Genomic DNA, 53110 nt, shown 5'->3' on the forward strand with positions numbered 1-53110 from the left:
CCGCGAAAGGGGCCAACTGCACCTCGATCTGTTCATCGACCGCGGCGATATCGGCGTCGATCCCGTCGATCCTGGCCAGCATCCGTGTCAGGAGGAACCGGTGATGGTCATCAAACCGGCCAGTGAACGCCTCCTCAAGTTCGCTGATCTTCCTGCGCATGCTTGACCGCGCCAGCTGCGCGAGCACCTTCGGGTCCCGCTCGCCGGCGATCAGCGCCGCCATCATCGCCCGCCCGGACACCCCGAAAATATCCGAGGCGACAACAGAGAGCTTGATGCACGCGTCCTCGAGGAGCTTCTCGACCCGGTTCTTCTCCGCCGTCCGCACCCCGATCAGATCAATCCGGTACCGGGTCAGGTCCCGCAGCCGGCGGATCGGGGCGGGCGGAACGAAACTGGGCCGCAGCATCTGCCGTTCGGCGACCTTGCACAGCCACACCGAATCGAGCACGTCGGTCTTCGGCCGCCCCGGCAGATGCTTCCCGTCGCGGGCGTTGACCAGCCACGGCTCAAGCCCATGCGCCTCGAGAAGGTAAAACACCGGCTTCCAATAATCGCTGGTCGCCTCCATCACCACCCGATCGATGCCCACATCCACCAGATGGTTGGCCAAGTCCGCCAAGGACCGACTCATCGTCGAATGCGTAGAGACCTCCTGCAACCGCTTTTTTGGGTTCCCCTCCGCAGGGACCCGGACACAACACACGAGTTCGGCTTTGCCGATATCAAGGGCCGCTACCCTTTCGACAATCTGTTCCTCATCCTGGGATTCGGCCAGCATGATCCTGTTCATCTCCTCACAAGACGCACCCGCTGAATACATGAAGCGGCCGCCCGTGGGGATCACCAGGGAAAAGCGGAATCTAGTCCTCGTTCTCAGCAAAAGAAACAGTGAAGGGCCCACGGCGTGATCCCCAACGCCCGGCTAGATCACGGCCTCAACGAACCATAGAACCACGGCGTCAGCAGGCGACCACAAGCACATTTTCAGCCCGGAACGGGCGTCCCGCAAGGGACAAAAAGGCTAGATCCACTTGTTGTGCTTGAAGGTCCAGTAGAGCCCCAGCCCCATGGCGACCATCAGGCCCAGGGCAAACGGGTAGCCGAAGACCCAATTCAGCTCGGGCATGCTGGTGAAATTCATGCCGTAAATGGTGCCTACCAGCGTGGGCGCAAACAGGATGGCCGCCCACGACGAAATGCGTTTCACCTGCTCGCTCTGGGCGAAGCTGGATTCGGTGAGCTTGCGCATTTCGTCGTTCTGCCGCTGCGCCACCAACGCCGTGTTGACGGCCAAGGCGTTCTGCAGCAGTGCGCGGAAGGACGCCACCCGTTCATTCAGCCGGATCACGTGGTCCAGCACGTCGCGGAAGTGGTCCTGCAGCTCGGGACCCGGTTGGTGCTCCGGTGTTCCGGCCGCGAGGGCCTGGAGGATGCCAACCAACGGACTGGTGGCGCGCTGGAAGGTGATGACCTGGCGGGAGAGTTCGTAGATCCGGCGCGACACGTCCGGGTCGGCGCCGAAGAGGTCGTCCTCGATCTCGTCCACATCGTTCTCCAGCCCCGCGGCCACGGGTTCGTACTCGTCCACCACCTGGTCCAGGATCCCGTACAGCACGGCCTCCGGGCCCAAGGCGAGGAACTCCGGCGTGGATTCCATCCGCTGGCGCACCCTTGCCAGGTCCGGAGATTCGGCGTGGCGGACGGTGATCACGTAATCGGCGCCGACAAAAACGTGGATCTCGCCGAAGTCCACTTTCTCCACGTCGTCGAGGTAGCGGGCGGGGCGGAGCACCAGGAAGACGCACTCGCCGTAGTGCTCCAGCTTGGCCCGCTGGTGTCCGGCCAGGGCGTCCTCCACGGCAAGGGGGCTCAGGTCGAATTCCTCGGCCACGGACCTGATTTCATTGGCGTCCGGGCGGTACAGTCCGATCCACGCCATTCCTTCGCGCTGCCTCAGGACGAAGTACGTCTCGTCCAGGCCGTCGGGGTCCGCCGTCCTGACCCCGTCCACGTACACCGCGATATCGATGATGGTCATGGCCAGGCCTCCTTGTCGGAACATCGCCTGACCCCAGTGTTCCTTTCGCGCTCCCAGTCGTCCAGAGTGCGGGCAGGCGGGCGTCACCCGGAGTGCAGGTACTTCTGCAGGATGTTGGTGGTCTGCCGGGCGCAGCGAATGATCTGGCGCAGGCGGTCCGCTGCCAACCGCGGCAGGACGCGGGCGGGTTCAGAGTCGAGGGTCTCGTGGCGCAGGGCCCGTTCCAGCTCCATGGCAAGTCCGGCCAGGCGCTCCGCGCCCACCATCTGGCTGGAGGTCTTGAGGCTGAGGACCGCGTCCATCGCACCGGCCAGGTCGCCGGTGGTCAGGGTCAGACGCAGCTTTTCAGTCCTGTGGGGCAGGTGTTCGATGAAGTTCTGCACGAAGACTTTCCACACGCCGTCATCGTCCTCGAGCTCTGTCCGCAGCCTGTCCAGGACATCCGGATCCAGGAGGGGAAGGGCGTTGCCCTCGTCCGGCGCCATTGCTGTCCTTCCTGCCCCCAGAAGCGGTGTACCGATGGACGTCTCGCAGGTCCCCCATACGACGCTATGCGGCCGGGGATGCCGAAAGCATCAGTAGTAGGTACTCGACTTTTCAGCTCATCGGCACTGCGTGGCAGATGCGCTGCCCGTCCCTTCCAATGCATATCCATATGGGTATACAATTGCGGTATGGCACGGGCAGCAACAACGGCAGATACGTTCAATGCGGTGGCTGAGCCCCGCCGTCGGGAAATCCTGGACGCCCTCACGCAAGGCGAACGCCCGGTCAACGAGCTGGTGACCCTTTTGGGCCTGGCGCAGCCGCACGTGTCACGGCACTTGCGGGTGCTGCGCGAGGTGGGCGCCGTCGTCGTGCGTGACGAAGGCCGGCAGCGGCTCTACCGGCTCAATCCGCAAGCCCTCAAGCCCATCCACGACTGGGTGGCCAGCTACCGGCACCTCTGGGAGGAGCGCTTCGATCTTCTCGAGGACGTGCTGGAGGATCTCAAAGAAGAGCACTGAAAGGAGCAGGACAATGGCACAGGCAAGCAGCAGCACCATGGATGTGACGTTCCCCAGCGACACGGAAATCCTGATCACGCGGACCCTCAACGCACCCCCGCACCTCGTTTACCGGGCCTGGACCACGCCGGAACACGTCAAGAAATGGTGGCCGGGCCGGCGCGGTGAGATGACTGTGGCGGCGATGGACTTCCGCGTCGGCGGCGCGTGGCGGTACGTCATGGTGGCGCACGGCGAATTCCAGGTGGCCTTCCACGGCACGTACCGCGAGATTGTGCCCAACGAGCGGATCGTCCACACGGAAGTCATGGAGATGCCGGGCACCGCGCCGGACAGCGAGGAGGGCGCCGTGCTTAATACGGTCACCTTTGACGAGGCCGACGGCGGCGCCACCACCGTGCGGATCCGCACCGATGCGGGCAGCAAGGAAGTCCGGGACATGATTGCGCAGTCCGGCATGGAAGGCGGCGTGCGCGAGCAGTTCGAGATCATCGAGGAGCTGGCGGCGTCCCTCACCTAGCGACTCCCCTCCCCCAAGTAAGTAGCAGCAGATGTCGGTTTGAGCCCTCAAAACAACGTCTGCTGCTACCCAGTTTGTCTGTTGTTACGCTGTGCGGTGTGATTTCCCTAAAACAGGCGCCCTGTCCCAAAGTGCACGCGTGAGCGCCCCGGCACAGGTGGTCAACGCCCGGGCGTCCACCGTCCCCCTGTACGCGGCCGGCTTCGTCACCGCGTTCGGCGCCCACAGCATCGCCGCCGGAATGGGCGCGCAGAGCGAGAACATCGGCCTGACGCTGCTCAACCTGGGCATCCTGCTGGCCCTCTATGACGTTTCCGAGGTCTTCCTCAAGCCGGTCTTCGGCGCCCTGAGCGACCGGATCGGAACCAAGCCCGTCATCGTCGGCGGCCTCCTGGCCTTCGCGGTGCTGTCGCTGATCGGCCTCTGGGCGGCGAATCCGCTGATGCTTGGACTCGCGCGGCTGGGTCAGGGCGCAGCGGCTTCGGCGTTCTCGCCGGCGTCGTCCGCGATGGTTGCGCGGCTGGCGGGAGGCAAAAAGGCCGGGACCTACTTCGGCCGGTACGGTTCCTGGAAGAGCCTGGGGTACGTCATCGGTCCGCTGCTGGGCGCGGGACTGATTCTCGCGGGCGGGTTTGCCCTGCTGTTCGGGGCCCTCTCGGTGCTGGCGGCGGCCACGGCCGCGTGGGTGCTGGTGTCCGTTCCGCACCTGGCTCCGCTCCCCCGGCAGCGTTACACCGTTCTGGACCTTGCCCGCCAGGTCACCGAGCGGCGCTTCCTGGTGCCCACGCTGGTGCTGGCGGCCTCGACCGGGGCGCTCGGCGCGGCGATCGGATTCATTCCCGCCCTCGCCACCCGGCACGGCCTTGGCCCTATTGCCGGCACGGCCGCGGTCAGTGTCCTGGCCATCACGTCGGTGCTCATCCAGCCCTGGATCGGCAGGCTGCGGGACGCACACCGCATCAGCGATAACAAAGGGACGACGGCGGGACTCCTCCTTACCGCCGCGGGCGTCGCACTCATCGCCCTCACCCCGGGTCCGGTCACCCTGTTCATTGCCGCGGCAGCCATTGGCGCGGGCGTCGGCCTGGCCACGCCGCTCGGCTTCGCGCATCTGGCCGACACCACGCCGCCGGAGCGGATGGGCCGGACCATGGGTTCGGCGGAACTTGGCCGGGAACTCGGTGACGCCGGCGGGCCGCTGCTGGTGGGTGGCATCGCCACCCTCACCGCCCTGCCCTTTGGCCTCGGGGCCCTGGCACTGCTGGTCGCGGCGGCCAGCCTGCCGCGCCTCCCGCACGCCGCCGCGCCAGGTCCGGGCGCACCTCACACGCGTTAGGTAGACTGCAGGAAATACCGTACGCGGGAGGAAACCCAGTATGAACCGCAAAGCCACAGCGCTCGACGTCGCCAAGCTCGCCGGGGTGTCCCGCAGCGCGGTGTCGCTGGTCCTGAACGGCCGCGGCGACGGGAATGTGGCCAAGGAGAGCCAGGTCCGGATCCGTGAAGCGGCGGCCACGCTGAACTACACGCCCAACGCCATTGCCGTGAGCCTGCGCAACCGCCGGTCGCGGATCATCGGGATCGTCTCGGACCAGGTGGTCACCAGCCCGTTCGACGGCAACATCATCGCCGGCGCGGACGCCGTGGCCAGGTCCCAGGGTTTTGTCACCGTGGTGATGGATACCGAGCTGGACGAGACCCGTGACGAAAGTGCTGTGGCCACGCTGCTGGACCGCCAGGTGGACGGGCTCATGTATGTCACCGTGGGCCTGCGCCCCCTGCACGTCCCGCTCAACATGCTGCGCGTGCCGTCGGTGCTGGCCAACTGCTTCGATGACCGTCCCGAGGCGGGCGTTCCCGCCGTCATTCCGGATGAGGTCCGCGGCGGCCGGGAGGCGGCCATGCACCTGCTGGAGCTTGGCCACCGGGACATCGCATTCCTCGCCGGTGACAGCATTAATCCCGCAGCCCCGCGCCGAATCCAGGGCCATCGGGATGCCTTTGAGGCCGCCGGGTTGCCGGTGCGGCCAGGCCGGATCCTTGAAGCGGGCTGGGACATCGATGCCGGGTTCCATGGCGCCATGAAGCTCCTGGACGGCGTGGCTGCGCCGGACCGGCCCACCGCGATCGTGTGCGCGAACGACCGCCTGGCCATCGGCGTGGTGCTCGCGGCCAACCGGCTGGGCCTGGCCATCCCGCAGGACCTCTCGATCATGGGGTACGACGACGAATTCCGCATCGCATCCACCATGGTCCCGGCGCTCACCACCATGGCCCTCCCGCTGCGGGAGATGGGCGCCGCCGCCATGACCGGGCTCCTCCGGGAACTGTCGGAGGAGCCGGAGGATAACGAGGATAACGAGGATTACGAGGATTACGGCGACGGCGGCGCCCCCGCTGAGCACGGACGGCCCGCCCAGACGATGGTCCCGTGCCGGCTCGTGGTGCGCGAGTCAACCGGCCCGGTCCCCGCCGGCCAGGCCTGACCAACAGCGCGAAAGGACACTTGAGGCCCCGGCATGTTGGGCCTCAAGTGTCCTTTCGCGCCAGACCCTCCCCTACCGAGGCTGTTCCAGCTGCCAGACATCCGCAGCCGCGCCCTCGGGAAGCCGCAGCACCCACCGCTCGCCGGGTGCGGGATAGGCGCGCAGCGTGGTGGCCACCGAACCGCTCCGGTACACCTCCACCAGCGACGCGTCCACAAACACACGCAACTCTTCCCCCGCAGCCAATGTCCCGCTGAACACCACCTGCCCAGCCTCCTGCGAACCATCGGCCACCAGGGAAAGTTCGACGACGGCGTCCGCGGCCAGCGCGCCCGGCCCACCGGAGCGGGCGGTCACCACAGCTTCGGCATACGCCGGCAGCTCAACGCTCCCGGCAGCCTGCGAAGCCAGCTGCGCGCCACGGTAGGCATCCACCTCCGGCGCGGGTGCCACGGCCAGGGAACCGTCCACCACGGACAGCAGGCGCGGATGGGTGAGCACTCCGGCCCAGCCCGCGGCGTCGATCTGTTCCTGGCTGCGGCCTCGGCGGCCGTCCCGCCCAGGTCCTTCATTGGCCCAGCCCCACAGCAGCGCCTTGGGCTCCGCGAGAGCAGCAAGAGCAGAGGAAGAAGCAGGAACACCAGGAGCACCGGCGCCGGCACCGTCCTGCAGCTGCACGATCTGCGGCGCGTAGAAGTCGCGGCCCAGGTCGGACTTTCCGCCGGTCTCCGGGGAGAATACCGGCAGCCCGGTGGCGGGGTCCTCGGCCAGGGAGCCGATGAGGTGGCCTACCCCGTTGGCGTGCTCGTGGTCATCGCCGGAGAGCCACAGCGAAAACATCATGACCCACGCGTCGCCGCCGGACCCGGCCGGCACCCGCACCAGCTGCGGGCACTCCCAGATCTCGGCCGGCGTCCGGGCAGCAGCGATCGGGTTCTCGGACGTGAGCCAGATGCCCTGGTACTTCCAGTCAGCCAGGTCCTCCACCGTGTAGAGCAGGAGCGCCGCGTGGCCGGAGGCCAGACCCGCGCCCTGCATGGCGTAGCGCTTGCCGTTGAAGCGGAAGATGAAGGGGTCGCGGACGGCCGTAACCATGGGATCGGCCGGCATGGACGCCGCGACGTGCCCATCCTGGGTCCAGGAAACGAGGTCCGCCGAACCGCGGGAGATGACCACCTGCGAGTGGCCGCCGTCGCCGCGGACGCCGGAGTACGCGGCGGTGGGGACGCCGCCGTCGTCCGTCACCACACCGGTCCAGCAGCCGTACTCGTCCGGGCCGCCATCCTGCGGGCGCAGCGCCACGGGGTGTTCCTCCCAGCGGACCAGGTCCGCGGAGCTGAGGTGGCCCCACGCGATCTTGTGGTGGCGGGCGGACGCGGGGTTGTACTGGAAGAAGACGTGGTACCGCCCGTTGAGGTGGCTGATGCCGTTGGGGTCGTTGATCCAGCCCTGGGCGGGGCGGGGGTGGAAGTGCGGGAACGCGGGGTCGGGGTGGGCGGCAGCCAGGCGGGCGAAGTCGGCGGCGGCGAGGTCCGGGGATGACATGGAGGTGAGCCTTTCAGAAGTGTGGGCTATTTGCCGCTGCCGGCGGTGAGGCCGTCCTGCAGCACGCGCTGGCCGAAGATGAAGACCACCAGGGCAGGGATCATGGACAGGACCACGCCGGCCAGCACCACGGAGATGCTGCCGGTGCCCAGGTTGCCCTGCAGGGAGACGAGGCCCAGCGGCAGGGTGAAGTTCTGTTCCGAGATGGTCATGATGAGCGGCCGGAAAAACTCGTTCCAGTGGAAATTGAAGGCGAGGATGCCCACGATCGCCATCCCCGGAATGGCCAGCGGGGCGTAGACCGAGCGGAAGGTCCGCCAGGGTGAGGCGCCGTCGATCGACGCCGCTTCCGCGAGGTCGGTGGGCAGCCCCATGAAGTACTGCCGCATCAGGAAGGTGCCGAACGCCGTCGGGATGGCCGGCAGGATCAGCGCCAGCAGCGTGTCCGAAAGCCCCATACCGCGGATCAGCATAAACACGGGCACGATGGTCACCTGCAACGGCACCATCATGGTGGCCAGCACGATGGAGAACAGGACGCCGCGGCCGCGGAACTTCAGGTTGGCGAAGGCGTAGCCGGCCATCGCGGCGGTGACCATCTGTCCGACGGCGATGAGCCCGGTGACCAGGGCGCTGTTCAGCACCAGGAGGACGATGTCCACCTGCTGGAAGACCTGTGCGTAGGACGTGAAATCCGGGTTCCAGGGGAAGAACGACGGCGGCAGCTTGAACGATTCCGACGGCGACCGCAGCGACGTGGACAGGGTCCACATCACCGGGCCCAGGGTCAGGACGGCCGCGATCATCAGCAGGACAATGCGGAGGACCAGGTTCCAGTTCGGCTTCCGCCGGGACCGGGCAGGCACGGCAGGGGTGCGGGTGGAGACACGCTCTGTAGTGGTAGTCATGGCTGGCCTTACTGGTAGAAGACGAATCGTTTGCTGAGCCGGAACTGCGCGGCGGTGATGGCCATGATGATGAGGGTCAGGATCACGCCGATGGCCGAGGCCTCGCCGAATTCCAGGCGCTGGAACGCGGATTCGAAGATCACCATCACGGCGGTGCGGGTGGAGTCCCCGGGCCCGCCGCGGGTCAGGACGTACGGCTGGTCGAACACCTGGAGGGCGCTGATGATGGCCATCACGGACGCCAGCAGCGTGGTCGGGCTGAGCAGCGGCAGGGTGACGTAGACGTGTCTGCGCCAGCCGGTGGCGCCGTCCAGCGCGGCGGCCTCGTAGGTTTCCACGGGGATCGACGCCAGCCCGCCGATGAACAGCAGGAAGGAGAACCCGAAGTTCTGCCAGACATAAACCAGGATGACGACGGCGGCGGACCCGCCGGGGGTGGTCAGCCACGGCACCGCGGGGATGCCGGCGAGGGACAGGAACCAGTTGACCACGCCGAACTGCTCGTTGAAGAGGTACCGCATAAAGATCGACACCGAGGCGGCGGAGAGGATCAGCGGGAAGAAGAACGCCGAGCGGAAGAAGGTCCGCAGCCAGGCTGGCATCTTCTCCTGCACCATCACGGCGAGCGCCAGTGCCAGGCCGAGCTGGAGGGCCACCGCCACAATCACAAACGCAATGGTGTTCAGGAAGGACACCCGGACCGCGGGGTCCTGGACCACTTCAGCGAAGTTGTCGAAGCCCACGAATGTCGGGGCGGAGATGATGTCCCAGCGGAAGAACGCCAGGACCACCGATGCCGCGATGGGCACCAGGGTGAACAGGCCCATGCCCAGGATGGTGGGGGCCAGGAAGATCCAGGCGAGCCAGCGCTGGCTGTGCCGGCCGGACGCGGTCTGGGAAGTGGCGAGTGTTCCGGGCTTGGCGGCCTTGGCGGGCTGCTTCGGCCGCTCCCGGCGAGTGATGGTGGTACTCATGACTGCCTCCTCAGGGCCAGTTCAAGATCGCGCTGCATGGACTCGAGGGCCTGCTTGAGCTGGCGCTCGTCGCCGCTGACGGCCAGCGAGACGTTCTTCATCAGGGCCGTTTCGACGGCGGCCTGCTGGGGTGGCGCCGGGATGGGGCCGGTGGTGGGGTACTTGTCCAGCGTGTCGTAGAAGACCTTCCAGTGCGCCGGGCCTTTGCCCGAGTACAGCGCCTCGTTGACCATGGAGCGGCGCGCCGGGGTGGTCACCGGGTTGGGGAAGATCAGCTCCATGGCCTCGCGGCTGGCACTGAACTTGATCCATTCCCAGGCGGCGTCCTTGTCCTTGGCGGTCTTCATGATGGCGTAGCCGGCCGTGCCGAACTGGTGCCGCTGGCTCCGCCATTTGGGGAAGAACGCAACGTCGTAGTCGTTCTCCTTCATGCCGGCCTCGTGCAGGCCCTGGACCCAGTAGCCGCCGGCCGGGGTGGTGCCGATCCGGTTGGAGGCGAAGAGCCCCACCAAGGAGCTGCCGCCGCCTTCTTCGGGCCGGACGCCGAGGCCGTCCTTGACGAGGCCGCGGAGGTAGTCGAAGGTCTCGAAGACGCGGGGGTCGTCGGCGTTGGGTTCCAGCCACTGGTAGCCGCCGGAGCGCAGGTTGCGGGAGGGATCGTTGGCGTAGAAGGAGTCCCAGAGCCAGTCCCCGCCGGCGGACCGGGTCTCCTTCAGGAAGCTGGTGTCGTTGGCGTAGAGCCAGGGCACCACGCCGCCGAAGAGCCGGTTGGTCCAGTAATACGGGGTGAAGTCGGTCGGCCGGGCCTTGCGCATCGCGGCGAGGCTGTTGCGGAAGTCCACGTGCGTCCAGTCGTCCGCCGGGCGCTCCAAACCTGCCTGCGCGAAGGCGGTGGTGTTGTAGTACATGTTGGCGGCGTTCCAGTCCATGGGGAGTTGGAAGAGGCTGCCCTTGTACATAAAGGCCTCCACCAGGCTGGGGTGGACGTCGGCGAAGAACTCGGCCATGTCCGCGGCGTCGCGGCGCAGGTATTCGTCCAGCGGGTGGGCCAGCTTGTCCGCGAAGAGCTGCGCGCCCTCGGTGGCAACGTAGACGACGTCGGGCGGTGTGCCGGCGGCCACCATGGTGAGGATCTTGGTGAAGAAGTCTTTCCAGTCCACGGCCTGGATGGCCTGGACCTTGACCCGGATGTCCGGGTGGAGGCGGGTGAACGCGTCGATGGCGCGCTGGCGCGCGGCGGCATCGGCGGCTGTACCCATGATGGCAATGCTGAGGCTGTTGTCGCCCCGCCCGGGAATATCGGTTCCGGAGAGCCGGGGCCACGACGCCACCGTTGCTCCCACAATTCCTACTCCCAAGGCACCCAGGGCGGTCCGGCGCGAGAATTCACGCAGGCGGCCAGTTGTGGCACCGGTCATGTCAATTTTCCTTCCTAACACGTGTGAGGTAGCTTATGGCGCCGACCTAACACGTGTCAAGTGTCACATTCGGGTTGCTGGCGTCGTCGCTGGCCAACCCACGGCGCCCGCCCAGAAGTTACGCAATCCGGTCAGCCCGGGCCACGAGTCAACCGTGCGAGTCCTCCCAGTTTTCTGTGACACCCTTAACCGATGACCATTCCACGCCAGGCACCACCGCGGACCCCGGCCCGCCCCTCCCCGGGCTCCGGCTTTATGTTCGCGTTCGCCTGGCTCGCCTGCATTGTCGGTCTGATCGCCACGTACTACTACTTCGTCCAGACCACCACGGGCCAGTTCATCGATGAATCCGCGCTGGTTGAGGCCGTGGACATCCACGGGCCCGCGGGCAAGGCAGCCACCGAGTTCCTGGACTGGCTGCCCACCATCTCGCTGGTGGTGGCCGCCGTCGTGGTCCTGTTTGTCACGGTGATCCGACGGCGGTGGTCGGCCGCCGGGATCGCAGTCACCGCGTGCATCGGTGCGAATATCGCCACGCAGGTCCTGAAGGAAGTGCTGCCCGCCCGCCCGGACAAGGGTGTGGTGACGCTGGAACTGAACTCGCTGCCGTCCGGGCATACCACGCTGGCGGCGTCGGCTGCGGCGGCGGTGTTCCTGATGGCCTCGCCGCGGTGGCGTCCGCTGGCCGGTTTTGTGGGCGGCACCTTCGCCATCGCCTCGGGAGTCTCCACACTGATCAACCAGTGGCACCGCCCCGCCGATGTCGTCGCGGCCTTCCTCCTGGTGGGCGCGTTTATGATCCCCGCCGGCTGGCTGATCATGCGGAACGGCGCCGCGTGGAACGTGTGGGACGGCTTCGACAGGCACGTGGGCTCGGCAAAGATCTGGCTCACGCTGCCGGTGGTGATCGGGCTGGCTTCCGCGGGGGTGGCCGTGTATTCGCTGGCCAAGATCGCCCCGGGGCCGCTCCAGGATGACAGCACCACCAACTACTTCTGGGCCGGGATCTCACTCATCGTGATCGCAGGGTACCTGGCCACCGTAGCCACCACGTCGCTGTTCGCATATGCCGCACGACGGCGGGACGCGCCTAGGCGCTGAGCCAACCGCCGTCGTCGGGCACCGATGCCGGTGGTAGGCGCGCTTCACCGCACGTTCTGGAGTGCCCTGGACCGGCGAACTGACGCAGGTCCAACGATCGGCGCGGCCCCGAACCAGGCGAGCAGCATGAGGAGCAGTGCACTTCCGGACAGCAGTCCATCCACGATGCCGGCTGGCAGCAGGAAGATCATCTGGGCCAGCGTGACAACGCAGTTGATGACTGAAAGGGCCAGCCCCCAAAGCCGATTCCGGAGCAGTCCAACGGCGCCAATGATGCGGACGGCGCCGAACACGCCGCTCATCACCATCATCAGATAGAGGTGATCCTGGAAAAACGGGACGATGAAAGAGAAGCGCTGGCCAGCATCAGACTGGTCGACGCCCAGTAGTTGCAGAACAACGAATGCAACAAACACCCCGCCTTCCATGAGGCCGCCCTGGATGATCAGAAGCACCGCGGCGGCCCGGAACTTGGCCCTTTGGCGCAGTGTCTCGGTCTCAGCTTTATCCGGACCCATAGGTCGCTCCCCCTGCGGTATGAATTCGATCGTGGCAACGATCGAAACTGTACAGCGAGGCCGGGGACTGCGTGTAACGCCCCTACCTGCACTGAGGCGCGGCTCCCGTTAACGGAGCGGACGACGGCGGGATGCGCCAAGGCGCTGAGCCTCCCGCCGCCGTCGGACGCCGCCGCCGCGGGCGCCTTATGTGATCTTGCGCCGGTAGGCGGCCATGGCGAACACGTAGGCGAGTGCGAGGATGCCGACGCACCATGCCAGTGCGATCCAGATGTCGTTGCCCACCGGTTGCTGGGCAAACAGCGCGCGGATAGAGTTCACGATCGAGGTCACCGGCTGGTTCTCGGCGAACCAGGCCACCGGGCCCGGCATTGTCGCCGTCGGAACGAACGCCGAGCTGATGAACGGCAGGAAGATCAGCGGGTAGCTGAACGCGCTGGCGCCGTCGACGGTCTTCGCGGAGAGCCCCGCGATCACGGCCAGCCAGGTCAGGGCGAGCGTGAACAGGACCAGGATGCCGGCGATTGCAAGCCATGCGCCCACGGATGCTCCGGTGCGGAACCCCATGAGGAGGGCCACGCCGACGACGACCGCGACCGAGACGAGGTTGGCCACCAGCGAGGTGAGCACGTGCGCCCATAGCACGCTCGACCGCGCGATCGGCATGGACTGGAAGCGCTCGAAGATGCCGCCCTGCATGTCGAGGAACAGGCGGTAGGCGGTGTAGGCGATGCCGGAGGCAATCGTGATCAGCAGGATGCCGGGGAGCATGTAGTTGACGTACGACTCGTCGGATCCGGTATTGATCGCGCCGCCAAGCACATACACGAACAGCAGCATCAGCGCGATCGGCGTGACCGCGGTGGTGATGATCGTGTCCGGGCTGCGCAGGATGTGGCGCAGCGAGCGGCCGGTGAGGACGCCGGTATCGCTGAGGACGTGGGTGCTCATCGGGATGCCTCCTTCTCTTCTTGTTCTTCAGCCGTCTCACCGACGAGCGCCAGGAAGACGTCTTCGAGTGAGGGCTGCTTCTCGACGTACTCGATCTCGGCCGGCGGCAACAGCCGCTTGAGCTCGTCGAGCGTGCCGTTCTGGATGATCGTGCCCTTGTGCAGGATCGCGATGCGGTCGGCGAGATGCTCGGCCTCGTCGAGGTATTGGGTGGTGAGCAGCACTGTCGTGCCGTTCTGGGCGAGATCCTTGACGGTCTGCCACACGTCGATGCGCGCCTGCGGGTCGAGCCCGGTGGTCGGCTCGTCGAGGAAGATCACCTTCGGCTCGCCGATCAGGCTCATCGCGATGTCGAGCCGGCGGCGCATGCCGCCCGAGTATTCGGCTGCCTTGCGGCCGCTGGCCTCGGTGAGCGAGAAGCGCCCGAGCAACTCGTCCGCGATCGCCCCCGGGTTCTTCAGGTGCCGGAGCTTCGCGACCAGCACGAGGTTCTCCCGGCCCGTGAGCACTTCGTCAACGGCGGCGAACTGCCCGGTCAGGCTGATCGACTCGCGCACATCGCCGGGGTTAGCGGCGACGTCGAAGCCGTGCACCGTCGCGGTTCCCGCGTCGGCCTTCAGCAGCGTCGAGAGGATGCGCACGAGAGTGGTCTTCCCCGCCCCGTTCGAGCCGAGGAGCGCGAAGATGCTGCCAGCCGCCACCTCGAAGTCCACGCCGCGCAGGACGTGCAGATCCTTGTAGGACTTCTCCATGTTCTGCACACGGATTGCGGGTTCGCCGGTCCTGGTCATGACTCCATCCCCTTCGCCTTGTCGACCGCCTCGTTGAGACGGGCCCGTTCCTTGTCGATCCACCGCTTTCCGCCGTATGCCTGAGCGAAGCTCTCGGCGAATTCGATGGGATCTTCGCCGACAATCTCCCCCACAGGCGTGCCGTCGATGGCCGCGCGCTCCCACAGGTCCGCGAGGTCCGAGAACATCTGCACCATCGTGTCCCCCTCGGTGACCCCGCCGTAGTACATGAAGTACCGGTTGAAGGCCTTCGCCACGGTGAGGTAGGGCTCAGGCAAGGCGTCCAGCCGCGCCTTGGCCTGCTTGTACTGCTTCTTATGCTCGAGCGAGCCGGTCACCAGCTCGATCCATTTCGCTGCCATATCACTTTCCTCCCTTGCGGAGCTCTTCAAGCCGTTCGGACAGGAAGCTCCATGTGTTCCAGAATTCGTCCAGTTCCTTCGTGCCCTGAGCGTTGAGCGTGTACACCTTGCGGGGCGGGCCCTTCTCGGACGGCCGCTTCTCGACGTCCACCAGGCCCTTCTGCTCGATCCTGACGAGCAGCGCGTACACGGTGCCCTCAGCAATGTCGGGGAACCCCTGCGCCCGGAGCAGCGTGGTGATTTCGTACCCGTACGCCGGGTTCCCGGTCAGGAGGGCAAGAACGATGCCCTCCAGCGTGCCTTTGAGCATCTCCGTCATCTGTTTGCCCATCGGACACCTCCTCCACTACTCAGTGTTACTAGCTACTAGTACATAGTAGCGCTAAGTAGTGGAAGCGCAAGCCCTTCATCACCAGCCCTGGCAGGCGTTAAGGATGCGTTAAGATCGCGGGTTTTCCCGCAGAGGGCCCTTGGCCCGGTGCTACGCTCCGTTGGTTATTCACCCCAATCCCGCCTGCGCGGGGTACAGAAAGTAACCCGTTGACTGCACCCACCCGCTTCTCCATTCCCGCCAGCGTTCCCAACCCTGAACGCGACGGCGGACCCGGAAACCGGCTCACCCGGTGGCTGCTCGAACACACGGTCCCCCAGCCGGTGGGCCCCGAAACTGCTGAGGACCACGCCCCCACCCAGAGCTGGTGGAAGGTCATGTGCCTCACCGGGGTGGACTACTTTTCCACCCTCTCCTACCTGCCCGGCATCGCCGCCCTCGCCGCCGGGGCGCTCTCCCCGCTGGCCACCCTGCTGATCGTCGGCCTGACCCTGCTGGGCATGCTGCCGATGTACCGACGGGTGGCGCACGAAAGCCCGCACGGCCAGGGATCGGTAGCCATGCTGGAAAAGCTCCTGCCGTTCTGGCGCGGCAAGATCTTTGTGCTCATCCTGCTCGGCTTCGTCGCCACGTCCTGGATCATCACCATCACCCTCTCCGCCGCGGACGCCACCGTCCACATGCTGGAGAACCCCTACCTGCCGCACTTCCTCGAAGGCCAGGCGGTTGTCATCACCGTGGTCCTCCTGCTCATTCTGGGCGGGGTGTTCCTGCTCGGCTTCTCCGAAGCGGTGGCCGTCGCCATTCCCCTCGTCGCCATCTTCCTTGTGCTGAACGCCGTCATCATCGGGGTGGGACTGTACGACGCCGTCACGCAGCCAGGTGCCATGGCTGACTGGACCGCGGCGCTCACCTCCTCCGGGACCGGCTTCGGCGATATCGCCGGACCCGCCCTGCTTGCCTTCCCGCTGCTGGTCCTGGGCCTGTCCGGTTTCGAGACCGGCGTCAGCATGATGCCACTGGTCGCGGCCAACGGCGCCACCGCCGAGGAACGCCTGGCCGCCCGCGTCCGCAACACCCGGAAACTCCTCACCACAGCCGCCCTGATCATGAGCGTGTACCTCCTGGGCAGCAGTTTCGTGACGACGGTACTGATCCCCGCCGAGGCCTTCCAGGCAGGCGGCGAGGCCAACGGCCGCGCCCTGGCTTACCTGGCCCACGAGCTGCTCGGTAACGGCTTCGGCTCCGTCTACGACGTCAGCAGCATCCTGATCCTGTGGTTCGCCGGCGCCTCCGCCATGGCCGGACTGATCAACATCGTTCCCCGCTACCTGCCGTCCTACGGCATGGCCCCGGACTGGTCCCGGGCCGTGCGCCCGGTGGTGCTGGTGTACACCGCCATCAGCATCCTGATCACCATCGGCTTCAACGCCGACGTCAACGCCCAGGCCGGCGCGTACGCCACCGGCATCCTGGCCATGATGGTCTCCGGCGCCGTTGCGGTCAGCATCTCCGCCGCCCGCAACAAGAGGCGGCGCGCCGCCGTCGGCTTCACCATCCTGACCCTGATCCTGCTCTACGCGCTGGGGGCCAACGTCATCGCCAAGCCGGACGGCATTGCAATATCCGGTTTCTTCATCCTGGGCATCATTGTGGTCTCACTCGTCTCCCGGGTCAGCCGCACCACCGAACTCCGGGTCCACAACATCAAATTCGACGACGAAGCCCGCCGCTTCATTACCGACACCCTGGACTTTGACGGGCGGATCAACCTGATCGCGAATCGCCCGCAGGCCCGCGACGCCGCAGAATACCGTGAGAAGGAAGCCGAGCAGCGGGAGAACAACCCTGTGCCAGGAACCGCCGATGTGATCTTCCTTGAAATCGAGGTCACCGACCCCTCGGGATTCAGCGACGTCCTTGAGGTGCGCGGAATCGAAGTGGACGGACACCGTGTGCTCCGCGCCGACAGCCCGGCCGCGCCCAACGCCATCGCCGCTATCCTGCTGGCCCTCCGCGACGCCACCGGTGTCCGGCCGCACGCGTACTTCGAGTGGGCTGAAGGCAACCCCCTGGCGCACCTCATGCGCTACCTGCTGCTGGGACGGGGCGACACCGCCCCCGTGGTCCGCGAAATCATCAGGGAAAACGAACCGGATCCTGTCCGCCGCCCCGGCATCCACGTGGGCTGACGGGCACTCCGATGACCGCACGGGGCGACACCGCCGGGGTGAAGGGTCCGGGGCCGGCACGGTGGACAGGCAAGGCAGGCAAGGCAGCCAAAACGGCCAGGGCCCGCAAGGAGAGCGCCATCCGGCGGGCCCTCTCGCACCCCGTCCGGTCGGTGCCCCTGGCATTCCTGGCCGTCATCATCCTGGGCGCCGCCCTGCTGATGCTGCCCGTTGCCCGGACCGGCAGCGACCCCGGGGCCGACCCCCTCATGGCCGCCCTGTTCACGTCCGTGTCGGCTGTCTGCGTTACCGGGCTGATCACCGTGGACACGGCCACCTACTGGACCCCCTTCGGGCAGACCGTGATTCTGGGACTGATCCAGGTTGGCGGGTTCGGCATCATGACGCTGGCGACGCTCCTGGCCCTGCTGGTCCGCAAAAGCATCGGCCTCCGCGGCCAGCTCGTGGCGCAGTCCGAAACGCACACGCTCAACCTGGGCGACGTCAGCGCCGTGCTGCTCCGCGTCGCCCGGCTCATGGTGGGCATTGAAGCAGCCATCGCGGCGGTGCTGACCGGACGCTTCTGGCTGGCGTACGACCAGAACCCCGGCACGGCGCTGTGGCACGGTGTGTTCCACGCCGTCTCGTCGTTCAACAACGCCGGGTTCGCGCTCTACAGCGACAACCTCATCGGCTTCGCGGAGGATCCCTGGATCATCGTCCCCATCTGCCTGTCGATCATCGCAGGCGGCCTCGGTTTCCCGGTGATCATCCAGCTGCTCCGGGGAAACGTCAAGGCCCGGAACTGGAGCGTCCACCTCCGCCTGACCATTTACGGCACGCTGGTGCTCCTGGTTCTTGGCATCACGCTTTTCGCCGCGTTCGAATGGAACAGGGACGAAACACTCGGCGGGCTGTCCCTGACCGGGAAGCTGCTGGGTTCCCTGGCCGGCGGCGTCTTCCCCCGCACTGCCGGCTTCAACAGCATCGACTACGGCGCGGCATCACCGGAGGCCCTCATGGTCACCAACATCCTGATGTTCATTGGCGGCGGCAGCGCCGGCACCGCAGGCGGCATCAAGATCACCACGTTCCTGGTCCTCGGCTTCTCCATCTGGAACGAGGTCCGCGGCCGGGACGAGGTGACCATTGCCCACCGTTCCATCAGCGCTTCGTCCCAGCGCCAGGCCCTGTCCGTCGCGCTGCTCGGGGTGGCCGCGGTGGTGGCCGGCACGCTGGCGCTGCTGATGGTGACCGACTACAGCCTGGAGAAGGTCCTGTTCGAATCCATCTCCGCGTTCGCCACCGTCGGGATGAGCACCGGCATCACCTACAACCTCCCGCCGGCGGCGGAATGGGTGCTTATGGCTCTGATGTTCCTAGGAAGAATCGGCACTGTGACGGTCGCGTCCGCTCTCGCTTTGTCCTCCCGGCCCCGCCTTTACAGCCTGCCGGAGGAACGCCCCATCATCGGCTAGCACCGGCCGCAGCCGGGCCACCGGATACAATTGGATGCACTATGGATGACCCTCCTTCACATATGCCCTTGCCCCTCCACCTTCTGACCGGTTTACCGGCCAACGCGGGAGAGGGGCGCCCTAATGTATGAATCGATCATGATCGGGATCGGCCTCATCCTCACCGTCGGCACGGGATTGTTCGTCGCCTCCGAGTTCGCGCTGGTCAATCTCGACCGCAACGATCTGGAAGCACGCCAGGCCCGCGGCGAAAAGCACCTCGGCCCCACCATCAAAGCCCTGAAAATCACCTCGACTCACCTCTCGAGTGCGCAGTTGGGCATTACCCTGACAACCCTGCTCACCGGTTACACCTTCGAACCGGCCATCAGCTCCCTGCTGCGAGGACCCCTGCTCAGCGCAGGACTCCCCGAAGCTATCGTGCCGGGCTTAGGCGCGGTGGTGGGTATTTTCATTGCCACGATCTTCTCCATGGTGATCGGCGAGCTGGTGCCCAAGAACTTCGCCCTGGCGCTCCCGCTGGCCACCGCCAAGGTTGTTATCCCGTTCCAGGCCCTCTTCACGGCCGTGTTTAAGCCCGTCATTCTGCTGTTCAACAACACGGCCAACAAGATCATCAGGTCTTTCGGGATCGAGCCGAAGGAAGAGCTCTCCGGGGCCCGCAGCGCGGAGGAGCTCAGTTTCCTGGTCCGTCGTTCCGCCCTCGAAGGCGTCCTTGACCAGGACCATGCCACATTGCTGCACCGTACGCTCCGGTTCTCGGACCATAGCGCAGCGGATGTCATGACCCCTCGGGTCCGGATGACCGCCGTCGGCTCCGATGATACCGCCGAAGGCATCGTCACTCTGGCGACCTCTACGGGTTATTCACGGTTCCCGGTCATCGGCCGGGACCGCGACGAGGTCCTGGGCGTGCTGCACGTCAAGCAGGCCTTCGCGGTGGCTTTGGATGACCGCGGCACTGTCACGGCTTCCGATCTGATGATCAAGCCGCTCAGGGTGCCCGAATCCATGGGTGTCGACTCGCTCCTGGTGCTGCTGCGCAAGCAAGGACTCCAGGTGGCCATCGTTTCTGATGAGCACGGCGGAACGGCCGGCATCGTCACCCTCGAAGACCTCGTCGAGGAAATCGTCGGGGAGCTCGAGGACGAACACGACCGCGCCCGGGTGGGTGTGGTCCGCGTCGGCCGCTCCATCACCTTCGACGCGTCCCTCCGCCCGGATGAGCTCCTGGACCGTACGGGCATCAGCGTGCCCGACGGCGAGGAATACGACACCATGGCCGGGTTCGTCACCGACCAACTGGACAGAATTCCGGAACTGGGCGATGAAGTCGCCATTGACGGCGGCACACTCCGGGTCGAACGGGTGGTCGGCACGCACGTCGAACGGCTCCGGTTCACTCCGGACCCTTCCTCGGAGACACCCAAGAGTGCGCATGACCGGATCATCGACAATCTCACGCAGGAGCTGACCCATGAGTGAATACCTTCCCGGCATTATCTGGCTGGTGGTTCTCCTGGTCATCAACGCCTTCTTCGTCGGTGCCGAGTTCGCCGTCATTTCCGCCCGGCGTTCCCAGATCGAGCCCAAAGCCGAGGCCGGCAGCAAGGCCGCGAAAACCACGCTCTGGGCCATGGAACACGCCACCCTCATGCTGGCTACCAGCCAGCTGGGCATCACCGTCTGCTCGCTGGTCATCCTGAACGTCTCCGAACCGGCCATCCACCACCTGCTGGAAATCCCGCTCGGCCTGACCTCGCTCTCGGGCGAAGCAATCGGCATCATCGCCTTCGTGGCTGCCCTGCTGCTGGTGACATTCCTGCATGTGGTCCTGGGCGAGATGGTCCCCAAGAACATCTCGTTCTCGGTCCCCACCCGCGCGGCCCTGATCCTGGCCCCGCCCCTGGTCATAGTCGCCCGGATCTTCAAGCCGGTCATCTGGACACTGAACGGGATCGCGAACTCCATCCTGCGCCTGTTCAAGGTGGAGCCCAAGGACGAGGCCACCAGCGCCTACACCCTGGACGAGGTCGCCAACATCGTGGAGCAGTCCACCAGGGACGGTATGCTCACCGACGCCAGCGGCACCCTGACAGCGGCGTTCGAATTCACGGCCAAGACCGTGGCAGACGTGGAAGTGCCCATTTCCGAGATGGTCCTGCTTCCCGCGTCCTCCACACCGGCGGACATCCAACGCGCCGTGGCCGAGCACGGCTTTTCCCGCTACATCCTCACCGACTCCGACGGCGTGCCTTCGGGTTATCTGCACCTGAAGGACGTCATGGACCTGACATCCGCGGAGAAGTTCGGCCAGCCTGTGCCCGCCAAGCGGATCCGGCGCCTGGCGTCGGCCTTCAGCGGCAGCGAACTGGAGGACGCGCTGGCCACCATGCGCCGCACCGGCGCCCACGTCGCCCGGGTTTTCGACGCCCATGGCAACACCACCGGCGTCCTCTTCCTCGAGGACATCATCGAAGAACTGGTCGGCGAAGTGCAGGACGCCACGAGCGCCTAACCCGGACCGGCCGACTTCACCGTTGGCGATCGGAAGCACAAAGGGTGCGGCTCCAATGGAGCCGTACCCTTTGCCTGTTGCACCGCCTTTCCGGCCGTTACTCCTTGCCGATGTTCTGGGTCCCGACCGGCTCGCCTTCCGCCCTGTTCGTCCGCCTGTTTATCAGCCAGGTGATGAACCAGAGCACCACCCCGATCGCCATCAGTCCGCCGGCGATCTGGTACTGGATGACGTTGCGGCCCACCCACGGCCCGGCGAGGAAGGCGCACAGCAGGGCGGCGAGCAGCGGCAGCTGCCCGGGCGAGGTGAAGAACACCTTGCGGTTGGGGTCCCGCTTGCGGCGGAGGACCAGGCAGGCCACGTTCACCACGGTGAAGACGCACAGCAGCAGGAACGCCGTGGTGCCGGAGAGGTTGGCCACGATGTTGCTCTTGGGGTCGCTGGTGACGTACCAGATCAGTCCCAGCGCGAGGACTGTGGAGAACAGGATGCCGGCCCACGGGGTGCGGCGGCCCGGCAGGACCTTCCCCAGGGCAGGCGGCAGGACGTTCTGGCGTGCCATGCCGTAGATCAGCCGGCTCGCCATCAGCATGTTGATCAGCGCGGTGTTGGCAACGGCGAACACCGCGAGGAACGGGAAGACCCTGTCGATGGGGAAGTCCGGCGAGCCCTTGTGCACCACTTCGAGCAGCGCGGCGCCTTCTGCCTCGCGGATGTTTTCCAGCTCGGTGGGCGACAGCACGCTGACCACGGAGACGGCCACCAGCATGTAGAGGAGCACGGCGATGCCGAGGCCGGTCAGCATGGTCCGCGGGAAAATCTTCTCGGGGTGCTTGGTCTCCTCCACCATGTTCACCGAATCCTCAAAGCCCACCATGGCGAAGAAGGCGATGGAGGTAGCGGCGGTGACGGCCAGGAACAGGCCCTTGTCCTGGTAATCGTTGAAGACGAAGATTTCCCCGGTGTTCCCGGTGCCCTGCGTCATGACGTAGAAGCCGACGCCGATCACGATGGACAGTGCAATTACCTCCACCAGGGTGAGGACCACGTTGAACTTCACGCTCTCCCCCACGCCGCGCAGGTTGATCGCGGCCAGCAGGACCATGAAGCCCATGGCCACGGCGGTGATCACGCCCTGGGCGGGCATCTCCATCCAGCCGTTGATCCTCAGGCCGCCGAAGAAGTTCTGGGCGAGGACGTTCGCGGAGGTGGAGGCGCTGGTGACGCCGGAGCAGACCACGGCAAATGCCACCAGGAACGTGACGAAGTGGATGCCGAACGCCTTGTGCGTGTAGAGCGCCGCCCCTGCCGCGTGCGGGTACTGCGTGACGAGCTCAAGGTAGGAGAACGCGGTCAGCGTCGCGACGACGAACGCCAGCAGGAACGGCAGCCAGACGATGCCGCCCACCGTCCCGGCCATGGTTCCGGTGACGGCGTACACGCCGGCGCCGAGGATGTCGCCGACGATGAACAGCAGGAGGAGCTTGGGGCCAAGGACCCGCTTGAGCTCATGGGGCTCTGCCTCCGGTTTTGCCGGAAACAGGTCATCTGAAGTGGTGCTCATGGCTCTGACCTCCACACACTCTAAATATCAACGCGGCCTAATTCAGGGTGATCCTTTCGCGCCACTTTGGCAACAGGTCAGGTTGGGCGCTCGGCCGCCCGGATTTTCCCCTTGCGGCGCCTTTTGCGCAGGGCCACAATGGGCGGATCACCGTTGCGACGACGACTGGGGGGAACCATGATCCTGAAGACCACGCCCGAATCGGAAGCAGCGGGACTGACGGCGGAATTTTACGACGACGACACTCGCTCAGTCGGTTACGTCACCACCCAGACGAAGGCCATGGCGATCAACCCCGAAGCCTTCCAGGCCTTCGAAACGATGCTGCACTTCATCACGGCTTCGATGGACCTGCGCCGCTATGAGCTCATCACCCTTGCGGCGGCGCAGGCTATCGGATCCACGCATTGCCGGCTGGCCCATGGAGCCAAATCGCTGCGGGCGTTCACGGAAGACGAACTCAGCGCCGTCGCCCGGGATTTCCGCAATGCGGGGTTGACCCCGGCCGAAGTAACCATGATGGAGTACGCCGAAAAACTCAGCCAGGACGCGACGGCCATGACCGAGGCCGACACCTTGGAACTGCGAAGCCACGGCTTCACGGACCGCGAAATCATGGACATCACCCTGGTGGCGAGCGCGCGAAACTTCCTGAGCCGCACGCTCCTTGCCTTGGCCGTAGACGTCGATGTTCCGCCAACCCTCAGCCCGGACCTTCAGGACGCTCTCCTGGCACCGCTGGCCTCCCGCCGCCCCATGTAGCTCGCATTAAACGTCCCAACCCGCGCGTTTCACGACGTTAATTGCCAGCCAGTTGGGTCTGCCCGGTCAGGGCAGCGGACAGACGATCTTGCCGCCAGTGAGGACATAGTTCAGGGTGATGTCCATGGAGGATGCTGTCTGGTCCAGGTAGGTCGCCGTGACGCGTATCGTCAAGGAGCCACCGGCCGGATTGTCCTTGATGATCTGCGACGACTGCGCGGCCGGGCTTGCAGTCAAAACAATGTTGCCGGAGCCCAACGGGACGAGGATCGTTGGCCCGGTGTAGCCGGTGCCGTAAGTGCCGTTGGCCTGCAGTGCCCCGTACGTGATCGCTGCCGGTGCCGCCGTGGCCGTCACGCGGAGCGTTGCCGTCTTGTCCGAGTTGCTGTTGGTGCATGTAAGTGACCCGAGCGCCGGGCCGGGCCAGGCGCCGTTGGCGGTGGCCGTCATGGTGGCCGTGGCCGACTGCTGCCAGAGGGCTGAGGCCGAAACCCCGCCAACTCCCAGCAGCACCGTCAGCACGAAGGCGCCGACCGCCAAAGCCGCTCCCGGTATCCGCGCGAAGGTCTTCACACCGACGCCCCGGCGTCGGCCTTGTTCGACCGTCCGCGGCCGCGGATACCCTTGACCACCAGCAGAGCACCGTATCCGATCAGGCCTGCAGCGCCGAGCGTCACCCACAGGTTGCGGTCGGCATGGCCCAGCGCGTTGGCCGCGTAGCCAACGTACGGAACGGCGTAGAACAGCTTGCCTTTGACCTGCAGTTCACGCACGGGCTCGGCATCGCTGACACCGTTGTTGTCACCCTTGGTGATGAGGGTCTTCTCCCCCTCCTGGGTTGCGGCGAAGCCCACGATGCGGTGGGTTTCGACGTCGGGCCGGCCGGAGTACATCTGGAAGGTCACCACGTCGCCGTACTTGAGTTCTCCGAAGTCCACCGGCTTCATCACAAGGAAGGTTCCCGGCGGGAATTTCGGGGCCATGGAAGGGGTCAGCACAGTGTAGGTCTGGGATCCCGTGGCGCGGGGAACCACGATCAGCACCAGCGCCGCGAAGACGGCGACCATCAGCACTACGAGGTTCAGGAACTTGCCTACGGCAGGAAGGGTGATGCGGCGCTGGGTCGCCCCACCGACGGCGTTGCTGCCGCCGTGAGCCGTTTGGGCCGATGCTTCAACAGCCTGGTCAACGGGCATCAGCTCAAGCGCAGCCACTTGGCACCCCGCAGAGCTGGCGGGCGGTGAGCGGAAGGCTGATGTTCACGGCTTGGCCTTTCAAGAGGATGGAGGTGGAGGAGCTGAGGCTGACCTGGAAGCACAGTACGGTGCTTGCCGCCTTGGGGACGGCTGCGGAGGTGAGTCCCGCCGCCGTCAGCGGCGCGTATCCGGTCGCGGTGTTGCAAGCTGCGACGGTCGAAGCGAACTTTGCACTCACCGTCACGTACTGCGCCAGGGTCCCGAGTCCGACGTTGGTTACCGTAGCCTGTTCCGCAGTGATGCTGGTGCTGAACGTGCCGCCGGCGTTGGAGTTGTTGCCGACCACCAGGCTGGCGTACACGGGAGTAGCCGGTGCGAGTGATGCGACCGAGCCTAGGCTGATGGTTGCCGACGTCCCCCCGGGGAGGCTCATGTTGGTGGCCTGCCCGGAGGGGCTTGCAGTGAGGCTGACGTCGAACGATGCGGAGGTTACGGTTCCCGGAGCGGCTGAGGTGCCGGCGTTCCACAGGGCGAAGGTGCCCTGTACTGCCAGCAGCGCCAGGACTACCGCTGCTGCGATGAGTGCCCCGGCACGCAGCATCCGCGGGATCCGCATTGTTCCTCCTGGTCCTGATCCAATTCTGTCCTGATAGGCGGCCGGCTGATCCGCCGGCCGCCGAGTCCAGACTAGGACAGGCCGTCACCTGCGCTGTTGACCTGGGTCAGGGTGAAACCGACATTGTTGAAGTTGTAGGTTGCGTTGACGTCGGCGCGGTTGGCTGTGGCGGCCTTGAATTCGAAGGTGATGGTCGCCGTGACCGTCTGCGTAGCTCCCGTCGGGGTCAGCGGGTTGGAAACAGGATCGCCGGCGACAGTCAGTACGGGAGCGGAAACCGTGACGTTCGCGGGAGTGAAGCCGTTGGTTGCGGTGATCCCGGAGGTGGCGATCTCGGCGGCCATCTTGTCACCGGCAAGCGTCACGTTGAGGTTCTGCGTGAACGTGAGCAGGTCGCCCGGGACCACCTTGTAGGTGGAGATAGTGACAGGATCGCCGTTCCGGTCGGTCCAGGCGCCGACGCCGTTGACGACGTTCAGGTCCCCTGCAACGATGGTGCCCGGCGTCTGCGTGGCCGATGCGTTCCAGTTGGCCAGCGTGCCGCCGCCGCCCAGCAGCAGTGCTGCGCCCAGTGCGATAGCTGCAGATCCCTTGATCAATGTGCTGTTCTTCATGGTGTGTCCCCTCAGACTTTTACGTGCTTGCTTTTCTAACTGAAAGCAACATTGCACGCCGTAAATCAGGAGAAAGCGGGGTATTCCGTCAAGGTTTCCTCAAGATACTCCAAGTCTCACAACAGGCGCCTGACCTGCAGTTTCTTCGAATAGGCCGCTTTTCGGTCGCCGAAAAATAGTCAAACAAAGTTAGTAATTCCAGTCAATCAAAGTTAGTAATTCCGCCGGTGCCTCAGCCGCGGAAGCACCACCGCAAAGACACCTGCCGCCGCAAACCCCAGGACGCCCGTAGCTGAGACTCCTGCACCAAGGGTGGCCAGCGCCGTCACCCCGGACAGCATGACGGGCCCGCCGGTTGATCCCGCATCGGCGATGAACCGCCACAATCCCAGGAACTGGCCGCGTCCGCGGTCGGGCGAAAAGTCGGCGCCGAGGGTCATGATCAGGCCGGAGCTGATGCCGTTCCCGAAGCCGATCAGCAGCGAGGCCAGCAGCAGCCCGCCAAAGGACGCAGACAAAGGGATGAGCAGCATCGCGATGCCCATGATGATGGTGGACGGGATGGCCACGAACAGCCTGCCGCGGCGGTCCATCACCTTGCCCGCCGGGTAGAACACCAGCATGTCGATCGCCCCGGACAGTCCGTAAATCACGGAAGCCTGGGCCGGATCCATGCCCAGATGGTCCGCCCACAGCGGGATGACCACCTGGCGGGACGCGCGCAGCGCGCTGAGCAGCAGGACCCCCACACCCAGCGTCAGGAACACGCGGGCATGCGAAACCGCCACATTCCGCAGCGTCGGCTCCGGACCCTTGTGGCCGCCGTCGGGCGCTGGCGGGACCACCAGGTCCGGGATGGTGACCGCCAAAACGGCGGCGGCCGCCATGCCCACCACCCCCACCCAGTACGCTCCGGCGATCCCGGCGAACTGCATCACGCCGGCACCAATGAACGGCCCCACAAAGACGCCGATCCTGCTGACCCCGCCCAGCGTCGACAGCGCCCGCGCCCGGAACTGGACGGGCACCGCCTCGGTGAGGTACTTCTGTCGCGCCAGGCTGAAGACGCTCGCGGCCATCCCGACGACGGCCATCGCCACCGCGAGCAGCCACAGTCCGTTGGAAATCATGGAAGACATGGCGGCGGCCGCGAGCGCCAGGGCACCCACAGCCGCGGCGCCGACGATGGACCAGCGTTCGCCGAACTTGAGCGTGATGAGGGACGCGGGAAGGTTGAAAAACCACGAGCCGAGCCCGATCAGGGTGACGATCAGCGCGGAGACCGCCACCGAGGCGCCGAGGTCACGGGCGGAGAGGACCACTACCGGAAGGACCGCGCCTTCGCCGATGCAGAACAGCAGTGCCGGCCCGAACGCGGGTATGGCGATGCTTCGGAAGTTGAACGGCTGCGGGGTTCCGGGCGAAGTCATCAGATTTATCTTATGCCGCCGGAAATTCGCCAGCTTTCAGGGGGTCACAAGCGGCCCCGCGAGGACTAACGTTTGCCTTGTGGGGCACTTTCGCCTGCCCCGCACAGCCAAGGAGGTCTCATGGGTGAAGTGTGGATCCGCACCATCAACAACGGTTTGGTCCGGGCCGACAAAGTTACGGAAATCGCGTCCACCCGGGGGTCTCTGCATGAGGACCAGGGTTTTGCGCTGAAGGTCATCGTGGACGGCAAGGCCCACGTCGTCATTGACGACGGCGATCTGCCGGGCAGGCTTCCCGAACGGCTGGAGCACGCGCAGCATCTGGAGGATGCCCTGCTGTTCGCCCTCGACGAGGCCCGCGAAGCCGACGCATCCATGGTGGTCTTCTTCGAGCCGGAGAGCGACCGCTGGGCCCTCGCCGCGGCGGCGGAGCTGGCCGGCGGGATTCCCGCCGTCGGATAGCGCCGTCGGACAACGCCCGACGGCGGCCCTCCACAAGGCGCGAACGGACAGTTAAGCCCCTTCGAAACAGGGCCTCAAGTGTCCGTTCGCGCTAAATGAAGCGTGGGTCAGGCTGCGGCGTGGCTGAACTCGGCCGCATGGGTGGTGACGCGGCGGGGCGCGAGGATGCTCAGCGTGCAGTGGGTCTGCTGCGGGTCAATCCTGGCGGGCAGGTGATGGGTCTCGGAACAGACCTGAAGCTGACGCAGAGCTTCGGGATCCACGCGGGCGTTCCGCACGTCCAATTCCAGGTCCAGGTTGTGCTTCAAAGCGTTGGCGCGTTTCACCACCACGTAGAGGGCCTGGATGCTGTGGACGGTGACGTGGCCCTTGGCGAGAACCTGGGCCTTCGCGTGGTCGAGATCTACACGGACGAGAATGCTGAGCTTTTCGGACAAGATGATCATGCCTTCCTTGCTTGGCTGCGACGCTGCAGCCGGGGAGGCCGCGACGCTGCGGCCAATGGCCGCGCCTCTGCAGCCTCATCCAGAGTAGGCAACGAATGTGATCTGCGCAACATTTGAGCTCAGATATGTCGCGCACACCCAGCGAGCACCAGGCCATGATCTTCCTCAGCCTTCCTCATGCGCACTCGGGACTACCTGGGCCGGTACACGTCGGCACGGTGGTCGACCCGCAGGATGCTGATGCTGTTGTGTTCCTCATCAATGGAGTACAGGACTCGGTAGGGGCCACGCCTGGCCGAGTGGAAGCCGGCCAGGTCCCGCTCCAAGGCCCTGCCTACCCGCTGAGGGTTTCTGGAGAGGTCGCCGTAGACGAATTCGATGATGGCCGGCATGATCCGGGGAGGCACGGACTGCAGGTCCCGGCGTGCGGTGGGCGAGAAAATGACCTCATATGCCACCGGGGCTCAGCCCTGGTGCTTGGGGACGCCGAACTCTGCCCGGATCTGCTCCTCGGACAGGCCCTTACCCTCGGCTATGTCCTGTTGGGCCTGGGCAAGGTCTTCCCGGATGTTCGGCTGGGAAAGCCAGAACAGGGATTCCTGCAGCGCCTCCCATTCATCGGTTCCGATGATCACGGCCGCGGGTACGCCGTTCTTGGTGATAACCACCTGGTCATGGGTCACAGACGCGGCGTCCACGAGCTCGGAAAGCCTGGCCTTCACGGCAGAAATCGGTAAAGTTTGCATGGTTAAGCGTAGGTCCGAATTAGGGTCATCACAAGACCTGAATTTCTCCGCTGGCCGCCGAAACGGGGACGCTCGACCGGGACTTCTGATACGTTTGCCCAATCTCAGCTACAGAAGGGGATTCGCATGTCCGGCACGTATGACGTCGATGTGGTCAGAGAGTTCAACGCTCCGCTGAGCCGGGTCTGGGCGGCCTGGACGGTGCCCGGCGACCTGCGCCAGTGGTGGGGACCAACAGGTTTCACATGCCCGCGCGCGGAAGCCGACGTTCGCCCCGGCGGCCGAATCCTCGTGACGATGCGCGCGCCCGTGGAGTGGGGCGGGTTCGAGCAGCACAGCACATGGAATATCACCGAGTTGGAACCATTGCGTCGCATCCGCTACGTGTTCAACTTCGCTGATGCCGATGGCAACCGCATCACGCCGACAGAGGCGGGCATTCCAGCCGATGGCATTCCCGCCGACGGTGAACACGAGGTCGTGCTGACCGACCTCGGCGACGGGCGCACGATGCTACACATGACCGAGCGCGGGTACGGTACCCAGGAGGCGCGGGACTTGTCGCAGAGCGGCCTTGAGCAGTGCCTCGACAAAATGGCCACGCTCGTGGAGGGACGGCAGTAGGATCTGGAGCATGCATATTGCCGTTCCAGGAGGTACCGGGACCGTTGGCCAACATGTCGTCTCTCTTGCCAGGGACCGCGGACATCTGGTGGCAAGCCTGACCCGATCAGAAGGCGTGGACCTGTTCACCGGCCGCGGGCTGCACGAAGCCCTGCAGGGTGTGGACACCGTTATTGATGTCTCCGGAATCCAGACAATTTCCACCAGGAAGGCGGTGGACTTCTTCACCGCCGCCACCCGGAACCTGCTCGCAGCTGAGCTGGCGGCTCAGTCGAGGCACCACATTGCGCTCTCGATCGTGGGCATCGATAAGGCTGCGTCGGGACTGTACGCCGGGAAGCTCGCGCAGGAGGATACAGTCCGGCACGGAGAAGTGCCCTGGACCATCCTGAGGTCCACTCAGTTCCACGAGTTTGTCCCCATGGCTATCAGCGCCGCGTCGATTGGCCCCGTGGTACTGGTTCCTCAGATGATCACTCAGCCGGTCGCAGCGCGGGAGGTGGCTGCGGCGTTGGTGGACGCGGCCGAGCAGGGACCCCGCGGACGGGTTGCTGATCTTGGCGGGCCCCGTCGGGAGCAGCTCGCGGATCTGGTCCGCAAATACTTGCGGAAATCCGGGCAGCGGAAGCTGGTGGTGAAGGTACCGGCACCCGGCGCCATGGGTCAAGCCATGCGTCGCGGTGACCTGGTCCCGGCGGCAGGCTCCGCCGTCGGGCGCCAGACATACCAAGAGTGGCTGGAAACCAGGCGTCCAGTTGCCTAGTGGCGCTGCCTGTGGCGCATGACCGCCGCCGCGAGCCCCATGGTACCCATGAGGGACCCGAGGATGATTGCCAGGCCTGTGAGGTATTCAAGAATGGTCATCGTTGACGCACCTTTCATATGGCTGATGCGCTGACGCTAGTGATCGATGCTCAGGATCAGCCAAAGATGGCAGGGTGCATTCCCGCAAGATTGGCGCCCACTCAAAAGAAGGAGGCGGGGGGAAGGGGGAAGCTACCGGTACCCGTCCACGATCGACGCCGCGATTTCCTTGTACGCCCGCCGTGTCTCGGGCTTCAGCACGTCCAGGGTGACCAGGTCGCCGTCGGCCACTCCACGATCGTGAGGGACGGCGATCAGCTGGCGGCAGATCCCGGCGAGGTGTTCCTCGATGGCGTCCTTGTCCACGCGGGAGGAGACCTCGTCCTTGTCCGTGATGACCACCACGGCGTTCCGGGCCAGGTCCTCGTACCCGTGGCTCGCCAGCCAGTGCAGGGTGCTGCGGGCACGCTTGGCCCCGCTCACCGCATAGCCGGCGGCGATGATGAGGTTGTCCGCCGACTGCAGGATCCCGCTCATGGCATTGTGGGTCACGCCGGTGCCGCAGTCGGTCAGGGCCACGGAGTAGTAGTTGGAGATGAGCTTGCGGATCCGCAGGTACTCGGCGGCCGTCAGCGAGTCCGAGACCTCCGGGTCCTGCTCCCCCGCGATCAGGTGCAGCCGGCCGGCGTGGTGCATGTACCGGGCCAGGGCGGTGAGCGAGTCAACGCCCTCGATGTTCGCCAGCAGGTCCGTGATGGTGCGCGGGCTGGCCTGCTGGTAGATGCCCTCGCCGAGGGCGCGTTCCACGAGGTCGCCGGAGTCCGGGTTGGCGTCGATGGCGCAGGGCGGGTCGCCGCGGAATTCGGCCAGCGTCAGGCCCACGCCCACCGTGGTGGAGGTTTTGCCGATGCCGCCCTTGAGGCTCAGCACCGCCGTGTTGTAGCTGCCCTGCAGCTGGCGGGAGATGCGGCGGCCCAGTTCGTCCTCCTCGCGCTGCTTGGCGCTGGGGCCCATGTTCCAGGCCCCGCCCGTGAGCGAGTAGAGGGCGCCGCGGACGCCGCCCACCGGCCGGGGCTTCTGCTCCTTGACGAACAGGCCCGGGGAGCTGATGAAGTCGGGCATGGGGCTGTCGGCGATGATGTCCGCGGTGGTGGGGCGGATGCGCCGGAACGCCGGTGCCGGCTCCGGCGCTTCCTCAGGAAGGTACGACGACGGCGGCGCGGCTTCGTCGCCGTCGTACGCCAATGCGGGGCTGCCATAGTCCGGCTCGGCCGGCTGCCCGTCCTGCGGCGTCGCCTGCGGCAGCGGGGTCACCGGCGGCCTGGCGGGCCGGCGGGTGGGCGCCGGGACAGAGCTGATGGGAGGAGAGGTGATGGGGGCAGAAGGTGCCGGACTGGTCTGGTCTGCGGCGGCCGCCGCCTCCGCCCAGGAACTGCGGCGCGGTACCGGGGTGCCGGCGTCGGGGGTGCTCGAAAGATCTGGCGTTACGGCTGGCATGGTTCCTGTCTGGGCATCCTGCAGCGCACTGTCGGCGCGACGGAGGTCACGGCGTCGCCGGGGCGGTTGCGGTAGCCCTGCATCTTCTGCGATGGGGCGTGCGTTCTGATCCGCCGGATCGGGCATGTCTGTCCCCCCAGGACTTTCGGCACAAGGTTCTGCGGCACTTTACGGACTGATTCAATCTGTAAGTCTAGGCGCTGGGGCGGAATTGCGAGGTCAGCCGCGGGTGAGCGCGGCGATGACGACGGCGGCGGTGAGGACCAGAAGCACGGCAAGAATGGCGTAGGCCTGCCATTTGGGGCGGCCCTTATGCGGGTTGATATCGATGTAGGGCATGGCTAGCTGCGGATACTCCTCGTGGCGGTCACCCGCACTGCGCGTCGCTTCCGGCGCAGCACCTGGTACATCGCAAAAAAAGGAATCAGCAGTGTGCCCAACAGTGCGCACAGCGCCAGGACATAGTCAATGAGAGCCACAACGGTCTCCGAACGTTAGAGTGATCCCCCATGCGATCAGAGGTCACCCTATCGGTCCGTCACGGGATTGACAAATCGCGTCAACGGCGCGGCGCGCTGGGCATGCTTCCGGTCACCAGATGGATCCCTCCGGACAAGATTGATTTCCGTCTCGCAGCTGTTCCTAACGGCCGGCGCCGGACGAGACGGCCACCAGAATGAAGGTCAGCAGCCAGAAAATTCCGACGAAGTGCTGGCGTTGTAAGGGCTATATCGTTCCGGGCATCAGAAAGCCGGAGATCATCATCGCGAGCTGATCTCCGGCTCTCTGCACGGGATGCGTCTGGAGCTATTCCCCAGCGCTCCTCCTAGCTAGGCCGCAACGAAGAGTCGAATGGCTCGCTGCGCATCGATGGCGGATCCGTCAGCCATCTCGAAGAAGTAATTACACTGCCACTGCTGGGATTTTTTCGCCTGCCGATTCGTCGTAGCTGACCACGGCGGATAGACGCGGAATCCTCGCTTGCCTCCGGCGCCGCCCACGGACACGACGCCGTGCTTGACCAGCGCCGCCTTCGGAAACGCGAATGCTCCGACTCTGGAATCCTCCCGCACGCAGACCACTAGCATGTCGGGGTCCTCCTCCGCAGGCAGAGGTTCGGTCGACCCACCGAGAGAGCGCCGCCACACCGTCACGAACAATCCCACCTTCGTCGGGGTCAGCTTTCCGACCCTGAACCGAACCGGAGACCGACCGATTGCCGAGATCGCGGCACCGTACCCAGCGTTGTCGGCCTCGACTATGGCGGGCGAACAGACGAGGGCGAGGCCGCCGAGAACCCTCATCACCATGGCGACATCCGGATGGACCTGAACACCAGACATAGCACTCCCATCGAAACGAATCCCCGACAGGAACGACGGGGCAGCACACGAAGAGCTCAGCCTCACCACCCCGACGATATCCGCACGTGCACGTCTTCCGGAAAGAGGATCCTGGGCAACGAATCGTCTGATTCACAAACGACCGATATCTTTAGTCCCCAATGAGGCAACAGGTGCCTGTGCGCAGCCGGCGTGCCTTGGTGGGACGGTTCGACGGGCCGCGGTGCACGGTTCCGTCCCGCGGCCCCTGTCCTTCGTCTGCCGGCGGGGCGTACTCTGAGCGCACACCGGGTACCGGCGCGACGCCGGGGCCCTCAATACGCGTTCACTCGGGAAGGCAGCATTCATGGGGATGAACATCAAAGGCCAATGGGACCGGCTCGATCACGCCACACAGCAGTGGCTCATCGACCACCCGGGATGCCTGATCCTGCCGCGCACGATCACAGCGACCATCTGCAAGGAGACCGGCGGAACCGACGAGGGTGACCGGCACGGCGAGACGGTGCTCTCCCAGGACGACCGTGACTTCATCCAGGCCAAGGCACACGAGGCCCGGACCGATCCCCCGGAGTACCGGTTCTTTGACTCCGTACAACCGTGAACAGCGGGGCACTTTGCGCCATCCCGGGTACCGCCCGTGCCCCGGAAGAGAGCGGAGCCCGGCTCAGCGGCACCTCGGCATAAATCGCGGATGGCACGGGCTGCGTCCAGGATCCGGCGGGCCAGGATGATGCAGTAGTCATCGCTGAGCAAGGCGGCGGTGGCGGCCCTGACCACGGTGCCGAGTGAATGTTATCGCCCTCGCCCGTTCGCCTTGTTCGCCCGGCGATAGGATGAAAGTGTCCCGCCGGCATGGGCCGGCGGACCGGCCATGGATAGGAGAGCCATCATGGGTTTAGGTGACAAGATCAGGCACGCCGCCGAGAAAGCCGGCGGCAAGGGCAAGGAAGCCGCAGGAAAGGCCACCGGCAACGAAAGCCTCAAAGCCGAAGGCAAGACCGACCAGACGAAGGCCGGCCTGAAGCAGGCCGGGGAAAAAATCAAAGACGCCTTCAAGAAACACTGACCCGAAACCCGAGGCCCGGAGCCTTCCCAGCCCTGGCCCCGGGGCCCGCCCGGCATGTCCACCGGAACCAAAGAGAGGACCACCTCATGAATGCTGAACCGATTCCGCCGCCGGAGCCGGTGCACGGCCCCGGGCCCGCTCCCGCCGTTGCGAATCGGCCGGCAGTAACCCGCTCAGGCATGATCTGGGTGGCCACCGTGGCCACCCTGATGCTGCTGATCCTGCTCATCGCCTTCATCGTGCAGAACCAGGACAACGTCAGGGTCAGGTTCTTTGGCCTGGACGGGACAATTTCCCTGGGCATGGCCCTGTTTATCGCCGCCGTCAGCGGCGGGGTCCTGGTCGCCGTGGCAGGCGCCGGGCGGATCATCCAACTCAGATCCCACCGCCGCCACGAACAGATCCCACCGCAAACAGCCTGAGAGCGACCCTCAGTGCGAATTCAGGTTGCCTGTTCCCTCGCGCCCCTGCCCGCGCGCTCCTCATACACAACGCGTCGCCTAGAATTCGGCCATTTCACTTACTTGCTTCTCTCGGCGTCCCGACAGAACCAAGGAATGAGAAGGCGCCCTTGCAGCTGTTCCGGCGCTTCCCGACTGGCTATTCTTCGAACTGCCGGCTGATGAAACCTGACATGCCGGGGATGGCACGCCATGTGGATACCTAATCTGTGCCCATGCCCGAAGAATAGGGCAGCAGCCGCTCACCGGTTGAGCGCGATCACCACCACCGCTGCCGTGGCCACTGCCAGGGCGGCCAGCGCAACGTAGGAAACCGCCTGAAATCGGCGACGGCGGAGCTCATTCCGTGTGTCGCGCGCGTACTGTGGACCCCCATATTTACCCATGCCGCAAGGCTATGAACACTGGCTCAAGGTTTGCTCAAGTCGCGCCGAATGTGACCTCCGTAGCTACCGGAGGCGCGATGCGGTTGACTGTCCAGATGGAATCCCACGGGTTTGCCGATCTCGCCAAAAAGGACGTAACGCCCGACGCCGGGACGGTCGCCGAGGTGCGTCCCGCCGGTGCTGCGGACCTGGAGGCGATCGCCTCAATCGAGCACGCCAGCGGCCGCGGTCCGTTGAGCCCTTCGGCCATGGCTGCCGCTGTGGCGGACCCGGACAGGCACGTTGTACCGCCCTCACGCTTGGCCGTAACCTTTTGCGAATTAGCGCATAGAAACTTTGCATAATTGACGATTCTGGGTAATCTTCCTGTTTAGGTGAGCCTAACTCGGCTCCCACGAGCCGAGGTGCACTGCCGCATGACCGCGATCTTTACGAACGGCCTCCGAGAGGCCCACAGAGGGATTCTTCCCGTGGGCTGGCCGCTTAAAAGTGGCCGCCCCAGCCACTCGGATACCGGGGCGGCTATGCCCTTGGACGCCAGCGCAATCGCCACCACCTCTTAGGCTTCCTGCAACACCGCAGTTCCCCTCCCCAACACCGCTTACTAAGGACTTACGATGCTTCGTGCCACCCTGGCTTTACTGGCCGCCCCTCTCGCCCTCGCTGCGCTCACCGGATGTGGTGGCCAGGCCGCCGCAAAGGAGGATGTTTTCACCGTTCCGGCCGGCGTTCAGGAGCAGTACGAAGTGCTCGCCCATGAACTTGCCGAAAAAGGCAAAACAGTCGAGTCCGGGGAATGGACAGTCAACTTGATCACTGAGGCTGCCGAACCATGGTTCGACGAGCACGGGGCTCATTTCCGTGCGCCGAAGGCTGGCGAAACCCATCACATCGAGATCATCCCAACCGAGACGTCGACCGGCCGGATCGTCCCCGGCGTGCCGATAACCCTGGAGGTGGTCGACGCTCAAGACAAGGTCGTGCAAGAACTTGAGCTGAACTTCTACTACTCGACCTTTTACCACTACGCCAACAACTTCACCGTGCCCGAAGCCGGGACCTACACACTGCGCGCCACCCTCGGCGTCCCGGCATTCAACCGCCACGGCGAGGAGTCCGATACTCCGGCCCTGGCAAAGGGCACGACCGTCGAGTTTACTGACGTCGAGCTGACCAAAGAGTAACAACCGCTGAACTTCAAGGCTCGGGACGTCTCAGCGATCAGCTGCCTTACGGCGGAGACCCTAGCCTGGGAGCGCCACCGACGCCGATGTCGGCCAGGGCGATGTGTCATCGACCGTTCTGGCCGACTCGGAGGGCAAACGAGCGTCCTCACCCCGCTGATGCCGGGTCTCAGCTCGGTGCCGGGCAGTAACCTTCCGAAAATTGCTAACTTCCTTCCAAGGATCATGATGACTTCTTCTTTCACGCCACCTCCGCGCTTCAGGGTGCACCGCCGCATGCCGAGTCCCGTTTCCAGCTGCGCCACACCGCCCGGGCCGGCGGACAGCCGCCGTCGCACGGCCTTGCCATCACCGGTTATCCCCCGAGGGCGGCATCTAGCCGACAGGGCCTCGCGATGACGGCCGTGGCACCGGTCCGACCGGGCCCACCACAGACAGAGCCGGCGATCACGCCGGCACCTCTGACGCGCCGCCAAAGAGTACGGCTGGTCCTGCTCGGGATGCTGTGCACGGCCGGATGGCTGGCTTCGGTGCTCGTCGGGCATTATGTGGACTGCGGGCCTGAACTCCACCGGGTCGGGCTTGCCGTTCACATCCTGGCTCTCGTGCTGTCCTTTGGCACCATCCTCGTGGTCGACTGGCTGGGATTGCTCTGGCTGTTTGGCAAGGTGGAGATGCACGCGTCCGGGAAGCTTGAGGCCGCTGCGAAGCCGCTGATCTGGGGCGGCCTCGCCCTGCTACTGATTTCGGGCGCTCTGATCGACCCCGATCTGACCAGCCTGGTTACGGTGGTCAAACTCGCTTCTGTGCTCATACTGATGCTGAACGGCCTCAGCATCGCTCCGGCCATGCACCGGTTACTGGCGCTCCCGCCCGGCACACGCTTCAGCGAGCTAACACGCAGACTGCGTCTTCGGCTCATGATTGCACTCACTGTTTCCCAGACCTGCTGGTGGACCGCCGTCCTCATCGGGCTCATCAACAGCACGCTGCGTCGCTGGACCGGCGCTTGAGCGGAACCGGAAGGGAACCGCGGCCCCGAATGCACACCCGCCTTGGTTACCACCTTCAGTCAGGTGTCGCACAGGACCCTCAGAGAAGATGCGCTCAGAGACTACCGGGCCGGCCAGCCGCAGTAGGCTTCCCGCGGCCTGCGCCGTTGGATCGCGCCGCTGCTTCCGCGGCGCTGTCGTGTCCTAGATCAACATGGCATCGACCCGGGCGTCCCTTCGGATCAGACCAGCGCAGCGGTAGAATCCGGTCATGACTCAGGCTGCAGGGCACCCCACCATGTCGTTCGGCGACGCGATCCTCGCGGGCTTCCGGCAGTATGCCGAGTTTGGGAGCCGCGCCGGCGTGGCCGAGTTCTGGTGGTTCATCCTCTTCGTGGCACTGGTAACCAGCGGCCTTGGCGCCCTGAACGTGGCCACCCCCAACGGGGTCATCGGTGTCGGTTCCAGCCTTGCCTCGCTCTGGGTGATCGGCACGATGATCCCCACGCTCGCCGTCGGCGTCCGCCGCCTCCGTAATGCCGGCCGCCGGTGGACGGAGCTCTTCTGGCTGCTCATCCCGATCGCTGGACTGATCGTTATGGCCATTCGTATGTCGGAGCCGTCCAAGGCGTAGCCCTGTGAAGGCCGTCAGGCCTACAGAACAACAACAGGCTCGTAGTGCTCCACGGTGGGAAACGGCGAATAGAAATGATGCAGGAGCACGCGCCATTCCTGGTACTCGGCGGATCCCCGGAAACCCTCGGTATGGTCCTCCAGCCGCGCCCATTCCACCAGCAGCAGGTACGTGGATGAATTCTCGATGCAGCGTGAAAGCGTGAGGCCCTGGAATCCGGGCATGGAGCCAATGATCGACTTCGCTTTGCTGAAAGCATTCTCGAATTCTGCCTCCATGCCGGGCCGGACGGAGAGCAGTGCATGTTCTGTGATCACCCAAACAATCATGCCTGAGGTCTAACCGAACGGTCTCACGGGAGGCACGGTCCTTAGGACGGGCCGTTGGCCATCGCGGGAGGCAATGCCAAATTCAAAGTGGCATACATCACTTCAGTTGATGAATCCCCGTTCGCCCGGTGCAGGGACGTCTGGAGTTGCCGCTGTAGCCACGCGGCGGCCGGAATGCACGGAGCGAAAGAGAGCCAGCCATGGCCGCCTCGCATTTCAGCCAGTTCCTTGATCAAGCCACCAGTCTGTCCAGCCGCCCCGCAGCCGCATGACGGCGCCCATCCATCCCCAGGGGCCCGGAAATAACCGGCCCGAAGGGCCAGCTGGCGGCGGTCCGGTTGCCTGCGTCCGCTGCGGCGCCGACGGCGGGCTGACGCTGCACTCCATCACCGCCGTCAGCCCGCCGTCGGACGTCCTGGTGGAGGTGGGTATTCCTGCGACGCCTGCAACCTCCACTATGTCGGGCGGGCGGATGTGGCTGCTGTGGCTGCAGTTTTTAGCCGGCGGAACAGCCCCAAGGGCGTCCTGGTCTTCGGCGGGCACTACGTCCACTGCGAGCAGCCGATGTACAAGATCGGCTCGAAGGTGCGGAGACTCAGCGCCCGGGGCCTTTCGGACGGGCCGCCGGAGGACGCGTCGGGTGTGTCCCTGACGGCTCAGGTTCTGCGTTGTTCCTGCGGCTTCCAGATGGACGTGCCTGAATAAGCGAACGACGACGGCGCGCCCTAGTGCAGCGGCCGTGTCTCCTGCAGGCGCTTGATGAACCAGCGTGTTCGCTGTCCGGCCAGCGTAGTCCCGGTTGCTACTTGGTGGCGTTGGGGTGATGCGTGTGCACATCAACTAAGCAGACGGTTTGCCCGTCGACGTAGAACCAAAGCCGTGCACCGCCGGGAAGTTCGTGCTGCCAGCGGCCGAAAGTGCCGCCCTTATGTGTGAGGGTAGACAGCTCGCCTTTGAGCTGATGGTTCTTCGCCGACTCTTCCAGCGGTGTCTTGGTCAGGAAGTCCCAAGCGTCGACGACGGAATTCCGCGTGGTGGCAAGAAGATCCTTCCACCCCTTTTCGGCCTGACTGGTGCCGAACTGAATTTCGAACTCTGCCTTCTTGAGGGGCCGTGGAACGCCGGATCTCCTAGCGCTCATGCAGTGCGCGGGTCGGCAACAGCCGTGGGCTCGATCCAGTCCAACTGGTCATCGGGGGTGTAACCGGCGCCAATGGCCTCCGCGGTGGATCGCCAGGCCCGAAGTGCAACCAATGCCTTGTCGAACCTGCCGACGGAGGCACACGCGCGGGTGATGGCGACAATTTCGCGTGCGAAGGCGGCCTCGTCTGCCTCGCTGAGGAATGCAATCCAGGGGAAGGGGCCGCGGAGCCGCTCCACAAACGGGACCTGCGGATCTCCCAAAGAAGCGGTCACGAGGTGAGCCGCCAGCTCTGCCCCTTCGTGTTCCCGGTCGAACTCGGTGGATGTCAGAAGAACGAGGGATTCCCCATCGCGGCGGGTGATCCTAACGGGCCCTTCCTCGGCCGCCTTGAAGACGTTCGCCGAATTGCGGGATAGTTCGGAGGACTGGGCGGTGCGTGAAATGGTGGGGGTGGACATACCTTCATTATTCAGAACGTGTTCTGAATAAGCAAGGGGCCTCGGGCTAGTGCAGCGGCCGGGTCTCCTGCAGGCGCTTGATGAACCAGCGCGACTGTTCCGGGCCGTAGGGCAGCACGGGGATGGCCTTGGTGGCGTCGGTGGGGGTTTCGCGGATGGACTGCTGGGCTTGGCGGACCGCGGTGGTCATGGTGTTGGCCATGGTCTTTACGAACTGGTCGCTGCAGGGCTGGCCGTGACCGGGGATCAGGAACTCGTAGCGGTGGCGCAGGGCCGAGATGTGGCGCAGGGAGTCGGCCCATTCCTCCGGGTAGGAGTCCTCGAAGGACGGGTGCGCGCCCTGCTCAACAAGGTCGCCCACAAAGAGGGTGGTGGGGGTGCCCACCAGGAGGTCGCCGTCGGTGTGGCCGCGGCCCAGGTAGAAGAGCGTGACGTTGATCCCGCCCAGGTCCACCAGCACGGGCTGGTCCTTGACGATGGCGTTGGGCACCACGAGTTCCACATTCTCGCCCTCGCCCGTGGACATCTCCGGCTCCAGCGTTCCCACGAACCGGCGCTGCAGGTCCCCGTGGTCGTCGATTTCCTGGGCGCAGTTTTCGTGCGCCCAGAACTCGGTGGCACCGTCGGATGCGAACACGGCATTGCCGAAGAAGTGGTCGTAGTGCGCGTGCGTATTCACCACGACGAGCGGCAGGTGTGTCTTCTCCCGCACCGCGTCCAGGATCTCGCGCCCCTGCCGCGGCCCGCAGCCGGTATCGACCACCATGGCCCGCTCGGAGCCCACAATCAGGCCGGTGTTCAGCAGCGATCCTTCGGTGACCAGCACGTAGTTCTCCGCGCCGACGTCGAGCCATTCTGACATTGTTTCTCCGTACCTCCGGAAAGCGACTGCGTTCTTCTTGGCCCCGATTCTACCCGCGGGCCCTTGGAGTTTCCGGGATGCGGGACGCGGTCCGGGCCGCATGTGGAGATCCACATTCCTAGCCGGGATTTCGCCTTAAATCCATCGAACTGCGTAACATCTCGCTATGCAGACAAAACAACACTCGTGCTTCTGTGATCACTGCGGCAGGATCACGAACCACGTGACCCACTATGTAAAGGCCGACGGCGGTGGCCAGCTGATCGCGACGGTGCGGTGTGCTGAGCATGCAGAGGAAGCCGTCTGAGGCTGCGTTGCGAACAGGCGATGCTTCTCTGCGCCCCCTCCCTACTGCGCCCGGCGCCTGAAATGCCCTCGCGCCAGTGCGAGACGGCCGCGTCCACGATCCGAATTCGCTGGACCGCTTCATGCCGGGTCAGCCTGACCGAACTGGGCATCCCGGTCATCCGTCCTTGAAGTGGCTCCACTCGTTCATCCCTGGCCGCGGTGGTCGCTGCTTCGCATCCGTGCGGCCACGATGATGCCGGAGAGCGCAGTCAGGCCGGCGACGACGGCGACGGCTGCCGGGATGCCGTAGGCGTCGGCGATAAGGCCGGAGAGCAGGGCGCCGCCGGCGAACCCGCCGTCGCGCCACAGCCGGTAGATGCCCACTGATCTGGCCCGCCATTCGGGGTGGGCGACATCGCCGATCGCTGCAAGCAATGTGGGGTAGACCATGGCGGTGCCGGCACCGAGCAGGACGACGGCGGCAAGCCAGGTACCGAAGTCATTTCCGAGGGCGACCACACCGAGCGCCAGGGCTTGGACGAGCATGCCTCCGGCGATCAGTGGTTTGCGCCCGATCCGGTCCGAGAGGGCGCCGGTGATCAGTTGACCGGCGCCCCAGACTGCCGGGTAGACGGCGGCGAGGATGCCGATGCGTTCTATGCTGAGCCCTGCTGCGGCGAACAGGACAGGGAACAGGCCCCAGGCGAGGCCGTCGTTGAGGTTGTTCACCATCCCGGCTTGGCTGACGGAGGACAGTGATTTGTCCCGGAAACTGGTCAGAGTGAACACCTCACGGTTGCTCAGCCCGGCATGGCTGTCGGCGTGGCCCGGGACGTGCACTGCGGCTTCGGCTTTGGCGTGGTGGTGTGTTTCGCCGATGGTCAGCACGGACATGCCGAGGCCGACGGCGATGAAGGCAGCGCCGAGCAGGAAGGGCCCGGGGCGCAGTCCGTAGGAGGAAGCGATGTAACCGGTGGCCAGTGCGGTGCCTGCGACGCCGAGGTAGCCGGCTGCTTCGTTCAGCCCCATTGCCAGGCCGCGGCGTTCGGGACCGACGAGGTCCATTTTCATCATCACGGTGGTGGACCAGGTCAGGCCCTGGCTGATGCCCAGAACCACGTTGGCTGCCACGATCCAGCCCCAGGAAGGCCCGAAGATCAGCAGGAGGGGCACCGGGAGGGCGATGAGCCAGCCGGCGACCAGGACCGGCTTGCGGCCGTAACGGTCCGAGAGGGTTCCGGCGAAGTAGTTGGTCGCGGCTTTGGCCAGACCGAACGCCAGGATGTAGGTCAGGGCGGAGGTGTACTCATCGAGGTGGAAGACCTGTCCGGCGAGCAGCGGCAGCACGGTGCGTTCCTGGCCGAGGGTGCCGCCGACCAGGGCGTTGACGGCGACGAGGAGCATGAACTGGGCCAGGTTCTGCCGCAGTCCCAGCGTGATCACCTCGGTTGTCCGAGGCTGCTGGCGGGAGGGGGTGTTGCCTAAGGCCATTGGCGGATCCTGTCAGTGTTAGGCGTGCCGGTCAGCGGGCTTGGACGGTGGCCATCATGCCTTGGTCTTCGTGGTCCAGAATGTGGCAGTGGATCACGGTGCGGCCGGCGAAGTCGTCGAAGGCCACCCGGACTTTCACTTGGCTGCGGGCGGGGACGTTGACCACGTCCTGCCATTTGGGCCTGGTCACGTCGCGGTCGCCCTCCTGGACGATCTGCATGGGCCACACATGCAGGTGGATGGGGTGGTCCATGGGGCTGGAGTTGGTCAGGGTCCACTCCTCCACGGTCCCGGCTGCGGCCGTCTCGTCGAGCCGTTCGGGGTCGAACTCCCGTCCGTTGATGGTGAAGGCCATCATGGTGCCCTGTCCGCTGCCCATTCCCGCGCCCATGTTTCCATTCATGCCCATGGCGAAGTTCAGGGTGCGGGCGGCGGTGACCGGTTCGTTCCGTAGATCGCGCAGGGGCCGGCCCTCGGGCACGGGCCCGGGGTCAGTGCCCGCGCTTCCCGAGACGGCCAGGGTGAGCAGTTCGACCGGGCCGCCACCGGATTCGTTGTCGCCCCTCATGGCCCCGCCCATCATGGCGTTCATGCTGCCGCGGTCCAGGGCGGCAGCCGTGAGGGCGGCGGACCCGTCGCGGGTTTCCACGAGCAGCTCTACGCGGTTGCCGGGGGCGAGAACCACTTCGGTGACGTCCTCCGGGATCGGCAGGCGCCCGAGGTCCCTGCTGAGCAGCCGGACCTGCTGTCCGTCAAGTGCCAGGCGCAGGTACCGGGAGGGGCAGGCGTTGATGATCCGCCACCGCTCCCGTTCTCCGGGCGCGGCGCGCAGTTGCGGGCGGAGTTGCCCGTTGACCAGGACGATCTCTCCCTCACGTCCCATCATCTGCTGCATCTGGTCCGCCTCGGCGAGATTGCCGGCAGCGTCGAGGGACAGGTCGGAGACCACCAGCACCCGCTCCCGGGTGACCGGGACCGGGTCGGGGTCCTCCACCACGATGGCCCCGTAGAGGCCGGCGGCGACCTGGTCGGCGGCGTGCCCGTGGCGGTGCGGGTGGTACCAGTAGGTACCAGGCGGGTGGTCCTCGGGCAGGGTGAACTCGTAGTCGAAGGACCCGCCCGGGTCAATGCTTACGAACGGGTTGTCGCTGTTGCCCTGTGGGGAGACGTGCAGTCCGTGCACGTGCAGGTTCGTGGGAGCCTGCAGCCCGTTGCGCAGTGTGACCCGGATCGTGTCGCCTGCGCGGACCCGCAGGGTCGGACCGGGCAGTGAGCCGTTGAACGCCTGGACGGAGGCATCCCGCCCGCCGACCCGGACCCGTGCCGGCGCGGCGGTCAGGTCCAGCTCCAGCACCCGGTCGCGGCTGGCCAGCACCTGGGGTTCGGTCAGGTCCTCACCCCCGGTGTATCCGGGTCCGTTGCCGGTGGTCAGCCACAGCCCGGCGCCGCCGGCAGCCGCAGCGCCGGCCCCGACCGCACCCAGTGCCAGCAGCTGGCGGCGTGTCAGCGGCCTCACCGGCCGTCCTCCTCCAGTATCCGTCGCCGTTCCTGGTATTCCTCGGTGCTGATCTCCCCGCGGGCGTAACGCTCCTCAAGGATCTCCTTGGCCCGGGCAGGGCCCGCACCCGTGCGCGGTGGTCCCTGCCCATCGGTGGGCGCGTTACCGCCGGCGTTGCGGGTGAAGGCTTTGACCAGCACCACGGCGAGCGTGACCCCGCCTGCGATCAGCAGAAGCCAGAAGATCCACGCAAGCCCCATCCCGCCCATATCAAAGCCGTTCATCATGAAGGGTTCCTTGTCTCTTCGTACACGGCCAGGCCGGCCTGACCGCAGGTTATCCGGGACGCGCTGATGCCGGTGGTTCTAGGCCCTGGCTGACTGACGGGAGTTCTGCCAGACGTCCCAGGCGGCGTAGCTGCCGTCGAGCTCGACGACGTCGTACCCGGCGCGGCGCAGGGCGCTGGCGGCTACGGAGTTCCGGACGCCGGACTGGCAGTAGGTCGCGATGGTTCCTTCGGCTGGAAGCTGGTCCAGGTGCCACATGACCCGACCGCCGCTGAGCTGGTGGGATCCGGGGATGTTCCCGGCGGTGTGCTCGGTGCGGTTGCGGACGTCCAGCACCATGGCCGCATCGAAGCTGCCCAGTTCTTCGGGCCGGATCAGGCGCGGGGTGCTGACGGGGAGTCCCTCGATGGTGGTGACGTAGCCGGCGACGTTGTCGATGCCGACCCGGACCAGGTGGTCCCACATCTCCTGCGCGGCTTCCTGGCCGGGGGCAAGGAGTACCAGGGGGTTCTTGTCGGTTTCCGGGTTCACTACCCAGGAGCCGTAGCTGGCCACGGACTTGCCGGCGGGAACGTTCAGTGAGCGAGTGACGGTGCCTTCGTGGACTTCGCTGTTGGGGCGGGTGTCGATGAAGGTGACGGTGTCCTCGGCGAGGTCCTTCGCGACGTCGGCCAGGTCGAGCTCCTGCAGCGGGGCGCGTTCGCCCATGATGGCCGGGCCTTCACGGTTTTCGCGCTTCATCCGTCCGAAATAGGCGTGGGCGTCGGGCTGGCCCTCGAGGAGTTCGTCGATGAAGCCCTGCTCGTCGTTGGCGGCCAGGTACGGGCCCCACCAGGCGTAGAGGCGCTCGTAGCCGACGGTGGAGGAGGGGATGGCGCCGAGGGCCTTGCCGCAGGCGCTGCCCGCGCCGTGGGCAGGGTGGACCTGGACGTAGTCCGGCAGGGTGAGGAACTTGTCCCGCAGGCTGGCGAACAGCTGTTTGGCGCCCTCGAAGCGGGTGTCGATGCCGCCGGCTGCTTCGTCGAGCAGGTCCGGACGGCCCAGGTCACCGGAGAAGACGAAGTCGCCGGAGAGCAGGTAGCCGGGCTGGTCGCTGAATGCGCCGTCGGTCACTAGGAACGACAGGTGCTCGGGGGTGTGCCCGGGGGTGTGGAGGGCCTGGATGCTGATGTTGCCGATGGTGATGGTGTCGCCGTCGTAGAGGCGTTCGCCGTCGAATTCGTACTGCCAGTCCGGGCCGCCTTCGCCGGAGACGTAGATTTTCGCGCCTGTGGCGGCCGCGAGTTCGCGGGTGCCGGAGAGGTAGTCGGCGTGGATGTGGGTTTCGGTCGCGGCGACGATCTTCATGCCGTTCTTCTTGGCCAGATCCTGGTAGACCGCGATGTCCCGGCGGCCGTCAACGACCACTGCGGTTCCGTTGGCCTGGCAGCCGATCAGGTAGCTGGCCTGGGCGAGGTCTTCATCGTAAATGCGCTCGATAAGCATTGGTTCTCTCCTTCATGAGGGGAAGTTTCGTGTCTGTTCCTGCATCAATTCTAATACCCCTGGGGGTATCCAGCAATGCTGGGTGTGCCAGCTGTCTTTCGTTGGGACGTTAGGGGTGGTGCTGCGCTGAGTCTGCCCGGAGCTTGTCCATGTCCAGGTTCTTTACGCCCAGAATGACTTCGTCGAGTCCGGTGGCGTTGAGCGCTCCGGGCTGGGAGAAGACCAAGGTTTTGTCCTTGAAAGCCATCAGGGTAGGGATGGAGGTGATGTTGGCCGCCGCGGCAAGGGCCTGTTCGGCCTCGGTGTCGACCTTGGCGAAGGTGATGTCCGGGTGCCGTTCGGCGGCGGCACCGTAGGTGGGGGCGAACATGCGGCAGGGGCCGCACCAGGCTGCCCAAAAGTCAACGAAGACGATGTCGTTGTTCTCCAGGGTTTCGGCGAAGTTCTGCTCGGTGATATCGATGGCTTCCATGACGAAGTTCGTGTCCTTCCGGATGGTGTCTTGGCGAGTTGGATGCTGATCTTCAGCAGGAGGGTCAGGTGGTGGGGAGGCCTGCGCGGGTCCAGGCGATCATGCCGCCGGCCATGGTGTCGGCGGTGAAGCCGGCGCCGTTGAGTGCGTCTGCGACGCGGGCGGACCGGTTGCCGCTGCGGCAGACGGCGATGACGGGGACTGTGGGGTCCAGCTCGGACAGTCGTGCCTGCAGCTGCCCCATGGGGATGTGCAGTGCTCCCGGGATCATGCCTTCGGCGACTTCAAAGTCCTCGCGGACATCGAGGATCCGGTCAGTGGATCGGCGCTGGTCGGCTTCGTTGACGGTGATTTCAGTCATCGGTTTCTCCTTCGGATAGTTGGGCTGTTGTCCTTAGCGGACGGGTTCCCCGGCCTGGCGCCAGGCGACCATGCCGCCGCGCAGGGAATATGCCTCGTAGCCCTTTTCCGCAAGCAGGCGGGCGGCGGAAGCGGATCGGACCCCGGACTGGCACATGGCGATCACGGGCCGGGTCTTCTGGATTCCGGTCGTGCTGGTCTGGAGCCTGTCCAGCGGGACATGCTTGGCCTGCGGGGCCCGTCCGGAGCGCCATTCCTGGACGGTACGAACGTCGATCAGAGCCGCGCCTGAGGCCAGGAGTTCCTTGGCCTCAGCGACCGTGATGGTTTTGTAGGGCTTGCTGAATGCCTTCTTCAGGGAGCTGATGAGGCCCATGGTGTTCTCCTTTGTTTCGGAACGAGGGGTGGATTTCAGGCGGTAACGGTGCCCGCAGTGACCCAGGCTGCGACGGCAAAGATGAGCACGGCGAACGAGATGCGGATGTGCTTGTCGTTAAGGTGGCGGGCAAGGCGGGCAGCAACGAGGGATCCGAGGATCGCGGGGACCGCGAAGGACAGGACGCTGGGCCAGTCGATGGTAAATCCCGCGGCGTGGGCGCCGAAGCCCGCAGCCGAATTGATCACGATGATGGCCAGGGATGAACCCACGGCTTGTTTCATGCGCAGGCCCAGGAACATCGTGAGGGCCGGGGTGATCAGGAAACCTCCACCCACTCCCAGCAGCCCGGTGAGGAACCCTACGAGGATCCCGACCCCCACGGCCTTGGGGGCGCAGGAGCGGAAGGCGCGGTTGGGGCCTGTGCTGCAGGAGCCTTCCGTTTCCATACTGCGCATGAGCATCCGGATCCCGGCGATCACCATGATGACGGCGAAGGCGAGCATCAGGATGTTTGGATCCAGCAGCCGGCCTACTGCAGTCCCGCCCCACGCGGCGGGGATGCCCGCGGCGCCGACAATCAGGACCACGGGCCAGTTGATGCCTTCGCGCAGCCGAGGGATCAGCGCTGCCAGGGAGGAGGTGCCCACCACCAGAAGTGAGGTGGGGATGGCCTCCGCCGGGCTCATGCCCACGCCGTAGACCAGGGCCGGGACGGCGATGATCGAGCCGCCGCCACCGACAACACCGAGAACGATTCCGACGAAGAGCCCCAGTGACAGGGCCGCGATCATGCTGCGGGGGTCTGCTTGGCTTCGGCCACCGGAAGCTGCAGGATGGCGCTTTCGCGGGTGGGTTCCTTGGCGGCTTTGTTCCACGGCATTGCCGAGATGGCCTGGCCCATGGCACAGGTGTTGGTGGCCGCGGAGAAGGTCAGGCCTGCCCCGATGACGCCGGCAAGCGTCCGGATCTTAGGGGAAACGAACTTGCCGCCGGCCAGGCCCAGAACCACCAGGGACCCGGCGGCGAGGCGGACCTGCCGCTCCAGGTCCCAACGGTCCTTGCCCTTGACCACGTCGCCACCACCCGCTGCGAAGCCGGGGACGCCGCCGGTCAGGACGTAGGCCGTATCGATGCCGGAACCGGCGAGGCGCTGACGCGCCTGCTCGGCGCGGGCTCCGGACTGACAGACGAGGACGACGCGGCTGCCCAGGCGGGCGGCCAGTTCGTTGGTGTGTTCGGACAGCAACGGCAGCGGGACGTTATAGGAGCCCCGGATGTGCATCGACTCGAACTCAGCGGCGGAGCGCACGTCGATGACCACAAGGTCCTGATGCTCGGCAATCCAGCTACGCAAGGTCTCCGGCGCTAGGGCGGTAATGGCGGCAGAGGGGGAAAAGGAAGTCATGGGGGCCTCTCGAAAGGGGTCGTTGGCGGATACCCCACCGAGTATTACAGATACCCCCTGGGGTATGCAAGACACCCCAGGGGGTATATAGTTGATGGCGACGCCCACGCTTTTGGAGACTTCATGAAACTCGATTCGACTGAACTGACCCCGGTGGTCAACCGCCTCAAGCGCGCCCAGGGCCAGCTCGCAGCTGTCACCCGCATGCTGGAGGAAGGCCGCGACTGCAAAGAGATCGTCACGCAGCTGGCTGCGGTTTCGAAGGCCCTGGACAGGGCCGGCTTCGCCATCATCGCGAGCGGCCTTGAGCAGTGCATCGTCCGCGAAGACACCACCATGGACAAAAAAGAGCTGGAAAAGCTCTTCCTCTCCCTCGCCTGAAAAGCAGGGACCCCAAGACCCCGTGCCGGGGGAGTTTCCCCCAAGCTGCCCCGGCGCGGCCCCCAACCTGCAGCCGAGCCGGAACTGGGCGCTGCTTCCATGCAATGTGATGATGCCGATGCCCGACTGCGCAAAGCCCTCGCCGGGCTCAGCGATGCAAAAGACATCTCCAACTGACCAAAGTGTAGGCACGTGCAAAGTGCAGAGAAGTCTGTGCCCGGGGTGAGTCTGGCCAGATAAGCCAGGTGATGGGGTGCGGGCCTTCGTATTCGCCGTCGGCGAGCATGTTGATCACGCCGAAGGACAGTACGGATCCCATGGGGCCGAGCCTGTTTCCCAGGGTCTTCTCTGTCGGTCAGACCATGACCTGCTTCCCGTGGGTGTGGGTTTCGAACATTTAGAGGTCTGTCAGGCCGATTCCTTCGTCATCGAGGCATGGGGAGCGCTTGCCGGCGGGGACGCCAGTCGAGCGAAGGCAGGTACATTGCGGCCCTTTCACGGCCGGCAGGAACAGCCAGACGAAACGCTGCATTTTGTTGTAGAGCCCGAAGTCCAGGACCGCCCCGTCCAGCTTAGGAGCGAGATCGTGGCTAACGCTGACTTCCAGAACCGATCCCCTGGCCGCAGGGCTATTTTGGTCTGGCCCTACGGGCCGCAGTTCGCATCGGAGAGGCTTGCGGGGCAGGGTCCGTGAGAAGTACAGGCCTTGCTTCCGGCATCCGCCGGGGCCGGTGTAGCAGTGAAGCGCCCCGCCGAATACTCCTATCATTTCCACGGCGGCATCGGTGAGGAAGAACCGGCCGTGGCCCGGGAGCTCGGCGATGGTCAGGGCAGATTCCGGGCTTTCGTTCCCTGCGCCCGTTACAGAAGTCAGAGGGGCAGGCGCTTGCGCCCCACGGGTACGGCGATCAGCGGGCAACGACGAGCACCGTTCCGACGTTGCGGATACTGGTCCGCACGGCGTTCTCGACCGAACGGTTGACGTCGGCGAGCTCCGCCATGCTCCACCGCGGGTCGGCCGGGGTGGTGACTTCAACGTGGAGCCGGTGGCCGCTCCAGCGGAGGCGGACGGTTGAAGCCGGGGGCGCCACGGGCGCAATCGCGGCCTCGGTACGTTCCAGCAGGGCCGGATCGACGCCGTCCAGGAGCCTTCGCCCGATGTCCCGGGCAGTGCCCCACAGCAGGACGAAGATGGTGAGCGAGATCAGGATGCCGATGATCGGGTCTGCCAAGGGGAAGCCGAGCCAGACACCGATCACACCCGCGACGACCGCCAGGGAGGTGAATCCGTCGGTCCGGGCATGGACACCATCCGCGACCAGCGCCGCGGAGCCGATCTCGTTGCCGACCCTGATCCGGTAGATCGCCACAATCTCGTTGCCGGCGAAGCCGATCAGGCCCGCGGCCAGGACCCAGCCGAGGTTGTTCAAGGGCTGTGGCTGGAAGATGCGGATGACTGATTCAACCGCTGCCACGATGGCCGACAAGGCAACCATCGCGACGATGAACAAGCCCGCCAGGTCTTCACTGCGCCCAAAACCGTAGTTGTAGGTCCGCGTCGCCGCGCGGCGGCTCAGGACAAACGCCACCCACAGGGGCACTGCGGTCAGGGCATCTGAGAAGTTGTGAATCGTATCGGCCAGCAGGGCCACCGAGCCGCTGAACAGAAACACCACCAGCTGCAAGAACGAGGTCACGGCCAGAACGGCCAAGGAAATCTTCAATGCCCGAATGCCCTTGACCGAAGACTCCATGGCCTCGTCCACGGAATCGGCGGCATCATGGGTGTGCGGGACGAACAGGCCACGGAGAAACCCTCTCAGCCCCCCAGGATGCTCGTGCCCATGATCGTGATGATGCCCGTGCCTGTAGTCATGATCATGGTCGTGATTGTCGGTCAGTCCGTCAGCGCCGTGGCTGTCGATGCCGTCACCTGTGCGTTTCATGCCGCGCCGCTTTCCGTCTGCGTGTGGTGGTGGCGGGGCGTGCCGCCCAGGGAATGTTCGGCCTGGAAGATGGCATCGGCCACCAACTGACGGGCGTGCTCATTTTCCAGCCGGTAATACACACGGGTGCCTTCGTGGCGCGTGGAAACCATTCGGGCCATCCGCATCTTCGCTAAGTGCTGGGACACGGCGGGCTGGGGCTTACCCACCGTCTCTGCAAGGTCGTTGACGGACATCTCACCGTCACGCATAGCCAGGATCAGCCGGACGCGGGTCGCGTCCGCGAGCATGGCGAACACCTCCACCGCCAACTCAACGTAGCCGCTGTCGACATTTAGTCCACAAGAATTATCTGCATTCATGCGAATATTATGACATAGCGATAATGTTTTGGTCCGCCAGCTTCGATGGCGGCAGCCCGAAGGTCGCAAGACGCCTTAGCCGCTGCCGGCCTTTCCCCACCAAGTACAGGCACGGGGTCGCGTTGGTGCCGACTATCATGGGGTCCAGAACCAATACGGAAGGCCATCGAGTGCGGCGAACTCCACTAGAAGGAGGAAAAGGCTCTGTCGAGCTCCGAGGCGACGGTATCGTCCATCTAATCTGGACGCCCCACGCCAAAATCGACGTAGCCGACGCCAGGGCAGCGATGGCGATGGTCAACGAGGTCTGCAACGGCGTCGATCATCCCATGCTGGTCGATATGGCTGCTACGGAAACTGTCAGCCGCGAAGCGCGCGCCGTATGGTCCATCCCGTGCGCGGCTTCACGGATCGCCCTACTCGGTTCCAGCCCGGTAGACCGAGTCATTGCTAACTTTTTCCTTGGCATCAACGCGCCCCATGCCCCCACGAAGTTCTTCACTTACAGGAGCGAAGCAATGAGCTGGCTGCTGGGAGGCACTGCCCATTGATACAACTGAGGGTAGGGCCGTTCGCGTACGACGGCGGTGAGCCGGTGGATCTCCGCGTCCAGTTCGCGGGCACTGAGTTTGTCCGAGTTGCGTATCGAGGGGACCATCAGTCCGCGGTCCGTCTGGGCCAAATCGTCGCGCCAAGCTCTATGAGGTGGGCCTGCCCGGGGAGTCAGGAACCACGTGAGCCGCTACCAATTGGACGACGCTGGCGGAGATTGCTGATCCTAAGCTGCCTCTCCGTGGGGACCTGACCGATTACAGCAAATGGATCTCTGGGAGAGACCGTTCGCCGATGACTTCCACGAATTCAAGTCAAGAGATCGAGGAAGGGGTCAGCGGAGTCTTGTAGTCGAAGAAATCGACCGGTTCACTTCTCGCCTAAGCAAGGAGGGCAGAAGGCGCCGCTGTCAGGTTATGGTTACGACGCGCCCCAACGCCTCCGGCATGCCTGATGCACCGCATATTCCAAGAGCGGACAGCGTACGACCACGTGGCACAGTTGGCTGATAACCTTCGCTGTACTTTCACTCATAGGTTCTGCTTGCCCGCCGAATGCGGCTGGAGGACAATGGCCGACAAACCTGTCCTTCGAGCGAGTGGTCAAAATGATCCTTCAGACAGCACGATTCAGCCGGATTACAACGGCAACAGGACTCTTCGCCGGTGCAGCCGGCATGCTCACTGGAATGGCCCTCACGCCGTGGGAGCCCGAAGACAGCGCCGCAAGTATGATTCAGACCGTTAGCGCCAATCCGGTTCAAGGCGAGGTTGCCCCGCTTTTCCTTCATTACGGCATGGTCTTCCTGTCAATCTCAGTGCTGGGACTGCTGACGATGGTTCGCCACCGGGCAGTCATGTGGGGGCGTGCGGCCGGACTGCTGGCGTTTGTTGGCCTCGTCAACGTGAGCGGACTGTTCCTTGTTGACTGGTTCGCTATCGCCCTCGGCCAATCCGGGCTGTCCATTGGAGATGCCGTCGGAATCCTGGAGAGGTCGGCGACGCCGATTCTTATGGCCGCATGGCAGATTCCGGGGCTCATCGGTGTCTACTTCGGACTTCCGCTGTTCCTCCTGGCGCTTTGGCGTAACGACTTCGTCCCGTGGTGGCCGGCAGTGGCTGTAGTGGCATTCATCATCGCGTCCGTGATCCTGCCGTCTACGCTGGCATTCAGCGTCCTCAGCGCAGTGCCTTATGCCGCCGCACTATCGTATGTGGGTTGGAAAACGCTCTCGATGGACGACGGTGCGTGGGCCGAAAGGGAGCAACCATCGCCGGCAGCACCCAAGTCCTAGCCTGCTGTCTTCGGTCTAGCGGAAGCATTAAGAAGAAGGACTATAAAGGATGGGCCTATGAGTGAAGTCGTAGATAGGTTGGCGGCAGCCCTGAACGTCCACGATCTCGAAGCGGCAGCGGCACTTTTTCACGAGAACTACCGGAGCGAGCAGCCCGCCCACCCCGG

64 protein-coding genes and 1 pseudogene (1 of these 65 cut by a window edge) are annotated in these 53110 nt (G+C 65.2%); 24 read left to right on the forward strand and 41 right to left on the reverse strand.

The genetic code is table 11. From position 1 onward, the window contains the following. From ACX80V_RS08035 to ACX80V_RS08045, 3 genes are all read right to left on the reverse strand, one after another. A partial coding sequence (locus ACX80V_RS08035) for an IS110 family RNA-guided transposase (protein ID WP_485842699.1) occupies positions 1-793 on the reverse strand: 793 nt, incomplete at its 3' end. Positions 794-1024: 231 nt separating this feature from the next. Continuing rightward, positions 1025-2041, reverse strand: coding sequence for a magnesium and cobalt transport protein CorA (locus tag ACX80V_RS08040; RefSeq protein ID WP_485842700.1), 1017 nt, complete (start codon positions 2039-2041; stop codon positions 1025-1027). Positions 2042-2124: 83 nt separating this feature from the next. Beyond that, a complete protein-coding gene (locus ACX80V_RS08045; protein ID WP_485842701.1) occupies positions 2125-2526 on the reverse strand; it encodes an Hpt domain-containing protein in 402 nt (133 codons plus the stop codon). A 189-nt stretch (positions 2527-2715) separates the two neighbouring features. On the opposite strand from ACX80V_RS08045, the gene ACX80V_RS08050 reads away from it, so the two are divergent. The 4 genes from ACX80V_RS08050 (at position 2716) to ACX80V_RS08065 (ending at position 6054) form a co-directional block, all read left to right on the forward strand. Next, positions 2716-3048 (forward strand): ArsR/SmtB family transcription factor, encoded by a 333-nt coding sequence (locus tag ACX80V_RS08050; RefSeq protein WP_485842702.1) that lies wholly within the window; start codon positions 2716-2718, stop codon positions 3046-3048. A gap of 13 nt (positions 3049-3061) precedes the next feature. Next, positions 3062-3568 carry an SRPBCC family protein gene (locus ACX80V_RS08055; protein WP_485842703.1) on the forward strand — a complete coding sequence of 169 codons (507 nt, stop codon included), beginning with the start codon at positions 3062-3064 and terminating at the stop codon, positions 3566-3568. 139 nt (positions 3569-3707) lie between these two features. Further along, positions 3708-4904 carry an MFS transporter gene (locus tag ACX80V_RS08060; protein ID WP_485842704.1) on the forward strand — a complete coding sequence of 399 codons (1197 nt, stop codon included), beginning with the start codon at positions 3708-3710 and terminating at the stop codon, positions 4902-4904. Between the two features lie 40 nt (positions 4905-4944). Next, on the forward strand, positions 4945-6054 hold the full coding sequence (locus ACX80V_RS08065; protein WP_485842705.1) for a LacI family DNA-binding transcriptional regulator: 1110 nt from the start codon (positions 4945-4947) through the stop codon (positions 6052-6054). A gap of 72 nt (positions 6055-6126) precedes the next feature. Here ACX80V_RS08065 and ACX80V_RS08070 read toward each other — a convergent pair whose 3' ends face one another. From ACX80V_RS08070 to ACX80V_RS08085, 4 genes are read right to left on the reverse strand one after another with little or no spacing between them, the layout of a single operon-like run. Then, positions 6127-7599 carry a glycoside hydrolase family 32 protein gene (locus ACX80V_RS08070; RefSeq protein ID WP_485842706.1) on the reverse strand — a complete coding sequence of 491 codons (1473 nt, stop codon included), beginning with the start codon at positions 7597-7599 and terminating at the stop codon, positions 6127-6129. A gap of 26 nt (positions 7600-7625) precedes the next feature. Further along, a complete protein-coding gene (locus ACX80V_RS08075) occupies positions 7626-8507 on the reverse strand; it encodes a carbohydrate ABC transporter permease (RefSeq protein ID WP_485842707.1) in 882 nt (293 codons plus the stop codon). Between the two features lie 8 nt (positions 8508-8515). Beyond that, positions 8516-9481, reverse strand: a complete 966-nt coding sequence (locus tag ACX80V_RS08080; RefSeq protein ID WP_485842708.1) for a carbohydrate ABC transporter permease — start codon at positions 9479-9481, stop codon at positions 8516-8518. Continuing rightward, complete coding sequence (locus ACX80V_RS08085; RefSeq protein WP_485842709.1) at positions 9478-10899, reverse strand: extracellular solute-binding protein; 1422 nt, start codon at positions 10897-10899, stop codon at positions 9478-9480. The genes ACX80V_RS08080 and ACX80V_RS08085 overlap by 4 nt, the downstream gene beginning before the upstream one ends. 192 nt (positions 10900-11091) lie before the next feature. Between ACX80V_RS08085 and ACX80V_RS08090 the strand changes: the two genes are divergently transcribed. Next, positions 11092-12000, forward strand: coding sequence for a phosphatase PAP2 family protein (locus ACX80V_RS08090; protein WP_485842710.1), 909 nt, complete (start codon positions 11092-11094; stop codon positions 11998-12000). 44 nt (positions 12001-12044) lie between these two features. Here the strand turns inward: ACX80V_RS08090 and ACX80V_RS08095 are convergent, their stop codons facing one another. The 5 genes from ACX80V_RS08095 to ACX80V_RS08115 all read right to left on the reverse strand — a co-directional run bounded on the left by ACX80V_RS08095 (position 12045) and on the right by ACX80V_RS08115 (position 14953). Then, the gene (locus ACX80V_RS08095; RefSeq protein ID WP_485842711.1) at positions 12045-12518 is read right to left on the reverse strand and encodes a hypothetical protein; all 474 of its coding nucleotides are present in this window, start codon (positions 12516-12518) and stop codon (positions 12045-12047) included. A 186-nt stretch (positions 12519-12704) separates the two neighbouring features. Next, the gene (locus tag ACX80V_RS08100; protein WP_485842712.1) at positions 12705-13469 is read right to left on the reverse strand and encodes an ABC transporter permease; all 765 of its coding nucleotides are present in this window, start codon (positions 13467-13469) and stop codon (positions 12705-12707) included. After that, positions 13466-14260, reverse strand: a complete 795-nt coding sequence (locus ACX80V_RS08105) for an ABC transporter ATP-binding protein (protein ID WP_058931554.1) — start codon at positions 14258-14260, stop codon at positions 13466-13468. Before ACX80V_RS08105 ends, ACX80V_RS08100 begins: the two co-directional genes overlap by 4 nt. Further along, entirely contained in the window at positions 14257-14622 is a 366-nt protein-coding gene (locus ACX80V_RS08110; RefSeq protein ID WP_485842713.1) for a DUF1048 domain-containing protein, read from the reverse strand. The genes ACX80V_RS08105 and ACX80V_RS08110 overlap by 4 nt, the downstream gene beginning before the upstream one ends. A gap of 1 nt (position 14623) precedes the next feature. Beyond that, a complete protein-coding gene (locus ACX80V_RS08115; protein ID WP_058931552.1) occupies positions 14624-14953 on the reverse strand; it encodes a PadR family transcriptional regulator in 330 nt (109 codons plus the stop codon). Positions 14954-15162: 209 nt separating this feature from the next. Here ACX80V_RS08115 and ACX80V_RS08120 point away from each other — a divergent pair, with 209 nt between their 5' ends. From ACX80V_RS08120 to ACX80V_RS08135, 4 genes are all read left to right on the forward strand, one after another. Beyond that, positions 15163-17145, forward strand: coding sequence for an APC family permease (locus tag ACX80V_RS08120; protein WP_485842714.1), 1983 nt, complete (start codon positions 15163-15165; stop codon positions 17143-17145). A gap of 11 nt (positions 17146-17156) precedes the next feature. Beyond that, positions 17157-18602, forward strand: a complete 1446-nt coding sequence (locus ACX80V_RS08125) for a TrkH family potassium uptake protein (RefSeq protein WP_485842715.1) — start codon at positions 17157-17159, stop codon at positions 18600-18602. 123 nt (positions 18603-18725) lie between these two features. Next, on the forward strand, positions 18726-20087 hold the full coding sequence (locus ACX80V_RS08130) for a hemolysin family protein (RefSeq protein WP_485842716.1): 1362 nt from the start codon (positions 18726-18728) through the stop codon (positions 20085-20087). Continuing rightward, a complete protein-coding gene (locus tag ACX80V_RS08135) occupies positions 20080-21120 on the forward strand; it encodes a hemolysin family protein (RefSeq protein WP_485842717.1) in 1041 nt (346 codons plus the stop codon). The genes ACX80V_RS08130 and ACX80V_RS08135 overlap by 8 nt, the downstream gene beginning before the upstream one ends. A 97-nt stretch (positions 21121-21217) precedes the next feature. On the opposite strand, the gene ACX80V_RS08140 is transcribed toward ACX80V_RS08135, so the two are convergent. After that, the gene (locus ACX80V_RS08140; protein ID WP_485842718.1) at positions 21218-22684 is read right to left on the reverse strand and encodes an APC family permease; all 1467 of its coding nucleotides are present in this window, start codon (positions 22682-22684) and stop codon (positions 21218-21220) included. A 177-nt stretch (positions 22685-22861) separates the two neighbouring features. Between ACX80V_RS08140 and ACX80V_RS08145 the strand changes: the two genes are divergently transcribed. Then, on the forward strand, positions 22862-23446 hold the full coding sequence (locus tag ACX80V_RS08145) for a carboxymuconolactone decarboxylase family protein (protein ID WP_485842719.1): 585 nt from the start codon (positions 22862-22864) through the stop codon (positions 23444-23446). Positions 23447-23512: 66 nt separating this feature from the next. Here ACX80V_RS08145 and ACX80V_RS08150 read toward each other — a convergent pair whose 3' ends face one another. The 5 genes from ACX80V_RS08150 to ACX80V_RS08170 form a co-directional block, all read right to left on the reverse strand. Then, positions 23513-24019, reverse strand: a complete 507-nt coding sequence (locus ACX80V_RS08150) for a hypothetical protein (protein WP_485842720.1) — start codon at positions 24017-24019, stop codon at positions 23513-23515. Then, positions 24016-24660, reverse strand: a complete 645-nt coding sequence (locus tag ACX80V_RS08155) for a signal peptidase I (RefSeq protein WP_485842721.1) — start codon at positions 24658-24660, stop codon at positions 24016-24018. The genes ACX80V_RS08150 and ACX80V_RS08155 overlap by 4 nt, the downstream gene beginning before the upstream one ends. Next, complete coding sequence (locus tag ACX80V_RS08160; protein ID WP_485842722.1) at positions 24647-25258, reverse strand: hypothetical protein; 612 nt, start codon at positions 25256-25258, stop codon at positions 24647-24649. The genes ACX80V_RS08155 and ACX80V_RS08160 overlap by 14 nt, the downstream gene beginning before the upstream one ends. A 71-nt stretch (positions 25259-25329) precedes the next feature. After that, positions 25330-25872 carry an alternate-type signal peptide domain-containing protein gene (locus ACX80V_RS08165; protein WP_485842723.1) on the reverse strand — a complete coding sequence of 181 codons (543 nt, stop codon included), beginning with the start codon at positions 25870-25872 and terminating at the stop codon, positions 25330-25332. Positions 25873-26084: 212 nt separating this feature from the next. After that, positions 26085-27302, reverse strand: coding sequence for an MFS transporter (locus ACX80V_RS08170; RefSeq protein ID WP_485842724.1), 1218 nt, complete (start codon positions 27300-27302; stop codon positions 26085-26087). A 120-nt stretch (positions 27303-27422) separates the two neighbouring features. Here ACX80V_RS08170 and ACX80V_RS08175 point away from each other — a divergent pair, with 120 nt between their 5' ends. Further along, a complete protein-coding gene (locus ACX80V_RS08175) occupies positions 27423-27764 on the forward strand; it encodes a hypothetical protein (RefSeq protein ID WP_485842725.1) in 342 nt (113 codons plus the stop codon). A 107-nt stretch (positions 27765-27871) separates the two neighbouring features. On the opposite strand, the gene ACX80V_RS08180 is transcribed toward ACX80V_RS08175, so the two are convergent. The 3 genes from ACX80V_RS08180 to ACX80V_RS08190 form a co-directional block, all read right to left on the reverse strand. Continuing rightward, positions 27872-28210, reverse strand: a complete 339-nt coding sequence (locus tag ACX80V_RS08180; protein ID WP_485842726.1) for a hypothetical protein — start codon at positions 28208-28210, stop codon at positions 27872-27874. Positions 28211-28401: 191 nt separating this feature from the next. After that, complete coding sequence (locus ACX80V_RS08185) at positions 28402-28668, reverse strand: type II toxin-antitoxin system RelE family toxin (RefSeq protein ID WP_485842727.1); 267 nt, start codon at positions 28666-28668, stop codon at positions 28402-28404. 6 nt (positions 28669-28674) lie between these two features. Continuing rightward, a complete protein-coding gene (locus ACX80V_RS08190; RefSeq protein WP_485842728.1) occupies positions 28675-28956 on the reverse strand; it encodes a type II toxin-antitoxin system Phd/YefM family antitoxin in 282 nt (93 codons plus the stop codon). A gap of 126 nt (positions 28957-29082) precedes the next feature. On the opposite strand from ACX80V_RS08190, the gene ACX80V_RS08195 reads away from it, so the two are divergent. After that, complete coding sequence (locus tag ACX80V_RS08195; protein WP_485842729.1) at positions 29083-29580, forward strand: SRPBCC family protein; 498 nt, start codon at positions 29083-29085, stop codon at positions 29578-29580. 10 nt (positions 29581-29590) lie between these two features. Then, positions 29591-30343 carry an SDR family oxidoreductase gene (locus tag ACX80V_RS08200; RefSeq protein WP_485842730.1) on the forward strand — a complete coding sequence of 251 codons (753 nt, stop codon included), beginning with the start codon at positions 29591-29593 and terminating at the stop codon, positions 30341-30343. Between the two features lie 233 nt (positions 30344-30576). Here ACX80V_RS08200 and ACX80V_RS08205 read toward each other — a convergent pair whose 3' ends face one another. Both ACX80V_RS08205 and ACX80V_RS08210 read right to left on the reverse strand, forming a co-directional pair. After that, positions 30577-31881 (reverse strand): MinD/ParA family ATP-binding protein, encoded by a 1305-nt coding sequence (locus ACX80V_RS08205; RefSeq protein ID WP_485842731.1) that lies wholly within the window; start codon positions 31879-31881, stop codon positions 30577-30579. An 830-nt stretch (positions 31882-32711) separates the two neighbouring features. Beyond that, on the reverse strand, positions 32712-33224 hold the full coding sequence (locus tag ACX80V_RS08210; protein WP_485842732.1) for a MepB family protein: 513 nt from the start codon (positions 33222-33224) through the stop codon (positions 32712-32714). Between the two features lie 346 nt (positions 33225-33570). On the opposite strand from ACX80V_RS08210, the gene ACX80V_RS08215 reads away from it, so the two are divergent. The 3 genes from ACX80V_RS08215 (at position 33571) to ACX80V_RS08225 (ending at position 34715) form a co-directional block, all read left to right on the forward strand. Further along, complete coding sequence (locus ACX80V_RS08215; protein ID WP_485842733.1) at positions 33571-33828, forward strand: hypothetical protein; 258 nt, start codon at positions 33571-33573, stop codon at positions 33826-33828. Between the two features lie 288 nt (positions 33829-34116). After that, positions 34117-34293, forward strand: coding sequence for a CsbD family protein (locus ACX80V_RS08220; RefSeq protein ID WP_104061730.1), 177 nt, complete (start codon positions 34117-34119; stop codon positions 34291-34293). A gap of 86 nt (positions 34294-34379) precedes the next feature. Continuing rightward, the gene (locus ACX80V_RS08225) at positions 34380-34715 is read left to right on the forward strand and encodes a LapA family protein (RefSeq protein ID WP_485842734.1); all 336 of its coding nucleotides are present in this window, start codon (positions 34380-34382) and stop codon (positions 34713-34715) included. Positions 34716-34996: 281 nt separating this feature from the next. On the opposite strand, the gene ACX80V_RS08230 is transcribed toward ACX80V_RS08225, so the two are convergent. Further along, positions 34997-35140, reverse strand: a complete 144-nt coding sequence (locus tag ACX80V_RS08230; protein WP_485842735.1) for a hypothetical protein — start codon at positions 35138-35140, stop codon at positions 34997-34999. A gap of 617 nt (positions 35141-35757) precedes the next feature. Between ACX80V_RS08230 and ACX80V_RS08235 the strand changes: the two genes are divergently transcribed. The 3 genes from ACX80V_RS08235 to ACX80V_RS08245 all read left to right on the forward strand — a co-directional run bounded on the left by ACX80V_RS08235 (position 35758) and on the right by ACX80V_RS08245 (position 37950). Beyond that, positions 35758-36324 (forward strand): hypothetical protein, encoded by a 567-nt coding sequence (locus tag ACX80V_RS08235; protein ID WP_485842736.1) that lies wholly within the window; start codon positions 35758-35760, stop codon positions 36322-36324. Between the two features lie 395 nt (positions 36325-36719). Continuing rightward, positions 36720-37337, forward strand: a complete 618-nt coding sequence (locus ACX80V_RS08240) for a hypothetical protein (protein WP_485842737.1) — start codon at positions 36720-36722, stop codon at positions 37335-37337. 250 nt (positions 37338-37587) lie between these two features. Next, the gene (locus ACX80V_RS08245) at positions 37588-37950 is read left to right on the forward strand and encodes a DUF805 domain-containing protein (protein WP_485842738.1); all 363 of its coding nucleotides are present in this window, start codon (positions 37588-37590) and stop codon (positions 37948-37950) included. A 20-nt stretch (positions 37951-37970) separates the two neighbouring features. Here the strand turns inward: ACX80V_RS08245 and ACX80V_RS08250 are convergent, their stop codons facing one another. Together ACX80V_RS08250 and ACX80V_RS08255 are read right to left on the reverse strand one after the other, a co-directional pair. Then, positions 37971-38267, reverse strand: coding sequence for an antibiotic biosynthesis monooxygenase family protein (locus ACX80V_RS08250; protein WP_485842739.1), 297 nt, complete (start codon positions 38265-38267; stop codon positions 37971-37973). A 53-nt stretch (positions 38268-38320) separates the two neighbouring features. Next, entirely contained in the window at positions 38321-38515 is a 195-nt protein-coding gene (locus ACX80V_RS08255; protein WP_459312950.1) for a hypothetical protein, read from the reverse strand. 247 nt (positions 38516-38762) lie between these two features. On the opposite strand from ACX80V_RS08255, the gene ACX80V_RS08260 reads away from it, so the two are divergent. Next, on the forward strand, positions 38763-38984 hold the full coding sequence (locus ACX80V_RS08260) for a hypothetical protein (protein WP_485842740.1): 222 nt from the start codon (positions 38763-38765) through the stop codon (positions 38982-38984). A gap of 97 nt (positions 38985-39081) precedes the next feature. Here the strand turns inward: ACX80V_RS08260 and ACX80V_RS08265 are convergent, their stop codons facing one another. From ACX80V_RS08265 to ACX80V_RS08320, 12 genes are all read right to left on the reverse strand, one after another. After that, entirely contained in the window at positions 39082-39420 is a 339-nt protein-coding gene (locus ACX80V_RS08265; protein ID WP_485842741.1) for a hypothetical protein, read from the reverse strand. After that, a complete protein-coding gene (locus ACX80V_RS08270; RefSeq protein ID WP_485842742.1) occupies positions 39417-39881 on the reverse strand; it encodes a type II toxin-antitoxin system Phd/YefM family antitoxin in 465 nt (154 codons plus the stop codon). Before ACX80V_RS08270 ends, ACX80V_RS08265 begins: the two co-directional genes overlap by 4 nt. A gap of 46 nt (positions 39882-39927) precedes the next feature. Continuing rightward, a complete protein-coding gene (locus ACX80V_RS08275; RefSeq protein WP_485842743.1) occupies positions 39928-40743 on the reverse strand; it encodes an MBL fold metallo-hydrolase in 816 nt (271 codons plus the stop codon). A gap of 492 nt (positions 40744-41235) precedes the next feature. Next, positions 41236-42522: an MFS transporter gene (locus tag ACX80V_RS08280; RefSeq protein WP_485842744.1), complete on the reverse strand. Its 1287-nt coding sequence runs from the start codon at positions 42520-42522 to the stop codon at positions 41236-41238. Positions 42523-42553: 31 nt separating this feature from the next. Next, the gene (locus ACX80V_RS08285; RefSeq protein WP_485842745.1) at positions 42554-44038 is read right to left on the reverse strand and encodes a multicopper oxidase family protein; all 1485 of its coding nucleotides are present in this window, start codon (positions 44036-44038) and stop codon (positions 42554-42556) included. Continuing rightward, positions 44035-44307, reverse strand: a complete 273-nt coding sequence (locus ACX80V_RS08290) for an SHOCT domain-containing protein (RefSeq protein WP_104063814.1) — start codon at positions 44305-44307, stop codon at positions 44035-44037. Before ACX80V_RS08290 ends, ACX80V_RS08285 begins: the two co-directional genes overlap by 4 nt. Before the next feature lie 78 nt (positions 44308-44385). Further along, positions 44386-45792, reverse strand: a complete 1407-nt coding sequence (locus ACX80V_RS08295; protein WP_485842746.1) for an MBL fold metallo-hydrolase — start codon at positions 45790-45792, stop codon at positions 44386-44388. A 109-nt stretch (positions 45793-45901) separates the two neighbouring features. Beyond that, the gene (trxA, locus tag ACX80V_RS08300) at positions 45902-46264 is read right to left on the reverse strand and encodes a thioredoxin (protein ID WP_485842747.1); all 363 of its coding nucleotides are present in this window, start codon (positions 46262-46264) and stop codon (positions 45902-45904) included. Positions 46265-46328: 64 nt separating this feature from the next. Next, positions 46329-46625, reverse strand: coding sequence for a rhodanese-like domain-containing protein (locus ACX80V_RS08305; RefSeq protein ID WP_485842748.1), 297 nt, complete (start codon positions 46623-46625; stop codon positions 46329-46331). 33 nt (positions 46626-46658) lie between these two features. After that, complete coding sequence (locus ACX80V_RS08310; protein WP_485842749.1) at positions 46659-47000, reverse strand: rhodanese-like domain-containing protein; 342 nt, start codon at positions 46998-47000, stop codon at positions 46659-46661. A 35-nt stretch (positions 47001-47035) separates the two neighbouring features. Continuing rightward, positions 47036-47794 carry a sulfite exporter TauE/SafE family protein gene (locus tag ACX80V_RS08315; protein WP_485842750.1) on the reverse strand — a complete coding sequence of 253 codons (759 nt, stop codon included), beginning with the start codon at positions 47792-47794 and terminating at the stop codon, positions 47036-47038. Further along, on the reverse strand, positions 47791-48408 hold the full coding sequence (locus ACX80V_RS08320) for a rhodanese-like domain-containing protein (RefSeq protein ID WP_485842751.1): 618 nt from the start codon (positions 48406-48408) through the stop codon (positions 47791-47793). Before ACX80V_RS08320 ends, ACX80V_RS08315 begins: the two co-directional genes overlap by 4 nt. A gap of 123 nt (positions 48409-48531) precedes the next feature. On the opposite strand from ACX80V_RS08320, the gene ACX80V_RS08325 reads away from it, so the two are divergent. Then, on the forward strand, positions 48532-48789 hold the full coding sequence (locus ACX80V_RS08325; RefSeq protein WP_485842752.1) for a metal-sensitive transcriptional regulator: 258 nt from the start codon (positions 48532-48534) through the stop codon (positions 48787-48789). Positions 48790-49697: 908 nt separating this feature from the next. Here ACX80V_RS08325 and ACX80V_RS08330 read toward each other — a convergent pair. Then, positions 49698-50735: a cation diffusion facilitator family transporter gene (locus tag ACX80V_RS08330; protein WP_485842753.1), complete on the reverse strand. Its 1038-nt coding sequence runs from the start codon at positions 50733-50735 to the stop codon at positions 49698-49700. Further along, positions 50732-51097 (reverse strand): ArsR/SmtB family transcription factor, encoded by a 366-nt coding sequence (locus ACX80V_RS08335; protein ID WP_485842754.1) that lies wholly within the window; start codon positions 51095-51097, stop codon positions 50732-50734. Before ACX80V_RS08335 ends, ACX80V_RS08330 begins: the two co-directional genes overlap by 4 nt. 137 nt (positions 51098-51234) lie before the next feature. On the opposite strand from ACX80V_RS08335, the gene ACX80V_RS08340 reads away from it, so the two are divergent. Beyond that, positions 51235-51648, forward strand: a complete 414-nt coding sequence (locus ACX80V_RS08340; RefSeq protein ID WP_485842755.1) for a DUF7793 family protein — start codon at positions 51235-51237, stop codon at positions 51646-51648. A gap of 20 nt (positions 51649-51668) precedes the next feature. Here the strand turns inward: ACX80V_RS08340 and ACX80V_RS08345 are convergent. Next, positions 51669-51776 (reverse strand): annotated as a pseudogene (locus ACX80V_RS08345) (2-oxo acid dehydrogenase subunit E2); the annotation flags it as partial. A gap of 603 nt (positions 51777-52379) precedes the next feature. On the opposite strand from ACX80V_RS08345, the gene ACX80V_RS08350 reads away from it, so the two are divergent. Then, the gene (locus ACX80V_RS08350; protein ID WP_485842756.1) at positions 52380-52943 is read left to right on the forward strand and encodes a hypothetical protein; all 564 of its coding nucleotides are present in this window, start codon (positions 52380-52382) and stop codon (positions 52941-52943) included. 57 nt (positions 52944-53000) lie between these two features. Then, positions 53001-53110, forward strand: partial view of a nuclear transport factor 2 family protein gene (locus ACX80V_RS08355; protein WP_485842757.1) — the 5' end (the start) only. 328 nt of this gene lie beyond the right edge of the window; 110 of the gene's 438 nt are visible here — the first part of the coding sequence; its start codon is at positions 53001-53003; its stop codon lies beyond the right edge, outside the window.

The organism is Pseudarthrobacter arbutini (genome assembly GCF_054510915.1).

Bases quoted from the DNA above. Each gene is read 5' to 3' on its own strand.
- ACX80V_RS08040 (WP_485842700.1), bottom strand. From the start codon at position 2,041: ATGACCATCATCGATATCGCGGTGTACGTGGACGGGGTCAGGACGGCG.
- ACX80V_RS08045 (WP_485842701.1), bottom strand. From the start codon at position 2,526: ATGGCGCCGGACGAGGGCAACGCCCTTCCCCTCCTGGATCCGGATGTC.
- ACX80V_RS08050 (WP_485842702.1), top strand. From the start codon at position 2,716: ATGGCACGGGCAGCAACAACGGCAGATACGTTCAATGCGGTGGCTGAG.
- ACX80V_RS08055 (WP_485842703.1), top strand. From the start codon at position 3,062: ATGGCACAGGCAAGCAGCAGCACCATGGATGTGACGTTCCCCAGCGAC.
- ACX80V_RS08065 (WP_485842705.1), top strand. From the start codon at position 4,945: ATGAACCGCAAAGCCACAGCGCTCGACGTCGCCAAGCTCGCCGGGGTG.
- ACX80V_RS08070 (WP_485842706.1), bottom strand. From the start codon at position 7,599: ATGTCATCCCCGGACCTCGCCGCCGCCGACTTCGCCCGCCTGGCTGCC.
- ACX80V_RS08075 (WP_485842707.1), bottom strand. From the start codon at position 8,507: ATGACTACCACTACAGAGCGTGTCTCCACCCGCACCCCTGCCGTGCCT.
- ACX80V_RS08080 (WP_485842708.1), bottom strand. From the start codon at position 9,481: ATGAGTACCACCATCACTCGCCGGGAGCGGCCGAAGCAGCCCGCCAAG.
- ACX80V_RS08085 (WP_485842709.1), bottom strand. From the start codon at position 10,899: ATGACCGGTGCCACAACTGGCCGCCTGCGTGAATTCTCGCGCCGGACC.
- ACX80V_RS08090 (WP_485842710.1), top strand. From the start codon at position 11,092: ATGACCATTCCACGCCAGGCACCACCGCGGACCCCGGCCCGCCCCTCC.
- ACX80V_RS08095 (WP_485842711.1), bottom strand. From the start codon at position 12,518: ATGGGTCCGGATAAAGCTGAGACCGAGACACTGCGCCAAAGGGCCAAG.
- ACX80V_RS08100 (WP_485842712.1), bottom strand. From the start codon at position 13,469: ATGAGCACCCACGTCCTCAGCGATACCGGCGTCCTCACCGGCCGCTCG.
- ACX80V_RS08105 (WP_058931554.1), bottom strand. From the start codon at position 14,260: ATGACCAGGACCGGCGAACCCGCAATCCGTGTGCAGAACATGGAGAAG.
- ACX80V_RS08110 (WP_485842713.1), bottom strand. From the start codon at position 14,622: ATGGCAGCGAAATGGATCGAGCTGGTGACCGGCTCGCTCGAGCATAAG.
- ACX80V_RS08115 (WP_058931552.1), bottom strand. From the start codon at position 14,953: ATGGGCAAACAGATGACGGAGATGCTCAAAGGCACGCTGGAGGGCATC.
- ACX80V_RS08125 (WP_485842715.1), top strand. From the start codon at position 17,157: ATGACCGCACGGGGCGACACCGCCGGGGTGAAGGGTCCGGGGCCGGCA.
- ACX80V_RS08130 (WP_485842716.1), top strand. From the start codon at position 18,726: ATGTATGAATCGATCATGATCGGGATCGGCCTCATCCTCACCGTCGGC.
- ACX80V_RS08135 (WP_485842717.1), top strand. From the start codon at position 20,080: ATGAGTGAATACCTTCCCGGCATTATCTGGCTGGTGGTTCTCCTGGTC.
- ACX80V_RS08140 (WP_485842718.1), bottom strand. From the start codon at position 22,684: ATGAGCACCACTTCAGATGACCTGTTTCCGGCAAAACCGGAGGCAGAG.
- ACX80V_RS08145 (WP_485842719.1), top strand. From the start codon at position 22,862: ATGATCCTGAAGACCACGCCCGAATCGGAAGCAGCGGGACTGACGGCG.
- ACX80V_RS08160 (WP_485842722.1), bottom strand. From the start codon at position 25,258: ATGCGGATCCCGCGGATGCTGCGTGCCGGGGCACTCATCGCAGCAGCG.
- ACX80V_RS08165 (WP_485842723.1), bottom strand. From the start codon at position 25,872: ATGAAGAACAGCACATTGATCAAGGGATCTGCAGCTATCGCACTGGGC.
- ACX80V_RS08170 (WP_485842724.1), bottom strand. From the start codon at position 27,302: ATGACTTCGCCCGGAACCCCGCAGCCGTTCAACTTCCGAAGCATCGCC.
- ACX80V_RS08175 (WP_485842725.1), top strand. From the start codon at position 27,423: ATGGGTGAAGTGTGGATCCGCACCATCAACAACGGTTTGGTCCGGGCC.
- ACX80V_RS08180 (WP_485842726.1), bottom strand. From the start codon at position 28,210: ATGATCATCTTGTCCGAAAAGCTCAGCATTCTCGTCCGTGTAGATCTC.
- ACX80V_RS08190 (WP_485842728.1), bottom strand. From the start codon at position 28,956: ATGCAAACTTTACCGATTTCTGCCGTGAAGGCCAGGCTTTCCGAGCTC.
- ACX80V_RS08195 (WP_485842729.1), top strand. From the start codon at position 29,083: ATGTCCGGCACGTATGACGTCGATGTGGTCAGAGAGTTCAACGCTCCG.
- ACX80V_RS08200 (WP_485842730.1), top strand. From the start codon at position 29,591: ATGCATATTGCCGTTCCAGGAGGTACCGGGACCGTTGGCCAACATGTC.
- ACX80V_RS08205 (WP_485842731.1), bottom strand. From the start codon at position 31,881: ATGCCAGCCGTAACGCCAGATCTTTCGAGCACCCCCGACGCCGGCACC.
- ACX80V_RS08210 (WP_485842732.1), bottom strand. From the start codon at position 33,224: ATGTCTGGTGTTCAGGTCCATCCGGATGTCGCCATGGTGATGAGGGTT.
- ACX80V_RS08215 (WP_485842733.1), top strand. From the start codon at position 33,571: ATGGGGATGAACATCAAAGGCCAATGGGACCGGCTCGATCACGCCACA.
- ACX80V_RS08220 (WP_104061730.1), top strand. From the start codon at position 34,117: ATGGGTTTAGGTGACAAGATCAGGCACGCCGCCGAGAAAGCCGGCGGC.
- ACX80V_RS08225 (WP_485842734.1), top strand. From the start codon at position 34,380: ATGAATGCTGAACCGATTCCGCCGCCGGAGCCGGTGCACGGCCCCGGG.
- ACX80V_RS08230 (WP_485842735.1), bottom strand. From the start codon at position 35,140: ATGGGTAAATATGGGGGTCCACAGTACGCGCGCGACACACGGAATGAG.
- ACX80V_RS08235 (WP_485842736.1), top strand. From the start codon at position 35,758: ATGCTTCGTGCCACCCTGGCTTTACTGGCCGCCCCTCTCGCCCTCGCT.
- ACX80V_RS08240 (WP_485842737.1), top strand. From the start codon at position 36,720: ATGACGGCCGTGGCACCGGTCCGACCGGGCCCACCACAGACAGAGCCG.
- ACX80V_RS08245 (WP_485842738.1), top strand. From the start codon at position 37,588: ATGACTCAGGCTGCAGGGCACCCCACCATGTCGTTCGGCGACGCGATC.
- ACX80V_RS08265 (WP_485842741.1), bottom strand. From the start codon at position 39,420: ATGAGCGCTAGGAGATCCGGCGTTCCACGGCCCCTCAAGAAGGCAGAG.
- ACX80V_RS08270 (WP_485842742.1), bottom strand. From the start codon at position 39,881: ATGTCCACCCCCACCATTTCACGCACCGCCCAGTCCTCCGAACTATCC.
- ACX80V_RS08275 (WP_485842743.1), bottom strand. From the start codon at position 40,743: ATGTCAGAATGGCTCGACGTCGGCGCGGAGAACTACGTGCTGGTCACC.
- ACX80V_RS08280 (WP_485842744.1), bottom strand. From the start codon at position 42,522: ATGGCCTTAGGCAACACCCCCTCCCGCCAGCAGCCTCGGACAACCGAG.
- ACX80V_RS08290 (WP_104063814.1), bottom strand. From the start codon at position 44,307: ATGATGAACGGCTTTGATATGGGCGGGATGGGGCTTGCGTGGATCTTC.
- ACX80V_RS08295 (WP_485842746.1), bottom strand. From the start codon at position 45,792: ATGCTTATCGAGCGCATTTACGATGAAGACCTCGCCCAGGCCAGCTAC.
- trxA (WP_485842747.1), bottom strand. From the start codon at position 46,264: ATGGAAGCCATCGATATCACCGAGCAGAACTTCGCCGAAACCCTGGAG.
- ACX80V_RS08305 (WP_485842748.1), bottom strand. From the start codon at position 46,625: ATGACTGAAATCACCGTCAACGAAGCCGACCAGCGCCGATCCACTGAC.
- ACX80V_RS08310 (WP_485842749.1), bottom strand. From the start codon at position 47,000: ATGGGCCTCATCAGCTCCCTGAAGAAGGCATTCAGCAAGCCCTACAAA.
- ACX80V_RS08315 (WP_485842750.1), bottom strand. From the start codon at position 47,794: ATGATCGCGGCCCTGTCACTGGGGCTCTTCGTCGGAATCGTTCTCGGT.
- ACX80V_RS08320 (WP_485842751.1), bottom strand. From the start codon at position 48,408: ATGACTTCCTTTTCCCCCTCTGCCGCCATTACCGCCCTAGCGCCGGAG.
- ACX80V_RS08325 (WP_485842752.1), top strand. From the start codon at position 48,532: ATGAAACTCGATTCGACTGAACTGACCCCGGTGGTCAACCGCCTCAAG.
- ACX80V_RS08330 (WP_485842753.1), bottom strand. From the start codon at position 50,735: ATGAAACGCACAGGTGACGGCATCGACAGCCACGGCGCTGACGGACTG.
- ACX80V_RS08335 (WP_485842754.1), bottom strand. From the start codon at position 51,097: ATGAATGCAGATAATTCTTGTGGACTAAATGTCGACAGCGGCTACGTT.
- ACX80V_RS08340 (WP_485842755.1), top strand. From the start codon at position 51,235: ATGGGGTCCAGAACCAATACGGAAGGCCATCGAGTGCGGCGAACTCCA.
- ACX80V_RS08350 (WP_485842756.1), top strand. From the start codon at position 52,380: ATGATTCAGACCGTTAGCGCCAATCCGGTTCAAGGCGAGGTTGCCCCG.